This window comes from Methanothrix sp. (genome assembly GCA_029907715.1).
Taxonomy (GTDB): Archaea; Halobacteriota; Methanosarcinia; order Methanotrichales; family Methanotrichaceae; genus Methanothrix_B.
This window is the reverse complement of record JARYLI010000015.1, coordinates 1-40551: the sequence shown is the minus strand read 5'-3', so window position 1 is coordinate 40551 and position 40551 is coordinate 1. Positions and strand designations below refer to the sequence as shown.

At 53.2% G+C, this 40551-nt stretch carries 34 protein-coding genes, 1 tRNA gene and 1 pseudogene; 15 read left to right on the top strand and 21 right to left on the bottom strand.

The features are described from left to right. The first annotated feature begins 290 nt into the window (after positions 1-290). Both QHG98_08370 and QHG98_08365 read left to right on the top strand, forming a co-directional pair. Positions 291-851: an aldolase gene (locus tag QHG98_08370; protein ID MDH7597730.1), complete on the top strand. Its 561-nt coding sequence runs from the start codon at positions 291-293 to the stop codon at positions 849-851. A 356-nt stretch (positions 852-1207) separates the two neighbouring features. Next, positions 1208-1459, top strand: a complete 252-nt coding sequence (locus QHG98_08365; protein MDH7597729.1) for a class II aldolase/adducin family protein — start codon at positions 1208-1210, stop codon at positions 1457-1459. Between the two features lie 375 nt (positions 1460-1834). Here QHG98_08365 and QHG98_08360 read toward each other — a convergent pair whose 3' ends face one another. Both QHG98_08360 and QHG98_08355 read right to left on the bottom strand, forming a co-directional pair. Continuing rightward, the gene (locus tag QHG98_08360; protein ID MDH7597728.1) at positions 1835-2572 is read right to left on the bottom strand and encodes a tetratricopeptide repeat protein; all 738 of its coding nucleotides are present in this window, start codon (positions 2570-2572) and stop codon (positions 1835-1837) included. A gap of 286 nt (positions 2573-2858) precedes the next feature. Continuing rightward, complete coding sequence (locus QHG98_08355) at positions 2859-4103, bottom strand: ORC1-type DNA replication protein (protein ID MDH7597727.1); 1245 nt, start codon at positions 4101-4103, stop codon at positions 2859-2861. 865 nt (positions 4104-4968) lie between these two features. Between QHG98_08355 and QHG98_08350 the strand changes: the two genes are divergently transcribed. From QHG98_08350 to QHG98_08335, 4 genes are all read left to right on the top strand, one after another. After that, the gene (locus QHG98_08350) at positions 4969-5226 is read left to right on the top strand and encodes a UPF0147 family protein (protein ID MDH7597726.1); all 258 of its coding nucleotides are present in this window, start codon (positions 4969-4971) and stop codon (positions 5224-5226) included. A 1056-nt stretch (positions 5227-6282) separates the two neighbouring features. Continuing rightward, positions 6283-6753, top strand: coding sequence for an autoantigen p27 domain-containing protein (locus tag QHG98_08345; protein ID MDH7597725.1), 471 nt, complete (start codon positions 6283-6285; stop codon positions 6751-6753). Positions 6754-7216: 463 nt separating this feature from the next. Further along, on the top strand, positions 7217-7945 hold the full coding sequence (locus tag QHG98_08340) for an Ada metal-binding domain-containing protein (protein ID MDH7597724.1): 729 nt from the start codon (positions 7217-7219) through the stop codon (positions 7943-7945). Between the two features lie 1355 nt (positions 7946-9300). Further along, the gene (locus tag QHG98_08335) at positions 9301-10071 is read left to right on the top strand and encodes an ABC transporter ATP-binding protein (GenBank protein ID MDH7597723.1); all 771 of its coding nucleotides are present in this window, start codon (positions 9301-9303) and stop codon (positions 10069-10071) included. Positions 10072-10778: 707 nt separating this feature from the next. On the opposite strand, the gene QHG98_08330 is transcribed toward QHG98_08335, so the two are convergent. From QHG98_08330 to QHG98_08315, 4 genes are all read right to left on the bottom strand, one after another. Further along, on the bottom strand, positions 10779-12008 hold the full coding sequence (locus QHG98_08330; protein MDH7597722.1) for a nucleotide sugar dehydrogenase: 1230 nt from the start codon (positions 12006-12008) through the stop codon (positions 10779-10781). After that, on the bottom strand, positions 11960-12529 hold the full coding sequence (locus QHG98_08325; protein ID MDH7597721.1) for an acyltransferase: 570 nt from the start codon (positions 12527-12529) through the stop codon (positions 11960-11962). Before QHG98_08325 ends, QHG98_08330 begins: the two co-directional genes overlap by 49 nt. Positions 12530-12599: 70 nt before the next feature. After that, the gene (locus QHG98_08320; GenBank protein ID MDH7597720.1) at positions 12600-13511 is read right to left on the bottom strand and encodes a Gfo/Idh/MocA family oxidoreductase; all 912 of its coding nucleotides are present in this window, start codon (positions 13509-13511) and stop codon (positions 12600-12602) included. Positions 13512-13515: 4 nt separating this feature from the next. Beyond that, on the bottom strand, positions 13516-14607 hold the full coding sequence (locus tag QHG98_08315) for a DegT/DnrJ/EryC1/StrS family aminotransferase (GenBank protein MDH7597719.1): 1092 nt from the start codon (positions 14605-14607) through the stop codon (positions 13516-13518). Between the two features lie 104 nt (positions 14608-14711). Here QHG98_08315 and QHG98_08310 point away from each other — a divergent pair, with 104 nt between their 5' ends. From QHG98_08310 to QHG98_08290, 5 genes and pseudogenes are all read left to right on the top strand, one after another. Next, the gene (locus QHG98_08310; protein MDH7597718.1) at positions 14712-15902 is read left to right on the top strand and encodes an MFS transporter; all 1191 of its coding nucleotides are present in this window, start codon (positions 14712-14714) and stop codon (positions 15900-15902) included. Positions 15903-16194: 292 nt separating this feature from the next. Beyond that, positions 16195-16533: pseudogene (locus tag QHG98_08305) on the top strand (transposase). A gap of 942 nt (positions 16534-17475) precedes the next feature. Then, complete coding sequence (locus QHG98_08300; GenBank protein ID MDH7597717.1) at positions 17476-18432, top strand: methanogenesis marker 2 protein; 957 nt, start codon at positions 17476-17478, stop codon at positions 18430-18432. Between the two features lie 8 nt (positions 18433-18440). Further along, positions 18441-19238: a methanogenesis marker protein Mmp4/MtxX gene (mtxX, locus tag QHG98_08295; protein MDH7597716.1), complete on the top strand. Its 798-nt coding sequence runs from the start codon at positions 18441-18443 to the stop codon at positions 19236-19238. Between the two features lie 166 nt (positions 19239-19404). Next, positions 19405-19836, top strand: a complete 432-nt coding sequence (locus QHG98_08290; GenBank protein ID MDH7597715.1) for a hypothetical protein — start codon at positions 19405-19407, stop codon at positions 19834-19836. Between the two features lie 211 nt (positions 19837-20047). On the opposite strand, the gene infB is transcribed toward QHG98_08290, so the two are convergent. From infB to QHG98_08260, 6 genes are all read right to left on the bottom strand, one after another. Continuing rightward, positions 20048-21856 carry a translation initiation factor IF-2 gene (gene infB, locus QHG98_08285; protein ID MDH7597714.1) on the bottom strand — a complete coding sequence of 603 codons (1809 nt, stop codon included), beginning with the start codon at positions 21854-21856 and terminating at the stop codon, positions 20048-20050. A gap of 297 nt (positions 21857-22153) precedes the next feature. Further along, positions 22154-22762 carry a rhomboid family intramembrane serine protease gene (locus tag QHG98_08280; protein ID MDH7597713.1) on the bottom strand — a complete coding sequence of 203 codons (609 nt, stop codon included), beginning with the start codon at positions 22760-22762 and terminating at the stop codon, positions 22154-22156. 52 nt (positions 22763-22814) lie between these two features. Then, positions 22815-23303, bottom strand: a complete 489-nt coding sequence (locus QHG98_08275) for a TIGR00288 family NYN domain-containing protein (protein MDH7597712.1) — start codon at positions 23301-23303, stop codon at positions 22815-22817. A gap of 407 nt (positions 23304-23710) precedes the next feature. Further along, positions 23711-24466, bottom strand: a complete 756-nt coding sequence (locus QHG98_08270) for a TatD family hydrolase (GenBank protein MDH7597711.1) — start codon at positions 24464-24466, stop codon at positions 23711-23713. Positions 24467-24512: 46 nt separating this feature from the next. Next, entirely contained in the window at positions 24513-26036 is a 1524-nt protein-coding gene (locus QHG98_08265; GenBank protein MDH7597710.1) for a 2-isopropylmalate synthase, read from the bottom strand. Positions 26037-26202: 166 nt separating this feature from the next. Continuing rightward, a complete protein-coding gene (locus QHG98_08260) occupies positions 26203-26916 on the bottom strand; it encodes a UPF0280 family protein (GenBank protein ID MDH7597709.1) in 714 nt (237 codons plus the stop codon). A gap of 218 nt (positions 26917-27134) precedes the next feature. Between QHG98_08260 and QHG98_08255 the strand changes: the two genes are divergently transcribed. Next, a complete protein-coding gene (locus QHG98_08255; GenBank protein MDH7597708.1) occupies positions 27135-27362 on the top strand; it encodes a dodecin family protein in 228 nt (75 codons plus the stop codon). A gap of 27 nt (positions 27363-27389) precedes the next feature. Here the strand turns inward: QHG98_08255 and QHG98_08250 are convergent, their stop codons facing one another. From QHG98_08250 to QHG98_08235, 4 genes are all read right to left on the bottom strand, one after another. Continuing rightward, on the bottom strand, positions 27390-27623 hold the full coding sequence (locus QHG98_08250; GenBank protein ID MDH7597707.1) for a hypothetical protein: 234 nt from the start codon (positions 27621-27623) through the stop codon (positions 27390-27392). A gap of 741 nt (positions 27624-28364) precedes the next feature. Next, positions 28365-28450 (bottom strand) — tRNA-Arg (locus tag QHG98_08245). Between the two features lie 28 nt (positions 28451-28478). Beyond that, positions 28479-29234, bottom strand: coding sequence for a polyprenyl diphosphate synthase (gene uppS, locus QHG98_08240; protein MDH7597706.1), 756 nt, complete (start codon positions 29232-29234; stop codon positions 28479-28481). Positions 29235-29735: 501 nt separating this feature from the next. After that, a complete protein-coding gene (locus QHG98_08235; GenBank protein ID MDH7597705.1) occupies positions 29736-30179 on the bottom strand; it encodes a hypothetical protein in 444 nt (147 codons plus the stop codon). Positions 30180-30659: 480 nt separating this feature from the next. Between QHG98_08235 and QHG98_08230 the strand changes: the two genes are divergently transcribed. Next, positions 30660-31634 carry a hypothetical protein gene (locus QHG98_08230; protein ID MDH7597704.1) on the top strand — a complete coding sequence of 325 codons (975 nt, stop codon included), beginning with the start codon at positions 30660-30662 and terminating at the stop codon, positions 31632-31634. A 102-nt stretch (positions 31635-31736) separates the two neighbouring features. On the opposite strand, the gene QHG98_08225 is transcribed toward QHG98_08230, so the two are convergent. Genes QHG98_08225 through QHG98_08215 form a run of 3 tightly spaced genes read right to left on the bottom strand, consistent with a single transcriptional unit; the run spans position 31737 to position 33763 of the window. Further along, the gene (locus tag QHG98_08225; protein MDH7597703.1) at positions 31737-32552 is read right to left on the bottom strand and encodes a metal ABC transporter permease; all 816 of its coding nucleotides are present in this window, start codon (positions 32550-32552) and stop codon (positions 31737-31739) included. 3 nt (positions 32553-32555) lie between these two features. After that, complete coding sequence (locus QHG98_08220; protein ID MDH7597702.1) at positions 32556-33281, bottom strand: ABC transporter ATP-binding protein; 726 nt, start codon at positions 33279-33281, stop codon at positions 32556-32558. A 14-nt stretch (positions 33282-33295) separates the two neighbouring features. Beyond that, positions 33296-33763 (bottom strand): formylmethanofuran dehydrogenase subunit E family protein, encoded by a 468-nt coding sequence (locus tag QHG98_08215; protein MDH7597701.1) that lies wholly within the window; start codon positions 33761-33763, stop codon positions 33296-33298. Between the two features lie 498 nt (positions 33764-34261). Here QHG98_08215 and lysS point away from each other — a divergent pair, with 498 nt between their 5' ends. Both lysS and QHG98_08205 read left to right on the top strand, forming a co-directional pair. Then, the gene (lysS, locus tag QHG98_08210) at positions 34262-35755 is read left to right on the top strand and encodes a lysine--tRNA ligase (protein ID MDH7597700.1); all 1494 of its coding nucleotides are present in this window, start codon (positions 34262-34264) and stop codon (positions 35753-35755) included. 163 nt (positions 35756-35918) lie between these two features. Beyond that, positions 35919-36050, top strand: a complete 132-nt coding sequence (locus QHG98_08205) for a hypothetical protein (protein ID MDH7597699.1) — start codon at positions 35919-35921, stop codon at positions 36048-36050. A 130-nt stretch (positions 36051-36180) separates the two neighbouring features. Here QHG98_08205 and QHG98_08200 read toward each other — a convergent pair whose 3' ends face one another. Both QHG98_08200 and QHG98_08195 read right to left on the bottom strand, forming a co-directional pair. Then, on the bottom strand, positions 36181-38535 hold the full coding sequence (locus QHG98_08200; GenBank protein ID MDH7597698.1) for a VWA domain-containing protein: 2355 nt from the start codon (positions 38533-38535) through the stop codon (positions 36181-36183). Beyond that, positions 38532-40271: a BatA domain-containing protein gene (locus QHG98_08195; protein ID MDH7597697.1), complete on the bottom strand. Its 1740-nt coding sequence runs from the start codon at positions 40269-40271 to the stop codon at positions 38532-38534. Before QHG98_08195 ends, QHG98_08200 begins: the two co-directional genes overlap by 4 nt. Between the last annotated feature and the right edge of the window lie 280 nt (positions 40272-40551).

Here is a 40551-nt window from a genome sequence, read left to right as displayed (position 1 = left end):
TTTGAATCAAACTCTCCACTATGGGGAGATCTCAATTTGTCAAATTTCATGATCACTATATTTACATAAAATCCTTATCCGATGACCAATGAAATGTGGATGCTGGAAGACCCATTCATTCGCCAGGCCTTCGACGCAGTCGAAGATAAGTCGAAACGAGCGCATGTCAGTACCAGTTGCGGTCTAGTCATCAGATTGATGAGAGCGAAATGTTCTGGCCCACTTTGGCATGATGTGAGACCCATGCCGCACTGCATGCGGAAGATAACGGGTTCTGCATGGGAGGTACCATGATCTGGATGGAGATAGCCAGGTTCGGGAAGAAGCTTGTCGAGCAGGGTCTGACAGGCTCGCGCTTCGGCAACATATCGGTGCTGACGGAAGATGGCATGATGATAACATGCACAGGCTCAATGCTCGACGAGATAGACGAGGGTCAGGTGGTGCTCGTCGACAGGCACAGAGAATGCGCCGCTGACAGCATCGCGAGCTGTGAGACTCCGGTCCACAGAGCCATATACCGCAGGACAGATGCCAGAGCGGTTATACACACCCATTCACCGTACGCGGTGGCATTATCGCTCCTGGAGGATGCGGTGAGACCAATCGACAGCGAGGGGATCGCGTTTCTCGGTGAGATGCCTGTGGTCGATGGCCCGTTTGGAACTGTGGAACTCGCCTCTGCGGTATCAGATGCCCTGATCGATCACAGAGCATGCATCGCACGCGGCCATGGTGTCTTCGCCAGGGGAGACGACCTGAGAGATGCGTACATCACAGCCTCGATGGCTGAGCACAGCTCCAAAATAAGATACCTGGTCGTATGGAGAACGAGCTCGACCAGAGACTGAGCCTGTTATCGGGCCGTGTGCTCGTGTGAAGGGATGAGACGCATGCGACCCATGGATTCATGCCGCGTTACGCCAGTGCACGGTATTCCTGAACGCTCTTATCCATCTGATAACTTGGCCCGAAGAGGCACCAGTCACACTATGCGTTCGTGGTGAGCGAATGAGTGCATTCAGCGACCAGCCCGCATGTCCTTCAAGTTGCTGAATACATAAGAGCGCTCCTGAAAGCATGTTCGGTGGTCCAAGCGCACGCCTGTTATCGCAGGAAAGATGACAGCATATCTCAGCGAATTTATCTGAGATCCAGGTTTTCATGATCGTTGGACTTCCTTTTCCGTCATCCTTGCAAAGGCTCAATGCTCGACGAGATAGACGAGGGTCAGGTGGTACTCGTCGACAGGCACAGAGAATGCGCCGCTGACAGCATCGCGAGCTGTGAGACTCCAGTCCACAGAGCCATATACCGCAGGACAGATGCCAGAGCGGTTATACACACCCATTCACCGTACGCGGTGGCATTATCGCTCCTGGAGGATGCGGTGATGCCAATCGACAGCGAGGGGATCGCGTTTCTCGGTGAGTGCTGTTCTGCCAGATCAACCAGATGAAAAACAAGGCCGATGCTGTATTTTTTGGACCCCGGGCGCCTCCCATGCGTCATCGGTTAAGATCGACATGTGTAGAATCTGACTTAATAGTCTTATCTCGCCTCAGTACTGCTATCAGGACTCAAGCCCACAGGCGGTCGATTTGAATCAAACTCTCCACTATGGGGAGATCTCAATTTGTCAAATTTCATGTCCAATATATTTTCAGAAAATCCTTAACCGATGACAAATGGGGCGCCTCCTGATGCGCCGCATACTCTATTCGCGTATTCAGGTCGTTGCTCAGCATTCGAATCTGCTCAGAAACCCGGAACCAGCGGCTAATAGCGGTCACCGAGACCAACACGCTGCAGGCTTCAATGACATACAGCTGAATCAGGACGATTCTATCCTCCTCGCCATATCCAGTGACTCCTTGGCCTCCTCAAGCCTGCCCAGGGCCTTCAGGCACCCACCCCTGTTCATCCAGGCGGTCCAGTATCCAGGATAGATCTTTATGGCCTTCTCGAAGCAGAGAAGTGCCTCATCGTATCTCTTGAGAGCGACAAGAGAGACACCCTTGTTGTTCCATGCATATGCATCAAACGGCTCAAGCATGATCGCCTCGTCGTATGATCTCAGAGCTTCCTCATGCTGCCCAAGGTTATCGAGAGCAGCGCCCCGATTGTTCCAGGCCCTTCTCGCATCCTGTCCCATCGGATCCAGCTCGATCGCCCTGTCGTAGCTTTTGACCGCCTCCTCATACTCACCCAGGCTGTGGTGAGCGAAACCCTTGATGATCCAGCTTCTGGAGTTGAACGGGTCGAGCTCCAGGGCGTGCTTGCAGGCCTCAAGCGCCTCAGAATAGCGGTCGAGATTGTTCAAAGCGGCTGCCTTCCCCCTCCAGGCCCTTGCATGCGACGGATCCAGCTCGATCGCCTGTTCAAACGCATCCAGCGCATCTGAGTACCTTCCAAGAGCCCTCATGAGGTACCTGCCACGCGCAACCCACAGATCCGCATTCATCAAATCGTTCTCGAAAAAACTCTGATCGCATGGCATATCCGGCACTGAACCCGCAAATGTGCTCTCCGCATCTTCCCTTTCAGACTTCCTGACCGACTTCTCGCTCAAAACAACACCATCTTTAATCTCCAAAGTTGATATACAAATACGCACCGGCGATATGCAGCTGCGCATCTGCCTAGCTGCAAGCCGGAATCCATCCCTGCAGACTCAGAAATCTGCAAGACGCTGTGGAATCCAGAACATCCCGCTGTTCTGTGCACTCAGATCATTGAGATCAACAGCGTGTGACCTCAGGAACTCAGAGGATTTATCCCAGCGGGCGCCTGTCTGCAAGAGCCTCTGAAGCGATTCGATACCTGAAGTATACTTTTACCCTGCCCATTTCTGCATATCAGATGGGACCGAAGCGGGCCTGTGTGGGCACGCTGAAGCTTGCGAGATCCTTGAGCCTGTAGTCCTGGAGCAGTATGCTCTTAAGCTTTGGCGGATGAACGCTCAGAGAGATCTCCTTCGTCCTTCCGTAGCGCCCCTTGCTTATCACAACAGTGTGAAGAATGCCAAGCATATCTAGTTCAGCTATGAGATCAGTGATCCTTCTGTGTGTGAGAGAGTCTGCCTCGACAAGCGGGCAGAGCTGCTTGTACATGCCATAGACTGCGCTCGTTGTTATGTTCCTGGCGGCCTGTTCCTCCAGGAGAAGTATGCTGTAAAGCACAAGCTTTGACTGTGTGGGGAGCGTCTTTATGACCTCCTCCACCCTGTCCTGCTCGATCTTCTCCCTTGCCGCCTTCACATGCTCCTCAGTGATCATCTGGCTCCTCGCCCTCTCCGCGATCTCGCCCGCTATCCTGAGAAGGTCCAGCGCGCGACGCGCATCACCATGCTCCCGCGCCGCGAAGGCCGCACAGAGGGGTATGACATCATCCGCGAGCACACCCGGCCTGAACGCCAGCTCAGCCCGCTGCTCCAGTATGTCCTGTATCTGCTCCGCGTTGTAAGGCGGAAATATGATCTCATCCTCACCAAGCGAGGATTTGACCCTCGGGTCCAGGAACTCGGTGAACTTCAGATCGTTCGATATGCCGATAAGACTCACCCTCGCCTGGACCAGATCGGAGTTTATCCTGGAGAGGTTGTAAAGGACATCATCGCCCTTTCTGACAAGCTTGTCGATCTCATCGAGCATTATGACGACCACACGCTTCTTCTCATCCAGCGCGTTCCTGAACTCCGAGTAGACCTGATCGGTGGGCCAGCCGGTCATGGGTATGTCCTTGTCGAAGTGCCTGGCGAGGTGTGCAAGAACCCTGTACTGTGTATCGACCACTTCGCAGTTGAGGTATATGACAGAGCATGCGGATCCAGCATCCGCCTCCTCCAGCTCCTTGCCCACATACTTCGCGACAGCTGTCTTTCCTGTGCCGGTCTTCCCGTAGATCAGGATGTTTGATGGCGTCTCGCCATGCAGTGCCGGAGCCAGGACAGATGCCAGCTCCTGTATCTGCTCCTCTCTGTGGGGCAGCTCCTTTGGGGTGTAGGTGGGACGCAAGACGTCCCGCGACCTGAATATGCCTCCCTGTCCAACAAAGCTGGCAAATAACCCGCTAGAAGTGGTCACGAGAACTCCCTCGAACAATTCATTCTTCGCATGGATGGTATTAAGAGTTATGGTGATCTCCCCTTCGTTTCCACTGGAAGGGGACCAACCCCTTTATTTCCAGTGGAGATGGCATGAACCCCAGCAGGAGGAACATGGGCTATAATAGCTGAACGCTCCTGTGTGCTCAGCAGCTTGGATTATAGTTCTTTGCGCCACTTCATGTAAATCCATTTAAAAGCTACTGGATGTGTCATACTTCATAGATGATTTTATGTGACGTGCAATATTATATCAACTTATACGGAATACTATAGAGAATCCCTAAAAACCTGCTTTTTTGATATAAAATAGCATTTATACAATTACTTAGCGACATGGCAGATCGCAGAAAAGGGGGTTAATAGGAATACTCTATAATCTCAATCGTGCGAGGGCACGCCCTACTGTTGCCTATGGGTTCGCTCTTATCCATCCGATGACCTGCCCGAAGAGGCACCAGTCAGCCATTCACTAGTTCGGCTTCGTCGAAGAGTTTCGACGTACCTGGCGAGGGGATGAGTGCATTCAGCAACCGGCCTGCATATCCTTCAAGTTGCTGAATACATAAAGCGATCCTCTATAATGAGCCCAAAAGCCACATTCGCACAACCTCCAAAGTCAGCAAGCACAGAAGAGCGAGTCTCAATTATTAGAGCACACAAGCTGAACACGGATCTCCATTGATTCAACCACTCCGGTCGGGCATGTTCAGGCACACATCATCTGTCGCACGCACGATTTGGGGAAGTCGCAACCATACTTTTAAATACAACGATATACATGCAGAGTTCAAGAGCTGAGGCGGGAACTGATCCTCAACCCTTTTGCAGCCCCAGAAAGCGCAACGGTGGTGATTTTTATTATGTCTGAGAAAGTGATAAAGCAATGTGTCGAGATTTTGGAGCGAATAATGAGCGACGATACTGTGCCCAGAAACATAAGGCGCTCTGCAGAGAACGTCAAAGGTATACTTCTCCAGGAAGGGCTCGCCGAAGCGGTAAAGGCAGCTTCAGCGATATCCATACTCGACGAAATCAGCAACGATCCAAATATTCCTCTTCACACCAGAACACTGATATGGAATGTAGCAAGCCAGCTTGAAACCATACCTGTTGGATGAAGCAAAGAAGAGATTTGTGCCTCTCGAAAACGCTTTAGCATCGGGCATACTGCGAGAAAACTGCAGTGAGTTCAGCAGGTGCCAGGCACCCCAGAGACAGGAGCTCAACAGGAGTTCTTCTGCAGACAGAAGAAACTGGATGAATGTTCATCATGGAACCTGACAGAGTCCGGCTGGGGCTTCTTTGCATATGACCAGGGATTCCAGTGAGATTCCTGCTCAGGAACATGCTCGATACGTTGAGGTAAATCGCCCTCTTGGCAGGTTTATGGATGAATGATTATGCCATAGCGGCTTCACTTGATCAGTAACTCAGGACATGCTCAATATGCTGAGGTAAATCGCCCTCTTGGCAGGTTTATGGATGAATGATTATGCCATAGCGGCTTCACTTGATCAGTAACTCAGGACATGCTCAATATGCTGAGGTAAATCGCCCTCTTGGCAGGTTTATGGATGAATGATTATGCCATAGCGGCTTCACTTGATCAGTAACTCAGGACATGCTCAATATGCTGAGGTAAATTGCCCTCTTGGCGGATTTCTGGATAAACGACTATGACCGATGATAGGGCCTCACTTGATCAGTAACTCAAGTACGCTCACGATATTGAGCAAATACCCTTAGAAGATGCAAACCGTCAATCCTGTACGCGCACTCACACAATTGAGATCAACTGCATGCGACATTGAGACCGACAAACAGATAGCATAGGACGATGATCGCGCACTTGCATGATTGAGATCAACAGCATGCGACCCGCTGGTCATGAGGTACTGCACCGATGAATATCGGTTTCGTGGTACATTGTTCGGTGATGCGAATCCGTATTCAGCGACTTGGACTTCGCGCAGGCTGGATGCTGGGAGAACTCACCTTCCAGGAGTGTATGCCAGGGGCAGCGCCCCCTTCTGGAGGGCCATCAGATGGATGAGAGCGGATGAGGAAAGGTCTGAGATACGAGTCACTTCCACCCAAAAGAAAGTCGGCACTGGAAGATAACCCCATGTTATGCTTCCGTGGTGACTTCCTCCCCTCGAGAGGGGGTCTTCTGCATGTTTCCCTATAAATACATGGATGTCGATCCCAGTGTCAGAGGTGGCTTGAAAATGGACGAAGAAGAGATGATCAGGCGCATTACGAGGATGATGGAGATTGGCGGAACCATGCTGGCAGAGCATCACGACTGCGGAGCTCCGCTCTTCAGGTACAAAGGGGAGATTCTATGCCCTGTCTGCTCCACTTCCAGAGAGGCTGAGCAGGATGCTGTGAAGCTGCCGGAAGAGAAGAATCTGGATGTTTCAGAGGGGCTTGTATCAGAAAGCGTGGCTCAGCGCGGCTCAGTATCCACCTCAGTATCTCCAGCCACAGGTGATGAAAAAGATGCTCTCGCAGCCGTGAGAGACCTGCTTCATGCAAAGCTGAGGGAGCTGTGTGAGGGGATAGCTGGCGAGCAGGACCTGTCAAGGCTGAAATCAAAGCTTGAATGTATCGAGATAGCTATCAGGGCGCTTAAGCAGCTTTGATTGCGGGTCGCGTTCTTGGATAGGTGGATGAGCTGTCAGGATCCGGCATGCAGCGGCGTGACGACACATCAATGCGTGCCCTTATGTGAAGTTGAAAACCCACAGCTCGAACATGCTCAATATGTTGAGGTAAATTGCCCTCTTGGCAGGTTTATGGATGAATGATTATGCCATAGCGGCTTCACTTGATCAGTAACTCAGGACATGCTCGATACGTTGAGGTAAATTGCCTCTTGGCGGATTTCTGGATAAACGACTATGACCGATGATAGGGTCTCACTTGATCAGTGACTCAAGTACGCTCACGATATTGAGCAAATACATATGAGGGTCAGCTCTTCATCTCATGGCAAACGGCGTGGATCACAGCAGCGCATGAGACTTGCTGGCGTGTTCATGCTGTATTTCCATTGGAAATGAGGGGGTCTCTGTGTTCAGATTCGTCTCTATTATCTGCGCTTTGTTGGTTCTGGCATCTGTCCAGGGCTGCGTTGAGCAAAAAGCTGCTGAGCCGAGCGGCTCTGTGGAAGTTCACCCGGCCAGAAAGCTTGACCTGGAGTTCGAGGCCGGAGTCTCCAGCGAGTTCTTCCTTGTCAGAGGCACTCTGGATCTCGCCTCCAGCATTTCAGAGCCCTACCTGCTGCTTGAGGCTCATCTTGTGAGAGAAGGTCAGGAGGTTCTCCGGTCAAGATACCTCCTGATTGATGTGGCCCCGGGCCAGACCGCGTTCGAGTTCTCAAAGACCGCGAGGCTGCAACCTGGCAGGGGCTATACCTGTCGCCTCGTCGTTTCTGGCGCGGATGGCCCGATTCTGAGCGCCGAGCGCGCGGCTCAGACCCTGGAGGGCAGCACGGAGCGATCGCCGTATCCTCCATCACTTTCATTCAGCGAGCCTGCTGGAGCCTCAGGGGAAAATGAGGATGGCAATGCGGAGGCTCAGGATGAGCAATCCGAGGATGGAACAGAAAATGATGCAGAAGATAAAGGGCCGGGCCCCGGTGTTACAGCCGGATCTCCGCATGCTGAACAGTATGGAGCAAGGCAGTATGTGGGAAGCACCACCTCCAGGAAGTACCACCTCCCCGAATGCAGATACGCTAAGAAGATAAAGCCTGAGCACGTTGTGTTGTTCTCAAGCAAGGAGGAGGCAGAATCGAAAGGATATGAGCCATGCAGGGTGTGCAATCCCTGATACGAAGCCAGGTTCGCTCTTATGTGCTCGACACCATGGGGGTCGTGTAATGTGGCTGCTGAACGCACTTATTCATTCGCCAAGAATGCATATCAGGACCAGTGCTTATATTGGGCAAGTTATCGATAAGAGCGGCCAGGGTTTTGAACTCTGGCTTCTCTAAAGAAGTCCGCTGTACATGTCATGCAGGCAGGGAACAATCGTGCCGGCTGCGATGCTGGTTCAGCTGTTCCGGTCAAGGGGATTCCATGCAGCCCATCGCCTCGGGAGGCTTAAGAGGTCAGCCACAAAGGCGCCGATGATGAAACCAGGTCTCTGAGTTGTGATGAGCCCTATGAGTTCTGAGGCGCATAACCCCCTGCTCTGAGATATCACAATCCGGGAATAATGCAGGCAGGTTGCGTGAGACCATTCGGGGATGACATAAACCGCTCTTGTCAGATTACCTGCCCGGAAAGGCACCGGTCCTGATATGCGATCGTAGAGGGTGAACTGGTGCTTCAGCAACCAGATTTCATCGCCCAAGTTGCTACTTACATAAGAGCATGATGGATTTTGAGATGAGTTTGTTGATGTCGCTCTTATGTATTCAGCAGCTTGGAGGCCATGCAGGCCAATTGGTAATGCACTCATTCACTCAGAAACCCCTCGACTACGTCGAAGGGTTTCGACAGTTTCAACTTCGTCGAAACTCTTCGGCGCAGTCGAAGATAATTCGAAACTAGCGCATAGCAGGACCGATCTCTTCGGGCAGGTCATCAGATGGGTGAGAGTGATACCGCATCGAACCGGACAAATAGCATGGATGGAATCATATCGAGCCATACGGCCTGTGGGCCTCCCACGATAGAAAAGAGCGCTCTTGTGTGATTGGCAGCCTGGAGGCCATAGAGGATGGATGCTGGATGCACTCACGCACTCGCCAGAGCGGATTGTCAGACCAATGTATCAGCAAGTTATATGGACATAAGAGATGACCAAAAAGATATGAGGAAAACGCGAGGGGTTACAGATAAACCAGCGGGTCGGCAGAGAACGATGGGAAAGAGATTTCAACGATCCCAGGAAAACGCTCATGACGCAAGGTACCCATGTGTATGAAAATGGGCTGCATCAGATGCCATTTTCGTGCAAGCCCGGCTCAATCCTGGTGTCCGATAGTTCGCAGTCCTTCGCGCGCATACCTTTGCGCGCATGCATCCAGACCAACCCAACTCAATCCAAGTGTCGGATAGTTCGCGGAGATGAGCCAGCACGAAATGCCGAGCTGCTCGGAGCTGGCGCAGTCAGGGCCCTGATATTCCAGATATGCGCCCGCCAGTTCTCCTCCACCCAGCTAAGGAGTTATGGTTCCCATGGATCCGGTAATAGATAGAAGAGGAAACAGAAACATCATAGAAATAAAAGATCTGACCAAAATATACAGAGATGGTGTGGAGGTGGTGGCTCTCGATCGCATAAACCTCACGATAAAGGAAGGGGAGTTTCTGGCGATAGTTGGACCGAGCGGGTCCGGAAAGTCAACGCTGCTTAACATGATAGGCCTTCTCGACACACCCACAAGCGGAATGATACTGCTGAAGGATATCGATGTAACAAAGATCAGCGCGAATGAGCGGGCAAGGCTGAGAAATAAGGAGCTTGGATTTGTCTTCCAGTATCACCATCTTTTACCCGAGTTTACTGCAGTCGAGAACGTGATGATGCCCATGCTCATAGCAGGGGTTGAGAAAAAAGAGGCGCGCAATCGTGCGACTGCTCTGCTCAGGGAGGTCGGTCTCGGAGACCGGCTGGACCACAAGCCAAGCCAGCTCAGCGGTGGGCAGAATCAGCGGGTTGCGGTCGCGAGGGCCCTGGCAAACAGGCCATCCATCGTAATAGGAGATGAGCTCACAGGAAACCTGGACACCAAAACCTCGAGGATGATCTACGACATGCTTCGGGATCTGAACAAGAGAATCAACCAGACATTCATCCTCGTGACGCACGATATGGAGATGGCGGAGAGGACAGATCGCATACTCAGACTGGTGGACGGGAGGATCGTCTGTGAGCTCAGGCGGGTCGGCGATGAGTTCGTGAGCGGAGAGATGTGCACCGCAGGTACAGGCGCAGATCGGGAATGAACGCTCGCTCTTATGTGTTTGGCAACTTGGAGGCTGTGTGGTGTGGCAGATGTTAACACTCATTCATCTGCCATGAACGCATAGCAGGGCCATTGCCTCTTCGGGCAAGTCACCAGATGGATAAGAGTGTGAACGCTTTTATCCCCATGAGGACTCCCCAGAAGAGACACCGATTCTACTATGAGATTGTGGCGATTATAGTATTCCGTATAAGTTGATATAATATTGCACGTCACATAAAATCATCTATGAAGTATGACACATCCAGTAGATTTTAAATGGATTTACATGAAGTGACGCAAAGGACTATCGCTCTTATCCATCTGATAACTTGGCCCGAAGAGGCACCAGTCACACTATGCGTTCCTTCCGAGGGTATGAGTGCATTCAGCGACCAGCCCGCATCTCCTTCAAGTTGCTGAATACATAAGAGCGAGGACTATAATGAGTCCCCGCTCTTATCCATATGGTGACTCTCCACAATAGGTAGCAGTCATGCTATGCGCTCGTTTCGACTTATCTTCGACTGCGCCGAAGAGTTTCGACGGAGTTGAAACTGTCGAAACCCTTCGACGTAGCCGAAGGCCTCGTGAGGGAATGAGTGCGTTCAGCAACAGGCCTGGATGGCAATCCACGTTGCTGAATACACAGGAGCGGTGGATATTCACATAGTACGCGTGAAATTGGAATTGTTGAGCCACCGGCTTTCATGCCGGAGCCTTATGGGCCTTGAGGTTCACGCTGAGCTCGAAGGAATTGAACACCAGATCCGCATCCTCTGGATCCATCCACTCCAGGCCGGTTTTCAGGATATCCTCTCTCGAAAGCAGGTCATCATATGCGCCGACCTTCAGCCCTCTGCTCTGCAGGAGCTTCGCAAGCGCAAGGTTCCTGCTGTGGTGGAGTTCCCTCACACCCGGGCGGTATGTGATGCCGTGAATGCAGATCCTGATCTCAGCCAGTGGTTTATCGATACGCAGGCACCCGTCCATTATGCGATCCATCCAGTAGCGGATCATGCTGTCGTTCAGCTCTCTGGCAGTCCTGAGCATGACTGCATCTTCGGCACGTCCTCTCCTCACCATCTCATTGATGAGAAACCACGGATAGACCGGTATGCAGTGCCCACCGACGCCTGTGGATGGCATGTGTATGTGACAGTACTCGTGGTTTGCATGCTCCCTGGCCTCGTAGAAATCGATGCCAAGCCCCTCTGAGATTCTGAAGAGCTCGTTCGCGAGCGCGATGTTGACGTCCCTGTAGCAGCCCTCCATGACCTTTATCATCTCTGCGACCCTTGCAGATGATACCAGCCTGAGATTCGGTATGAACCTCCTGTAAACGTCGTATGCAACGGCGCCGCTCCTCTCATCAACTCCCCCAATTACCTTCGGGAACTCCCTGAGCCTGGATATGCTGCACCCTGTCATTATCCTCTCCGGCGAGTGTGCGAGATAGAACTGGCCGAGCCGGAGATTGCTGCTCTCCTCGATCCATCTGAGTGCAGGACCTTCTGTTGTCCCGGGCGGCACAGTTGTCTCAAGCACCACCAGATCTCCACGCTTCAACACGCCTCCCAGACTCCTGAATGCGCTCTCAAGCGTCCTGAAGTCAGGGTTGTGGTTCTCATCGATGAACAGGGGAACTATTACTATGAATACGGTGCATGATGATGCATCTCTGTAGTCTGTCGTTGCTACGAGCCCCCTACCTCCGTGTCTCGATATCAGCTCCTCCAGTCCGGACTCCTGAGGTATGGGGTTCTTCCCGCTGTTTATGAGATCGCATCTCTCTCTGTTTATATCAACGCCCACGACCGGAATTCCATGATCTGCAATTACTGCTGCAAGAGGAAGCCCTGCATTGCCAAGTCCCACGACAGCGATCTTCAGGATGATCCCTCCGGGGTTATGCGCACGGTCTCTCCGCAGTCGCACAGGTACTCCTTCACACCATCATCCCTCAACAGCCTCGACAGAGGTCTGCCGCATCTGCATACATATCCCCGCAGCATGGCTGGGTTTCCGTAAACCAGACCATGCGGGGGGACGTCATCTGCGACAACGCTGCCCGCTCCGACCATGGCGTACTCCCCTATGGTTATGCCGCAGATTATCGTCGCATTCGCGCCTATGCTTGCGCCCCTGCAGACCTTTGTGGGCACGACTCTATCCTCCGACCAGATGAACGCTCTTGGGTACAGATCGTTTGTGAAAACTGCGGAAGGACCTATGAAAACATCATCCTCAATATTGACTCCGTGATAAACAGAGACGAAGTTCTGGATCTTCACGTTATCTCCGATTCTGACATCTCTGTCTATGTAAACGCTCTTTCCGATATTGCAGTTCTTTCCGATCCTGGCGCCCTCCCTGATGTGGGCGAAGTGCCATATGCTCGTGCCGTCCCCGATATCAGTGCTTTCGACAACTGCAGTCGGGTGCTTCCTGTAGCTCATACCAGCCCCCTCGATATCTCAGACCATCGGTGATGTTTGCGATCATCTTGCTGGATAGACGCCGGGTATCTCATACCAGACCTCTCGATATCTCAGCACATACCTTCATGTTTCTGAACGCCTGCTCCGGCGTTACGGGAAACTCATGCCTGCCCATGACCGCGTCCAGAAACGCCCGCAGCTCGACCTTGAGCGGCTCAACCTTGCTCACGAGCACCTTCTCGATTATGTTCTCCTGGAGGTACCTCTCGCCCTCCTTGAGGTACTTATCAGGCTTCCTGTAGATGTATACCTCCTGGGTCATGAAGTCGCCTTCTGTTGTCACACCCTCCTCCTCGACGTAGAAAGTCCTGAACTTCTTAGAGGACATGCGGCTCGCTGATAGGGAGACTATAGACGAGTCGAATCGGATCAGTGCCTCGCAGACGTTCCTCGTGCCAGCGCTGCTTATCGTGTAATCCTCCCTTCCCGGAAAGAGCACGTTGAAGACTATATCGATGTCGTGGATCATCAGGTCCTCAACAACAGATGAATCCGTGATCCTGGACGATCCGGGGTTGTGCCTTTTTATCTCAACATATGCGGGCGACGTGATTATCCTCTTTATCTCCTCCACTATCGGATTGAAGCGCTCGATGTGCCCGACCCCCACCACCAGATCATTCTCACGAACTGCGCTCAGGAGTCTCTCAGCCTCATCCATAGTGAGTGTCATCGGCTTCTCTATGAGACAGTGAACGCCCGCACCGATCACACGCATGGCAACATCGTAATGATACCTTGTGGGGACGCAGATGGAGACAGCCTCTGATGCTCCGAGGAGCTCATCGATGCTGTGACATATCGTTGCATACTCCCCTGCAGCCTCCGCGTTCTTCTCAACAGAATCGTAGACGTAGAGGTTCCCCACACCCTTCAGCTCGGAGTAAACGCGCACGTGGTTGCGCCCCATCGAGCCGACACCTATAACTCCAACGTCCATCATATCACCCTGCGCTGTTCACCGCATCCGCGATTCTCTTCAGGTCATCATCATTGAGCCCTGGATGCACCGGAACGCTTATCACTCTTCTCGAGATGTCCTCGGCGACTGGGCAGTTCGATCTGATTCCGAGCTGCCTGTACAGAGGCTGCTCATAAACAGGCATCGGGTAATGTATGCCTGTGCCGATACCTTTCGACTGGAGATAGCCGGCAAGATCATCGCGGCTCATCGGGAACTCGTCCTCGACCCTGAGAACGTACTGGTTGTAAACATGCTTGCACCTCGGATCCCTCCAGGGCGTTGTTATGCCGTCTCTCGTTATATGCGAGCTGAGATACTCTGCATTCCTTATTCTGGCATTTATGAATCCATCCAGCTTCCTGAGCTGCACCAGGCCTATCGCGCCCTGGATGTTCGTCATTCTGTAGTTGTATCCAAGCATCACGTGGTTGTACTTCCCAAGGTCCCCATGGTTCCTCAGAAGTCTCAGTCGCTCAGCAAGCGCATCGTCATCTGTTGTTATCATCCCACCCTCTCCGGTGGTCATGTTCTTCGTCGGGTAGAATGAGAAGCATCCTGTGCCGAAGCTCCCCACCCTCTTTCCACTGTACTCAGCGCCGTGGGCCTGAGCGCAGTCCTCTATGAGGATGAGATCGTGATCCTCGCAGATCTCTCCGATGGCCTTTACATCGAACGGCTGGCCGTACAAATGCACCCCCACGATTGCCTTTGTGTTGCTGTTCACTTTTTCGAGAACATCTCCAGGATCTATGTTGAAAGTCCTTGGATCGACGTCTGCAAAGACGGGCCGGAGCCCCTGATAGAGGACTGCGTTTGATGTTGCGATGAAGGTGAACGCAGGGCATATAACCTCGTCTCCGGGTTTGAGACCGAGCGCCCTCAGCGCGAGATCCAGTGCCACAGTGCCATTGCTCACAGCGACCGAGTTTCTCACTCCAGTGTATGCGGAGAACTCCTCCTCAAATCGCCTGACCAGCTCCCCCTGAACAAGCATGCCGGACCTGATCACCTGGGATACTGCCTCTACCTCCTCATCGCCCAGGAGCGGCCTGGCAATCGGGATGAAATCCATTACTCTGATCTCCTCGTGATCTTTATTCGAATTTTCCACAGGAAGCTTGGAGTATGAATGTTTCGCTGAGATGATATATCCGGAGATCCAACGGTCAGACCTGTATGTCTGAAGATCAGCGGGCTGAGGATGGCAGCAGAAATGTCCTCTTCATAGGTCTGGTCAGCCTGTTAAACGACACCAGCAGTGAGCTCATTCAGCCGATAATGCCTCTCTTCATAACATCACTTGGAGGGGGAGCACTTGCTGTGGGGCTGGTGGGAGGCCTCAGTGAGGGCATTCCGAGCATCCTGAAGATCCTCTCAGGATATGCGGGCGACGTGACAGGAAAAAGGAAGCAGCTGGTCGTAGCGGGCTACGGTCTCTCCGCACTGGCCAAGACACTTCTTCCTCTATCAGGATCATGGCAGCATGTTGTCCTGCTTAAAAGCATCGAGCGCTGTGGCAAGGGGGTGAGGGCGGCACCAAAGGACGCGATCATCTCGGGATCAGTTGAGTCCTCGCATATCGGAAGGGGCTTCGGCACAGTGAGAGCGCTTGACACCTTCGGAGCGGTGCTGGGATCTGGCATGGCATACGTCCTGTGGAGCACAGGCCTGGGCTTCAGGGAGATCCTGGCGGTGGCTGCAGCGCTCTCAATTATGGCATTCGTCCCTCTCATTCATGTCAGGGATATACGTAGATCTCCAATGGCACTGCTCAGGCCTGGCATATCCTCTTTGTCGCCGCGACTCAGGTGGTTCATCCTCGTGGCATCCATATTCTCGCTTGCGAACTTCAGCTACATGTTCTTCATGCTTCGGGCGCAGGAGCTCTTCGTGGGGTCCCTGGCAGTCGGCGCGCCCCTGCTGCTTTACCTGCTGTACAACGTGGTCTACGCAGGAATGGCCATACCAAGCGGGATGGCATCAGATCTAATGGGGAGAAAATGGACGCTTGCAATCGGCTATGCATTATTCTCGCTGACCGCCCTTGGATTCGTCTTTGTGTCATCTTCAGAGTGGCTCATACCTCTCTTCATCATTTACGGTCTTGTCTTCGCGGTGGTCGATGGGGCGCAGAGCGCATATGTCTCGGATCTGAGCTGTGATGAGATGAGATGCACAGCACTTGGGGCATATCATGGAATGGTTGGAATCGCATCGATAGCATCCGGTCTGATCGCCGGCGCGATCTGGCAGTTATATGGACCAGAGGCGACGTTCCTCTTCGGCGCTCTGCTGGCAGCAGTGGCCTCTTGTGGCATGATCCTCGGAGAGGCGACAGTGCGGAGATATGAGAAACGTCAGGCATGAGTAGCTTGACATTGTTCTCTGCTACTATCTTCCGGCAGCGTTAAAATAAAATATTTTAAATTTATATTATCTCCCTACTTTAGAAAGGGGGTAGATGGCAATTGAGGTTTTATTTGAGGAGGCAATATATTTTTGTGTTTATAACTATATTGAAGAATATTTGTATGAAGTATAACGATATTCGCTCTTATGTATTCAGCAACTTGGAGGTCATTCGGGAGGTTGCTGAATGCATTCATTCGCTCGCCAGTAGCGCATAACAGGACCGCTGCCTATTCGGGCAAGTTATGAGATGGATAAGAGCGACGATATTTTCTGGGTTGGGGCATGCGATGTGAGCAACCGTGGACGTCAGTACGTGGAGGGTTTGCTGTTAAACCGCGGTCGAGGGAACTGCAGCAGGTTTGCGAAGACTGTGAGGAAGAGCACCTCGCAGTCGTTGCAGAACTTCATCACGGATTCGCCGTGGGACGAGAGGAAGGTCATAGAGAGGCTCCAGAGGGACATTGCAGAACTGATCGGAGATCCGGTTGAAGGTTCGATACACATAGATGAGACAGGATTCCCGAAGCAGGGCACACATTCGGTGGGTGTTCAAAGGCAGTACTGCGGCCGGCTTGGTAAAGTCGATCGCTCATATCCATTTGATGACTTGCCCGAAGGAGCAGGGGTCATGCTATGCGTTCGTTTCGACGAATGAATGCTTTCAGCGACCACATTGCATGCTCTGCAAGTTGCTACGCACATAAGAGCGAAGTTGATGACTGCCAGGTGGGCGTCTTTCTCGGATACGTAAACGGCTCACGTCGAACACTTATCGATGGTCAGCTGTACCCTCCCAGAGGAGTGGGCGAACAACAACAGGCTGCGCAACAAATGCAAGGTTCCGAAGGATGTGAGGTTCAGACGAAAGCGGAGATTGGGCTCGATATGGTGCTCAACGCCCGTAAAAACAGAGTCGCTCTTATCCATCTGATAACTTGGCCCGGAGAGTCACCAGTCACACTATGCGTTCCTTCTGAGGATATGAGTGCATTCAGTGACCAGCCCGCATCTCCTTCAAGTTGCTGAATACATAAGAGCGAAGCCAGAATCTCTGCCAGAGCATCGTATCATAGAAGATCTGCAGCATCGTCCTCTAAATAGTAGTAGGGACAGTGTCAAGGTAATGCTGTTCTTTGGATCCTGCCCGCGAACTCACCCTCTGACGTTCGCCTTGTCTTCGCCAGGAGCACATGAGCATCCTCATTATGCGCCTCTGCTTCAAGGCGATCTCAAGCTATTTTCAACACATCTCTGCAGCTTCCAGTCATATTTTGATACACTTACCCCTTTGCTTCCAGTGTGCCGGTAGACTTACGTCATCTTGTTAATTGTAAAAAACAAAATTAGATAACGCACTTATATTTACAAAGTATTAAGTTTTCGATATCCAAAGACCGCATGCAGATTTCACATACCATCACTTCCAGTGGAGCTGGTCATTCGACAATGAGGGAGAGAGCTGGAACATCCGCCTTCGGGGAGCAGACCACCGGCATCTATTTTTGATAGGAAATATTCTGTGGTGACAATGACACTAGAGTCTCTGGTATCGGAGCTCAGGAGCTTCGTGGGCATAACCAGGAAGCGAAGCATTGGCGATATGCTCAGGTACTTTCCTGCCATCTCTGATAAGGTGATAGCGGATTTCGGCGAGGATGCTGCCGTCATAGATAACGGTGATGAGGTTCTTCTCCTCGCAGCAGACGGGATATGGTCGGTGCTGATGGATGCTGATCCCGAATGGGCCGGATACTGCGCCGTTCTTGTGAACGTTCATGACATAGCTGCCATGGGAGGCACCCCGATCGCCATGGTGGATGTTCTTTCCGTGAACTCTCCAAAACTCGCGGATGCTGTCCTGCGGGGAGTCGAGAGGGGGATCGAGAAGTTTGGAGTCCCGATAGTGGGCGGCCATCTCCATCCGGACACGCCCTACAGTGCACTGGATGTTGCAATTCTGGGCAAGGCCAGGAAGGACGGGGTGATACTGAGCAGCACTGCAGAGCCTGGCGACTCGGTGGTGATCGCGGTCGATCTCGAAGGAAAAGTTCACCCCAGCTTCAGGATCAACTTCGACTCCACCAGCCACAAGGACAGGGAAACACTGGCGCTCCAGATCTCTTCGATGCGTGTGCTCGGGGAGAGAAGACTCGTCACAGCTGGCAAGGACATCAGCAATCCGGGGATGCTTGGGACCCTCGGAATGCTGCTCGAGACCAGCGGAGCTGGCGCGGAGGTTGATATTGATGCGATACCCGTGCCTCAGTCACTGCCTCTCCTGGACTGGCTGAAGATGTATCCGGGCATGGGCTTTGTGGTCACGACCAGAGATCCGTCTGAGGTCGTGGATGTATTCAGGAGACACGGGCTGAGCGCTGCGAGGATCGGCAGGGTGATCGAGGAGAGGAGGCTTGAGGTTGTGAGCGGGGAGAGCAGAGCAGTTCTCTTCGACTTCGAGAGAGATCGCGTGACGGGCATAAACTGAGGGGTAACATGGATCGCAGATTCATCGATCTGCTGAAGGAGAGAGCACGCAGTTCCAGGGCGAGGATCGGAATAGGGCTGATGAACCCCGGCAGGGATGTTCTCGAGAGCCTCATCTCTGCAGGGGAATACGCTGAGATCGTCGCTGTGGGCAATGCTGCTCCTGAGGGCATCGAGCTGATCCGCTCAGACTCACCTGAAGGGGAGCTGATAAGGCTTCTGATGAGCTCGGAGATCGACGGGGCTGTGAGGGGCAATATATCTGCCACAAGGACGATGAGGGCTCTCTCAAGTGCTGGGGTAGATGTCATGAGGATGGCCCTGCTGGAGCTTGGTGGATGGGCGTTCTTCCTGGCTCCTGTCGGCATCGATGAGGGCGATACCCTGCAGGAGAAGCTGGAGCTTGCCATCCGAGGGGCATATTTTCTTAGGAGGATGGGCATAGATCCGAAGGTATCGGTTCTCTCAGGTGGCAGGCTGGAGGATGTCGGCAGGAGCAGCAACGTTGACATGAGCCTGGCGCACGGTGAGTTCGTGGCTGCGCGGCTGAGGGAGAATGGCTTCGACGCGACCCACAGGGGCATCCTGATTGAGTCCGCACGCGGAGATGATCTCGTGCTTGCGCCGGATGGGATATCGGGCAACCTGCTCTTCAGAACGATGCTGATGGTATGCGGCGCAACCGCCCTGGGCGCGCCCGTTCTCACAGATGAGATCGTGTTCGTCGACTCCACCAGGGCCAGATCCGAGTTCACAGGGCCTGTGATCCTGGCAAGCGCCCTGGTATCGATGAGAGACAGGCGATGAGAGCCCCATGCGATCCAGATTTCGGCGCACTCTCCATGAGAGGACCTGTCTATAGTTTATCTATAGAGTATTTTCATCTATTTAGTTAATTTGTGACAACTATAAAGCTGCCGGTGTGTTGCAGTGCATGTAGGAGGCTCGGGATTCGAAGCGGTGGTCTTAAATGATGCGATCAAAAATCTGCAACAAACTTCTGGGCATAGCTGATTACTATGAGGCGGTCTTCACAGGGCCGGCGGCCATGGAGCATGGCAGGTTCAGAAGCAGCGTTCTTGGGATGATCATCGAGATGCTGGACGTTCTGAGGATCAATGAGGATCTCAGGATGGAGCTTATAGAGTCCATAACAGCAGGCTGGAGAATGGAGATGGTCGGCGATGAGGCTGCGGAATCAGAGATGATCCTGGAGAAGCTCAAGAGCGTGAGAAGCGCCGCGATGCAGGATGTGGGCTGCAGCCTGGAGATCGGTGTGCTCATGTCGCTTCCGATCCGGGAGATGGATCTCAAAGAGGATCATGTCTCTCACGTCTATGATGTGATGAACAGGATCATGGACCATCTGAGCAGCAGAACTACAGGAGAGCATCTGGTCGCATGATGTGAAACGCTGCGTGGGGCTGTATCTCGCAGCGCAGAGTCTCTCATTTGGTCCCGCTGAGATGCCCATCCGCGAAGCATCCAGCCATTGATCCTGGGGTATCCTGGTCGTTTCTCGCATCACTGGCCTCAACGATTCATGACCTGTTATGCCAGAGAATGCTGATTCCTGAGAGGTTGTTCGGCGATCCAATCCCACGATCTGAGAGGGTTCACCTTCCCCAGAATATGTCCTTCTTCCTCTTGATCTCCAGAAACTTCTCGAAGACCTCTATCTCGTCCTGAGACATCTTCTGCTTGAGCTCCTGCTCTATGATCCTGGCATGCTTCTCAGGTATGTTGACGTAGAGAAGATCCCCCTCGTGAATCTGGCGCCCAACTGTCGGACCATCGATCGATATCGCGACCTCCTGGCCGACCGTTGCCATGGGTATGTTCTCGTTCCTCTGCTGGATTCCGCGTATGGTGCCAACCACAGCGCCGTCCTCGCGGATCAGTGGCACGTTGTGTGTTATCGTCCCGCCAACCACCTGTACGCCAACTATCGCAGGCTTGGACTGCCTGAAGACGCAGTCTGGAAGTATTCGAACACAACCCGGCTTGACTATCGCCTCAAGCCGCTCCTGCTCCATCTGCATCTTCTTCTCCTCCATCCATGCCTCGTAGCTCTCGAGGAGTGTGTAGATTACATCGCTCTGGAACACTGGAACGTCTAGCTTCTGTATCTCAGAGAGGGCATCCGGAAGTATCTCGACATTGAACCCCAGGATGACTGAGAGGAGCGGGTCCTTGAGGGCAGCGGCCCTTATGACATCCCTGCGCGTTATAGGGCCAACATCAGCCACATGGATGGGTATGTTCTTGGCGCGAAGCTCGCCGACGAGCCCCTCAAGAGATCCAATGGTGTCTGCCTTCAGTATGACACCAACTGTGTCTGTGTCGATCCTCACAGCCTCGATCTCAGACCGTATCTCCCTGGCTATAGCCTCTGGATCCTCTCCCTCGCCCACGACACGGATGGTGGATCCTGCAAGCGCGGTCTCGAGCTTTGGGGCTGATACCTTTATGCCGGACGCAGCAACGACGTGCTTCACAGGGGTGAACCGCTCCTCGCTCCGTATCTCCTTGAGCGGTCTGGGCTTTAGAAGCGCCCTCACCTTTGTTATTATCGGCTCGCGTGGCGTGCCGACCACGATGGTATCCCCGACGCTGATCATGCCGTCGTACAGTATGACATCCAGTGTCGTCCCGAGTCCTCTCTCCTCCTTCACCTCAAGTATCGTTCCCACACCCGGACGGCTCGACTCGATCTCCAGGTTCTGCTTCAGGAACCTCTGTGCAAGGCCGACCAGGACGAGAAGAAGATCAGGAATTCCCTCTCCGGTTATGGCGCTGACTGGAATTATGCCCACGGTCTTCGTGAAGTCCGTTATCCTGTCATAGCGGTTGGAGTCGAAGCCGTATTTGTAGAGCTCTCCAACAAGCTCGTATATCTTCGTCTCCAGCGCCTCCACCACTCGCTCAGTCTGGCCCGCAAGGCTCTTCGCCATTGGGGCGTTCTCGACAGGTCGCCAGCCGGGGATCCTGTCTATCTTGTTTGCAGCGACCACGAATGGTGTCCTGAACCTCTTCAGGATGTTTATCGACTCGATTGTCTGCGGCTGGAACCCTTCATTTATATCCACGATGAGTATCGCCAGATCTGCGAGCGACCCTCCACGGCTTCTCAGCGATGTGAACGCATGATGGCCTGGGGTGTCTATGAACAGCAGCCCTGGCACCATGAGGTTCGCCTTGAATCCGGAACCGCAGAACTGCTGTATCACGCTCAGAGGGATCTCGGTAGCGCCTATGTGCTGCGTTATGGCTCCGGCCTCGTACTGTGCGACTGTGGTGCCCCTTATCCTGTCCAGCAGTGTTGTCTTCCCGTGATCGACATGCCCCATAACGCAGACTATGGGGGTTCTCAGCTGTGAGACCTCCTCCTTCGAACGCATACCCTTTTTAGATCTCTGACGCATGGTGGATCCTCCCTAAAAATACCGCAGGCAATGAGACTGCGATTCCAGGCAACACCTCACGGTGCTCAGAAACTCTCCGATGCAGCTCATTATCTCTCGATCTCAACAAATATAAATCCTCTGCATCCAGCGGGCACGCCCTGGAGACCTCCCCGCAGGATTCTCCGCCAGAGAGCATCTGGTCGTGTTCCTGAAGCCTGATTGAGGCGAAAGGAATCGATAGCCTCACACTAGATTCCGATGAAACCCGGAGATCACATCAGATCTCAGTGATGCGCTGCACGCCGCATCTCACGATCAGCGGTACCTTCTCCTCCTTCCAAAGCTCTGTCCTAAGAAGAGACCGGCGAGAAGGCCTGCGAGGTGTGCCATGTGCCCTATGCCATCTGCGCCCCTCAGGCTTATCTGGTAATAAAGATCCAGGAACGCGAGCAGGGCTATTGCCAGTGGTATCCCCAGAGGTATCGGTACTGGGAATATTATCACCCTTATCTCGGGCGCGATTATCGCCAGGGCGCCCATGACCCCCATGATCGCTCCGCTGGCGCCCATCATGTATCCTGTGGTCACAAGCATCTCTATTATGCCACCGAATATCCCGGACGCGAAGAACACCAGAAGGAAATTCCTCTCCCCAACCCTCCTCTCGAGCTCCGTCCCGAAGAAGAAGAGAGCCAGCATGTTCCAGAAGAGATGCCCCATGTCAGCGTGAACGAATATGTGCGTTATCAGTGTCCAGGGCCTGGACTCGACGAGTGCCGGATTGAGGGATAGGTATCCCCTCACGGCCCATGGGTCCGCTGCCATTGCAATTGATACGATGATGCACAGAGCGATTAAAGCAAGGGATGCTGGAATGCTGGATCCCCTGGGTCTGATATCATCCCAGATCTGATCGGAGACCATGCCAGCTGAGAGCAATCCTCTGATGATATCTATTATGGTACCACTTCCAGTTTCAGGACTCTGTGACGTACTCGCCGTTTCTGAGCACTATGACGTAATCTGCGGAGTTCCTCAGCGCAACAGAAAAGCCGGGTTCTGCCCCGAATATGATCGTCTCCTTGCCGTGCTCCATCGCCTTCATGAGCACCGGCTTCAGATCCGCATCTCTGGTGACGAGCGCTATCGTGTCTATGACGGGGTTGTATATCATGTCGACGCCCTCCACGGCCATCCGCACATCGACATCGCTCGTGCATATCACCGGCTCAAACCCCTGGTTCTCGACAGCCTCCACAAGCTTCTCGGAGGCGTACTGGTTCAGGAATACCTTTCCAACCTTTATGTCGCCGTAATCCCTGAGTATGTTCCGGATCTCCTCCAGGTCCATCTGGAACTCCTTGCGCAGCATGTTGGGACCATCTACCAGGAGACCGATCTTCTTCCTTCCCTTCTCCTTCTTGGATCCGAGGTACTTAAGGATGTGCTCGAAGTGTATAGCCATGATCGCTAATCCTCTATTTCAGAACCCTAATCTTTATTATGTCCTCAGGTCGATTCATATAATTTTCTATCGCAGGCAGTGGCATTTATCTCCAGGCCAATTGAGTTCTGCAGACGATAAAACTCATGATATACCTGAAGGCTATCGAATCGCACCGGGATGGCCTGAAAGATGGTAGGAGCAATCGGAGAGCATCGAGAAGCTTGATGCAGATTGGCAGACACAGCTACCACCGGCCTGGAGAGATGATGTAACATGGAAGTACTCCCGGAACTTTATCAGCAATGAAATGTGTGACCATGCAGTGCCTCTGGTTTCCAGGATCAAAATGCAAACCTGTCGAGGACGGATGGGTGCTAGGCAAGTTCATGGATAAACTCACACCCCAGGGCATCCGGGCATGGATATCACATGCCGTAAATTCTTCTGGTGTTTCTCACCGTCGTCCTCGCGAGCTCCTCAGACTCCATCCCCCTCATCCGCGCTATGAGGTTGAGCGAGTCCAGTATGAAGGACGGCTCGTTCCTGCCTCTCCTCGGAGAGAGAAACGGGCTGTCTGTCTCCAGGAGGAGCTGGTCCACCGGCACGCTCCTCGCCAGAGCCTGGTGCTTCACAGATCTGCACACGACTGTTGCAATCGATATGTAAAATCCCCTGTCAACGATCTTCCTCATGGTCTCCAGGCTTCCACTGTAACAGTGGAATACCACCTTCCCCAGATCCTTAACGATATCGAATGCCATATCCTCGGTATCTCTGGCGTGTATCACAAGCGGTTTGTCGAGCTCCTCTGCGAGCTGTATCACTTTGCGGAAGACCTCGACCTGCTGCTTTCTCAGAGCTGGATCGCTGCATCTGTAGTAATCCAGCCCTGCCTCGCCGACCCCGATTATCTCCCGGGAGTTCTGCCGGATCTCATCTAGGACGAGATCCACATCCCCAGGCCTCATCCTGTCGAGGGAGTTGGGGCTGAGGCCCAGGGTCGCATGTATGAATTCGTGCGACCTGGCCAGCTTCAGCGTCTCTCTGTTTGTCTGAAGGTCAACTCCAGAGTTGATCATCTCCACGACGCCTGCAGATCTCGCCCTCTCTATAACATCCATCCTGTCCTTGTTGAAGTGTTTGAAATCGAGATGACAGTGTGCATCTATGACTGCTACCAAGAGAACATCCCCTGCTCATTTCTTTGATCCGCTATCCTTTGATCTGCTATCTGGATGCACGTTCCTCAAGAAGCAGAAGACGGTTTATGGCGCTGACAAGCGCCTCCACCGATGCCATGACTATGTCCTCCCGCGCGGATCGGGCGGAGACCTTTCTTCCCTCCGTATCCTCGACCCCTATCACGACCTCTGCAAGGGCATCGGATCCCCCTGTGATCGCCTCTATCCTGAAATCCCTCACCCTTATCAGGCTGTCCTGGCCGAGTATCTCCCTCACAGCCTTCACTGCTGCATCCACCGGACCAACACCGATGTTTGCGAGCACCTTCTCCTCTCCCCTGAAGAGGGCCCTTACAGTGGCTGTGGGCGTGATAGTGTTCCCGGTCATCACAGCCACCTCCTTGAGGACGAGCGCCTGCTCCCCCTTCGCGATCTCGCCCAGGACGACCTCTGCGATGGTATGGAGATCCGCATCAGTAACCTGCTTGCCCTTGTCGCCGAGCTCCTTTATCCTCCGGAGGATCTCCTGGAGCTGATCTTCTGTGGGATGGTAGCCGGACTCCTCGAGCACCTTCTTCACCGCATGCCTTCCAGTGTGCTTTCCGAGGACTATCCTGCGCCTGTGGCCAACCATCTCCGGCGTCATTATCCCGGGCTCGAAGGTATCGCTCCTCTCTATAACCCCATGGCTGTGTATGCCGCTCTCGTGGGAGAACGCGTTGTCTCCGACGATCGGCGCGTTTATCGGTATCCGGGTCTCTGTGAGCCTTTCGACAAGCCTTGCAGTCTCAACGAGGTACTGGGTCTTTATCGATGTCTTCGCCCCGTATATCGAGTGAAGGCTCATCACGGTCTCTGCGAGGTTCGCATTGCCAGCCCTCTCACCCAGACCATTTACTGTGACCTGGACCTCTCGAGCGCCCGCCTCCACAGCCGCCAGGCTGTTCGCCACCGCGAGTCCGAAGTCGTTGTGGCAGTGCACATCCACGAGTATGTTCATGTAGCTGCAGACCTCTTTCACGAGCCGGTGGAACGCGGACGGCGCCATGACACCTACGGTGTCGGGTATGTTTATTATGTCCGCCCCTGCGCCCTCAACAGCCTTGAAGATCTCCCTGAGGAAGGCCGGAGGCGTCCTGGTGGCGTCCATGGCAGAGAAGAGGCACAGCACACCATGATCCTTCACGTACTCGACCGCCTTTATCGAGTCCGCGACTATCTCCTCCCTGCTCTTCTTTATCGTGTGGGCTATCTGGATGTCAGAGGTCGAGACGAATACGTGAACCATGCCGACACCAGCGTCAAGACATCTGTCGATATCGCTCCTGATGATCCTGGAGAGGCCGCAGACTGTTGCGGTGAGCCCCTCATTTGCTATGGCCCTGACTGATTCAAACTCACCCCTGGACGATACCGGAAAGCCAGCCTCGATGACGTTGACACCGAGCTTGTCCAGCTGTCTGGCGATTATGAGCTTCTCCTCAGGGGTGAGCGAGACCCCAGGGGTCTGCTCTCCATCCCTCAGGGTGGTGTCGAATATCCTCACCTCTTGGCCGCGAAGATGCTCAATATGGTAGAAAGCGATCCCACGCAGAAGTTTCTACTGACATGTCCGCAGGGTTGAATCGCGTGGAAGATAAAACTTTGCTTCAGCTTGAGGGCGCAGATGGAACCTGAACCAGGATCGAGAGAGGTCTGTGTGGTTCATGAGGAGAACAGATTCCCCAATCAGGCATCTATCCCTTTGTTATGAGGTCGTATCCGACCCGAGCTCTCCGTATAGGAGGCACATCTCCCCACAACGCCATCTCATCCCCTCTTATAACCAGAGCTGCGATCACCTCATTTCGATCAATCGCACTGAAGCACCCCTCCAGGCTGGCGTCCGGTGTGACAGCGTTGCCGAGAGCTGTTGCTCCGGCGTCTGCTATCGCCGGGTCTCTGGATATCACGGTCGCGACATCTGCGCAACCGAAGCTTATCGACGGCCCGACGGTCCCACTGCTGCTGCAAACCCCCATAATGCCTCCTTCAGGATGAACCTCAAGAGCCAGGTCCTTTATCGGGGATGTGCCGGCGTATATCCCGACCAGTACAGGCTCATCTGAGCAGATTGCTATATCCCCGCCATTGTCAACGACAGCGTAATCTGCTCCGGCCTCCACCATCGCCTCGACCGCAGAGGCAGCTATCGCTCCGGCGACCGCAGCCATCGGTCCGACGTGGAAGAGAGCTGATGCATAACACATCCTTTTCACAACAGGCGGCGCATCATCTGAAGGGCGATCGTACGGCTCGAGGGTCAGCTGAAATATCGGGTCAAACGCTATGAACTCCTCGAGCTGGATCCTGCTGTCTATTATCGCGCTCTTTGCTATCTCCACATGCTCCTGCGATCTGGCCACGATCGTGGCAATCGTCTGATGAAGCCTGAAGTGCTCCCGTATCATCAAAATTCAGTTGCACTTCATTGCTATAGCTTTTGAGGATCCTGTGTCAGATGAATCCCGGCCATGTAATCAAACCTACTGGTGCGGAGAGGTCAATGAGATGAAACGCGCCCCGTCCAGCAATGACCAGCAGATCATGAGATCCGATCACTGATACGCAGACACAATCTCGAAAGTTATATTAAGACATAGTATCAACATATCAATTAATTCATGAGGTGATTTGCTTGAACGGGGATGTATATAAATTCATAGAGCTCGTCGGCACATCGACGGTTGGGTGGGAGGATGCTGTGAAGACTGTCGTGGAGACAGCCTCAAAGACTTTGAGGGATCTGAGGGTGGCTGAGGTCACCGAGCTTGATGTGAGGCTGGACAAAGGCAAGATCGTGGAGTACCGGGCGAAGGTGAAGCTGTCGTTCAAGTACGAGAGGGAGGAGGACTGAGAGGGGATCTGTCAGCGCATTACCATCTCAGCTCAGTGAGAAGAGATCAGAGACGGGTTGCATGCTCATACCACCAAGATCAACATCCCATGGATCTGATGGTTCGCATGGTGGTTTGAGTGCAAGTCCAAGAGCACACCCCGCAGCTTGCTGCGGGGTATTTGATTTCGCTCTTATTGATCTAGCGAGTTTATAAGCTCTTATGTATTCAGCAACTTGAAGGACATGCAGGCCGGTTGCTGAATGCACTCCATTGGTCATCGGTTAAGGATTTTATGTAAATATATTGATCATGATCTTAACCGATGACGCATGGAACAGTATCACAGGATCGATCTTACGATATCGCTTTCGCTCTTATGTACGTAGCAACTTGCAGAGCATGCAATGTGGTCTCTGAAAGCATTCATTCGTCGAAACGAACGCATAGCATGACCCCTGCTCCTTTGGGCAAGTAATCAAATGGATATGAGCGATCGCTTTATCAGGCCCGTCTCTCTCGCTCTGGCTTTCAGCCACCCCACAAGAAACATGTCACAGAGCTCCTTCTCAAGAAGGTGCTCATCAAACAACACACCATCACTCGCCAAACTTGTATCGACTCCTGCCTGATCTAAAGAAATATTAAATAAACAAATTATTATTACTGAAATCCAAACACGACCGTACCATATGACCAACCAAAAACCCAGACACACTATTTAAACCAATCCTTAACCGATGACGTATGCAGTGGTATCGCTGATTTGGTGTATCACGCCATCTACCGGTCCTCACAACATGCTCAGAACCACAATACACGCATCTGACGCCATCAGGCCATCTCATCTCACGCAACAGTAACACTCTTCCTCATCCGGCAGGAACGATTCTATGTTCATACAAAACTTATATTGTCAATCAAGAATAAATAAGCTGTTATGAGCTGATGAGCGAACCGCTGCATAGCCGGTGCCCATCCTGATGATACACATTGCGCATGCAGCAGCGCCAAAATTCGAACGTCCCGACCGGGATTCGAACCCGGGTTGAAGGCTGTCTGCGAGGATCTCCGCAGGCCTCCGGGATATCCGCTACCCCATCGGGACAACGAGTGAGTCATGAATCCCTTCCTGGTTATAAGCCTGTTGATCTGGAGGCGTATGACTGGGCTGTCCTGATGGCTCTGAGGAAGTCTATCTTTCTGAACTCGGGCCAGTACGGTGCGCAGAAGTAGGCGGCACACTCGCTTCCGTTAGCCTGCCAGGGAAGGAAGTTGGAGGTCCTGAGCTCGCCGCCCGTTCTTATTATGAGATCGACCTTGGGCACGGGCGTTTCTGTGGTGGGATAGAGATACCTGCTCACCAGATCCTCATCAACATCGTCGATCCGGATCATTCCGGCGCGCAGATCTCTTGCCATGGCCCTGGCAGCGTCGATCAGCTCGTACTGCCCTCCGTATGCGAGCGCCACATTGAAGTACATCTGGCTGTATCCCTCTGTCGCGGCCTCCACTTCCCGTATTGCATTCTGCAGGTGCTGAGGGAGCATATCGATCCTGCCGATGGCTCTGACGCGAACCCTGTTTTTGTGTATCTTCTCAGAGCTGCACAGCTCAAGGAGCTTCTCTGCGATCAGGTTGAAGATGTACCTTTTCTCAGGCTCGCTCCTGCTGAAGTTCTCTGTCGAGAATGCATAGACGGTCAGGTGTTTTATTCCAAGCTCCAGGCACCAGTCTGATATCTTCTCGGTCGTCTTCGCGCCGAGCCTGTGGCCGCTTGATACGGGCATGTTATGCCTGTTTGCATATCTTCTGTTTCCATCCTGGATAACTGCGATGTGCTCCACCCTCGGGCCCCTGGCTAGCTGGCGCTTCAGCATTCTCTCGTACACCGCATATGCTGATGAGAGCAGCAGATCTCCGCATTTCAAAAAAATCCCTTCTGCAGGCTATCTTGAGCAGGTATTTAACTGTTTCACATGGGGTATCACAAAACTGCATAGTTCACGCGTGGTCCAGTTGGTCCAATCTTTGCGGGTCTGAATATGGCAGTGTATCGAATTCGCGTAAATTCGAAACTGATCGGTATGCTTCGCGCCGCATAAGGTCAATTTACAGCAATTTCGGCACACCGCCTCTGAATAGCTGAACAGGCTTTCGGGAATCAGCCTGTACTGGCATAATCTCACATGAATCCCACAGAAACCCGTGCGCCCCAATGATAAGAGTGCACGCACATCTGTAGTTGATTTCATCGATACAACCAGGCGATCTCGGATTTCACTTCACAAAACCTCAAACCTGCTCCACACACTGCTGTCCCAGAGTAACTGCACACAGATGGAATCAGATCAATCAAGAGCCAAAATAAAAAAAGAAGATCCTGATCTGCGTTACTCAGTCATGGGGTACTCAAGTGTCGAGACCTCATTGCCCTCTGGATCCATGAGGGAGACTGTGCCGCTCTCCGCGAACTCAATCGTTGTGTTCAGGTATATCTCGGTCTCGGTGTTCTCGCCAGCGCCCAGGAAGAGCTTTACAGAGCTGGCTGGCTGGACCTCGATCGCGCCCAGTGTTACCGGCTCGTTCTCATCCACCTTGAGCGTGTAATTCTCCAGACTCTGGGCCGTCTCGCCGTCATTGGCGATCTCCACATAGCCCTCCTCGATGTTGACATCAGCGATGTACAGTGCCGCAACCTCTGCGGTGACATTCTCAGCAGTTACATTCTCGGCTGTGACGTTCTCTGCGGTGACATTCTCAGCAGTATCTTCCGCATATGCCGCCCCCAGGGACAGGAGCAGAGCAAGCATAAGCGTGTATGCTACGGTCTTCATATAATACCTCCTTGCTTTTTAATCAGAATGCATTCATCTTAATTAAGATTTAAATCTTTTCTAAGATTGTCACGGATTTAATATTATTATCTTATCATTAGATTATTTATAAAAATATCTGGAAATATCCAAAATTAAATTCATTATCAGCAGAGCTGATCTGCGCTGAAGCAGGTTTCTGCGCTCTGAGCTGATTCGCGATCGCACATCTGCATTTGTGCAGAGCAGGGGAAACGAATTGTTGAATGATATAGAATCAACGGCCTTGAACCGAATGAAGCTTTTACTCTTCATGGTACTGGATGCTACACCTGTGATAACCGCAGGATAATCTCATGGAATCTTCCGGCATGAGCCAGATAATCGGTTCTTGCGCCGCGTGAGCCCAGATCTCAACCGAGAGCTCTCCTGCAGACTCTGTTGTGTGCACTCTGGAGAAACATCGTAAACTATAACATGAGTGATGATGATGCTGATGCCATGTTCAAGCTTGGAGAGTATGACGATGTGACGGCAAAAGATCTTGCAGATCGTCTCAGGGAGATGAAGATCCGGGTCGATATCAGACCCTCGATCGTGGCAGATCTGAAGATCTCCCCCGTACTTCAGGGGCGCTTCAGCGAGCTGAAAAACGAGATCGAGGATGAGGAGCTGTTAAAAAAGTATGAGCATTACCTGGAGTCTGTCCGGAAGACCTTTGCTGAGAAGCCCGCCCCAGAAGAGTTTTACAAAAGATATCTGACGCATGCAGTTCCAGAATGGGTCAAGATCACTGAGAAGATAGAGTCCGTGGTGAGGGGGATGATCGGTCCAGAGGAGGCCTCAGGGGAGACATCCTCCACAGTACCGTCTCAGGAAGCGCCTTCAGAACCGTCTGAGGAGCCCTTGCCAGAAGAGGCATCACATGAAGAGAGCCCATCTGAATCTGCCAGCATGTCTGATGATGTGGACTTTGGCAGCCTTATCGATAAAAAGGCTGCCGCAGAATTCCTGTCGCAGGTTTTCTTGCTGAACGAGCTGGATGTAGATGAGGATCCTGGAGATAAGCTGGACGACCCCATAGTCGCAATACCGGTTGTGGCAAAAGATTATTTGCAGCATCCGATGCTGCGGACAAATATATATGTAAATCTGGAGAAAGTCCATGATATCTACATAGATGAATGGTCTGTTCTCACATGTGAGGATCTGGGCGAGGATTTCTTCGACGAGTATCAGCATGAAGCGATCGAGATCATGGCGGTCCACGGCGTACTGAACAATCTGACAGATATGCCGCCATCAGGCAAAATGGACATGGAGAGCTTCGTGCAGAAATGTGGCGTCTACATGGATATGGAGAGTGGCATCTTTGATGTCAATGCATATGATGTGGCGGAGGATCTTGCAAGGATCCTTGAGAAAAATGGGGTGGTGAAGATCAAGGGCGATACGATCCGCTGGAAGAAGGCGTGACCCTCTATTTAAAGGGGTGTGCAATCTGGTCGCTGGAAGCAGCCGTTTATCTGCAAGAGGAACGCGCCAGGGCAGGTTATCAGTGGACAGGGGCAGACATCATCACCTCTGCCCGCGCTTTCTCTTTGGGGACAGTGCCACAGATACCAGGAATATAGCCACGCTCATTATCGCGATCGAGCTGCCCACAGGGATGTCGAGGTAGAGGGATGCAGCTATTCCGGAGATGCTTGATGCCAGCCCTATGATGGGAGATATCAGCATGATCCATCTCATGTCGTGAGAGAACTGATACGCAGCTGATACAGGGTTGACCATCAGAGCGAATATGAGCAGGCCGCCGATGAGCTTGAGCGAGACTGATACAGTGACGCCGCAAAGGAGGAGGATCGCATAGTAGAATGGCTTTGTGTTGATGCCCGCCTCCTCAGCAAGCTTTCTGTCAAGCATTATCGCGAAGAACTCCTTGTAAAAGAGGAATATCACCACCAAGAGCGTCAGCATGAGAACAAGAAGCCTGATGAGATCGGTGGTTGTTATTCCCAGAACGCTCCCCCAGAGCACTGAAAGAGCCGTGCTGCTAACCACCGATCCGGGGACGATGCTGAGAAACAGCAGGGCCAGCGCCATTGTGAGGGAGAACATGGTGCCGAGCACGACATCAGCCTGCAGCCTGGCCTTATCCGCAACCGGTCCGAGGATGAGGGCAACAGCTGTTGCCATACCCAGCGCCAGAGCAAATGGATCTCTGGAGATGGCAAGCCCGAGCGCGGCGCCTGCAAAGGCAGCATGCGACATGCAGAACCCCATCGATGATAGGTTCATTCTCACAATGAAGACACCTATCATGGAGCACACGACAGCAGCCAGGGATGCCCCGATGATCGTGTTCATCACTATGCTCGGCGGCAGCATCATGTCCTAGGCCCCAGCAAATGCATCTCTGAACGTCCTGGAGGAGAGCATCTCATCTGGTTGTGCATCGCCGATGAGGCGCCCATCCTTCAGCAGGAGTATCCTGTCGCAGATATCGGGCACATGAGCTGTATCGTGTATGACCATGATCGTTGTCAGCTCATTCCTCTCATGCAGGATGCATATCTTCTTCGATACCTCTTCCACAGCTCTGCAGTCCAGGTTCGAGTAGGGCTCATCCAGGAGAAGTATCCTGGGCCTCTTCGCGAGCAGCCTGGCCAGAAGCACCCTCTGCGTCTGCCCCCCTGATAGCTTTCCTATCGGCCGGTCCCAGAGATGATCGACTTCCATGAACCTCGCCGCGTCCCTTGCTGCATCCCAGTCCTCCCTTCCAGGTCTCCGCAGCATGCCGATCTTTCCGAACCTCCCCATCAGCACGACATCTCTCACCAGATACGGTGTGTCCTCGGGGAACGTCTTGGCCTGGAGCATGTAGCCTATCTCCTTTCTGATCTCAGGGCCGTGCCTCCGGGCATCCCTTCCGAAGACCTCGACCCTGCCGGTCGCTGGAAGCATTCCATTTATCGTCTCGAGCAGCGTGGTCTTGCCAGCGCCGTTCGGGCCCATGACGCATAACATCTCTCCCGCGCCGATCGAGAGCGTGATATCCTTCAGGGTGGAGTTCCTCTCGCCATCGTAAAATGTGTGCACGTTCTCGAGCCGGATCAGCATAAACCTAAACCACCTCAGAGCCTCTCTATAATCGACTCAAGCGGCATTCTGGACAGACTCCAGGAGAAATCCTCAAGCTCATCATGCGACAGCTCTGAGATCCTCTCAACTATGGACCCCCTGACCCTGAAGCTTACAGTTCTCCCGTTCGAGTAGAATGTCGCCTCTGGCACGCCATCCTGAAGCACGGAGATGTTCCCCTTTCCAAGCGTGCAGCCGGTGGATATCTGGATTCCGTCTGCAAGGCACGATACCGGCGGTCTGCTCCCTGACCGCACAACAGCGCTGATATCCTTGTGACCATGAGAGCTGAGCTCGCTGAGAGCAGCGAGTCCCATCCTTATGCCGAGAACGAGAAATGGACCCAGATGGCCATGAAACTCGCTGCCGCGCTTGATCATATCATCAAGAGATACGTTATCTGGATCTATCATTCGCATCTTCAACACAATCACCTTACTGATCTGACCTAGTATTATCAAATTTACAGAAATAACTTTATTTGCGATATATATCTTTTCAAGTAACAATGTTAAGATGTCACTATCAGCATTGTGTTACCAAATGTTGAGTTACATTGTCGCTTAGTCAGAGGAGAGTGTTGTGTACTCACATCATTGAGATCAAAAGCATTTGATCCTTCAGGGTTTGTGATCTGTTATTCCATTGAATGAGTTGTGTACAAGTGCCATTGAGATCAACTTTATAGCTGGACTGCCAATGGCGGAGAGGATCACATGAGGGAATGGGTTGTGTACTAATATCATTGAGATCAACAGCATGTGACCTCACAGAACACACGGGGATCTCTATGTCGGTGCTGATCCCAAACAGTCTCTTCAGTAATTCAAGCGCACCACCATTGAACGTCGATTTCTGAAATTCCATCAGATAATCCGGGCCCACGACCGAGGTGCATTCTGAGCGGTGTTCTGTCATGGCCGGAAGCTTAATATTCCGATCTGCATCGATCTCGGCTTATGATCATCCACTGGGCAGATGTGATCGCAGAGAGGCTCAAGGACGGTGGACCGCACACATTGGCCACAGGCATAACTCCATCTGGGCCTGTGCATATAGGAAACCTGCGCGAGGTCATGACGGCTGATGCTGTATACAGAGCTCTTGTAGACAGAGGCGTGGAGGCTAGGCTGATTTACATAGCTGATACGTATGATCGCCTGCGGAGGCTCTATCCATTTCTGGACGAGAGCTTCAGGGAGCACGTGGGCAAGCCTTTATCTGAGATTCCGTGCCCGGAGGGATGCTGCAGCAGCTACTCAGAGCACTTCCTGCAGCCCTTCCTCAGATCCATGGATATTCTGGATATAAAGCCGGAGGTGTACAGGGCGGATCAGCTCTACAAAGAGGGCGTTTATCTGGATGCCATAAAGACCGCGCTGGAGAGGAGGGATGATATCGCCAGGATACTGAAGGAGATCTCAGGCAGGGATGTGGAGCCGACCTGGAGTCCCTTCGATCCGATCTGCAGGGACTGCGGCCGCATGAACACCACCAGAGTGACAGGATTCGATCTTGATTCAGAGAAGGTAGATTACGTCTGCGAGTGCGGGTCCTCAGGGAGTGTGAGCATGCGTGGAGGTGGCAAGCTCGTCTGGAGGGTCGACTGGCCTGCACGCTGGCACATCTTCAGGGTGACTGTTGAGCCCTTCGGAAAGGATCATGCGACAGCAGGCGGATCCTACGATACGGGAAAGCGGATCAGCGAGGATGTTTACAGCTATCCTGCCCCGTATCCGATCGTCTACGAGTGGATCCATCTAAAGGGAAGGGGCGCGATGCACAGCTCCACAGGGCTTGTTGTGACTGTTCAGGAGATGCTCGATGTCGTGCCGCCAGAGGTCCTGCGTTACCTCATAATCAGAACAAAGCCTGAGAAGCACATAGAGTTTGATCCGGGACTTCCGCTCCTAACCCTCGTGGACGAGTACGACCAGAGGAGAGGGGATGCAAGAGCGCTTGAACTCTCATCCATAAGACACAGCGAGCCGTTCACCATACCTTTCAGACACATGGTGACTGCTGTCCAGATCGCACGCGATGATGAAGATCTGCTGCTGAAAGTTCTGGAGAGGAGCGGCTACGAGACATCGCGCAGGGATGAGATACTCGCGCGCGCCCGGAATGTGAGGATATGGCTGGAACGGTACGCACCGCCGTTTGTGAAGTTCGAGGTGAAGGATACCCTCCCCCAGGCGGTCAGAAACATCACTCAGGATGAGCGCAGGGGTCTTGGCATGCTGGCTGAGAGGATAGACGGAAAGAGCGCGCAGGAGATCCATGACGAGATATATGCAGTGGCAAACGAGCTCGGCCTCGATCCAAAGAAGTTCTTCCAGGCGGTGTACCTTGCGTTTCTCGGGGAGCGCCAGGGGCCGAAGGCCGGCTGGTTCCTCGCAAGCCTCGACAGGGATTTCGTAAAGCGCAGGCTCATCGAGGCATCCCTCGCGTGAGTGTGAGTGCATGTCTCCTATTGGAGCAGCCTCTGTGAACCACACCGATCCGCGGATCAGGAGATCGCATGACCTGAAGGACCATGGAACGGTTTCCAATCATCTGCGGCACAACAGACACCTATTGAGAAAGGCATACTATCAGACCGCTGGGGGTGATCGAATGTCGGGGATCGAGGAGGCGATACGTAGGCTTGAGGAGATCGCAGATCGCCACATCTGCGCAGCAAGAAGGGATGAGCTGCTGGAGATCATAGAGATTCTGAGGCGCGAGCTTGAGAGGGCTAAGAGCTGAGGCGTCTCTCCGCCTGACGACCTGCAGGATTCGATGCGGCTCTGAGCAAGTGCCCGCTCAGCTCACTCACATGCCGGCAGGTCTGCTGAAGGTGCAAAGCTGTCAATGGGCAGCAGGCATCAGGAGCGGCTCAGCCCCTTATCTCCCTCAGGCGCCTGATCGTGACCTCCAGCAGGAACAGGACCAGCGCAGCCAGAAGCAGCTGCCAGCTGATGCTGGCTCTCTCCTGAACGAGACGCTCACTTGCCCTTCTCGCCTCCTCCACAATGCTCCTTCCCGCCTCGTCCTCTGTGAAGATCTTCCCACCCGCTGCCTCTATCATCCCTTTCATTTCCGGATTGAATCCGAACTCCCTGTACTCCAGCGGGTAGTTCACGGCGATCCCGTAGTCGTTAACGTAATAGACTCCCTCTGACTCCGGGACGATCGTCGCGGTGTACCTGCCGGGGGCTGTGCTCTCAATCCTCGCGCCCTCCCCGATCTTGGGCGGGCTTTCGCTTGAGACGTATATCTCCAGAGGGCTTCCAGCCCATCCATCTCCAGCCTCAACCCGCTCCTTCTCCGGCCTAGGATCGCCGACAGCCCAGTTCACCATGGACGATATGAGCATGGAGTTATCCTCAGCGTAAAGCGCCTGCGCCCAGGCATTGCCATCGTCTGTGGCCAGTGAGACGCTCCGGCCAAGGCCGTAGCGCATCGCTGTGACTATCGGCTTTCCGTCTGTCAGCGCCACGAGCCTCTGGGCGCCCGGCTTTGGGGTTACGTCGTTGAAACCGCTTATCGTCGCATTTATCTCGATCTCACCTGTTATGTAGTGATTCTCATCTGTTATCACGAGCGTGTATCCGGAGACGTTCTCTGCGACCTCGCGCTCCCCCTCCATCTCGGGAGTTCTGACCGTCAGGGAGCTCGGATACACTGCAGGACGGAACGTGGCGCCTGTGAGCGAGGCCATCTCCTGAAACCTGCCAGCAGACCCTGCGTAGCTCTGGACCTGTATCAGGGTGACCGTTGCGTTCATTTTCCTGAGGATATCAACAGAGTTCAGGAAAACCTGATCCCCCTTCACCTTATCTGGCTCTATTCTGCCATCCGATATGACCACAATATCCGCCTCGGCCCTGCTCTCGTTGATTATCTTCCATGCGAGACTTAGCCCCTCGTCCAGGTTGGTCTCGTCCTTTCCGAGAGGCGTCTGCAGGCTCTTTATGCTCTCCTCTATGACGCCCCTGTTCCTGACGGGCACCGGCTGTGATACGACATAGGGCCTGGTGCCGAAGACCACAACGCCGACCCTTGCGTCCCTGAGCTCCGGAGATCTCAGGAGCTCTATCGCGAGGGACTTCTCGTAATCGAGATACGTCGTGCTCTCACCGATCCGCATTGGCGCCATGGTGCTCCCAGAGATGTCTATGACCATGATCAGAACCTTCCCGCCCTCGAAGAGGCTTGGGGATGATACGACAGGAAGAGCCTTTTCAAACTCCGTCCTGTAATACCCGCCCAGCTCATATGCATCAGCCCCACCAACAACGATCAGGCCGCCGCCTCCTGCCACGTAGTCCTTCAGCCGGTCGAGATCAGGATCGTACTTGATGTCATCCAGGACGACTGCCTTGTAATCGCTAAGAGATTGTGGGAGATCCTCTGCAGTGTTCAGATCGACGAGATCCCTGAGCACATCCATCAAGGGAGATGGTCTGCCAAGGAGCAGAACCCGCGGCTTAGGCACAACATACACGGCTTTTGTGTATCTGTTGTTCCTCTCGAAGTGGTCCTCATCTGGATGTATCTCAGCTCTCAGGATGTGCGTTCCTGTGCTGCGGAACCTGTGCGATATCCTGAGCGACTCGTTTATGCTCTCGAGGGAACTCCTGAAGATCTCCAGGTCATCCGCATATACCACAACATCCCCGCTGATGCTTCCGGATTTTCTGATCACTATCTTGAACGGATAGTCGCCATCCAGAACTGCAATGTTGCTCCCAGATATCTCGACGCCTGCCTCTTTTGCTTCAGGTCTCATCTCGACGGCGAAGACCGAAACGTTCGAGCTTCTGGCAAGGAGCAGGGCGTCCCTGAGCGGGCGCCCGATGTTGCTGTATCCATCACTCACAAGCAGGATTGAATCAGCCTGTGGCATGTACTGTATGATCCTGTCTCCGAGCGGCGTGCTCTCGCCCGAGAAGTACCTGAGCTGCGAGTCCGGGATCCTGCCGCTCAGGCGCTCCGCGACCTTCAAGTCGAAGATCTCCATGGATGCTGTCTGATCCGAGAGTATCGTTATCCTCGGCCTGCTCACATCCTTTGTGTGTGTTGTTACTGTATACGGATTTGCAAGCGCTATTATGATCAGGCATACCACCAGGGATCTCGTGAGGACCAGAAGCTTCCGAGGTGTGCGCTTCGTGTACAGAAGCCCAGCTGCAAGGACAGCTGGAAGAAGCCAGAGCATCTCTGGTCTCTGGAGGTATATCTCGGTCACAGCTCCCTCCTCCACCTTATTATACCGAGCTCGGCCATGAGCAGCATCAGAGCCGCCAGGGTGATCCAGCCTGAGAGATCCCTCTCCACAAGCTTCTCAGTGCTGGCGGTGGAGCTGAAGCTTCCGGGGGCGAAGGATCTGCCGCGCCTCAGATCAGACTCAGCGGGATCGTAGAGGTTGGCAGCGAGTCTCCTTCCATCAAACGTGTAGAGGCCCACCCTGTCGAGCAGCAGTAGCTGTGCTGTGACCGTGCCCCCTGGCGTGGTGATGGTCGCAGGTCTGTCCAGCGGCACCACGTCTCCGGTCTTCCTGTTGGCATCATCCAGCGACGGGGCGCCTGTCAGCCATCTGACCATTTCATACCAGAAGACCGGGTACTCAGGCCTGAGATGAAAATCGCTGCCGAACTCGAGCGCGTTGTATACTACGGTACCTCTGCCTAGCTGCCAGTATGCGAGTAAAGGAACGCTGTTGACCTCAACCATGGTCGTCGATCCACGCCTTGGCACTGCCTCAATGTACGACCTTATCCCTACCTCCTCAAAGTGGATTCCCTCTCCGAAGACTGGATTTCTCGCCCACAGGATGCCTGTTCTGTTCACCAAGCCTGTGATCCTCACCGGCAGATACTCAGGGCTGGGGGAGTTCTCCTGTGGGATGTAAACTATCTTCCCCCCTGAGTCCACGTATCTGTTAATTCCTCCATCCGTAGAGCTGTTTCTGATGACCACCAGATCGTAGCCCTCTGGATCACCCCTGGTATCAACGCTGCCAATCGCCCTGAGCGCCACCAGTGCGGGGCTGCTCTCTCCAAGATAGAGGATCCTAGTATCATCCCGCAGCGGGGCGTAGATGTACGCCGTGTTGTCAGCAGATATCGCGTCCCTGACATCGAGAGATACCGTGCTGATGCCGGATGGGAGGCTGAGTGAAATGTAGTAGTCCGCATCCGCATCTATGAAAGCTCTGTGCTCTGAGCTGCCGCCCTGGGATTGAACTCTTATCGTCAGATCCCTTGCAGATCCGTAGTTGTGAATCCTGCATGTGTAGTTGATCCCCTCATAGGTCTCTGTCAGCCAGCCTCCGACGATCCCGATGTTATCTCCCCCTCCGCCGGTGTCCGCGAAGACTATGCTGGCGCCTGTCGCCGTGAGGGAATCCCTTGTGGCACCCGGATCGTCTCCGATCCAGCTTATGAAGTCTGAGATGACGAGGATATCACCGCCCTCTGGCCCGGTCAGGGTATGCGCCAGGTTCATCGCGCTCGATAAGTCAGCAGGAAGATCAAGCACATCGATTTTATCCAGAATGGACCGCGCCTCGTCAGCGCTCCCCTCTCTGAGCGCGATGACAGGTATGCTCTCCGCCAGAACGACGCTCACCCTGTCGTATCCGGAGAGTTCTGATGATGCGATGCTAAGCGCGTTCTGGAACGTGCTCTCCATGCTCGCAGAGACATCCAGAACAATAACAAGATGCGAGCCCGGGCTACCTCTCTCTAGGGTGTACGGCCCGGCAGCGGCGATCGAAAGAAGAACAAGAATGAGGAGCTGCAGCCAGAAGAGCGGATCTTTTATCATTCTGCTCAGGGCTGCAGACCTCTTGGCCTTTCCAGACTCGAGGAACCTTATGCTCGGGAAGAGAACGTCGCGGGGCTTCGGTTTTATGAGGTAGAGCACGATCAGCGGCAGTATGCTGAGAAGTCCGAGGAGTGCATATGGATTTCTGAACGGCATCTCTTGCTCTGATGCGTAGATCTGAGAAAAATGTTTGCCTGTGCGCCCGGATCACGTTAACCGCCTGTAACCCGCATGCTTCAGGGAGCTATCGGGGGATTCTGATTCGCTCCTGTCTCCTCATTCTAACTCCATATCAGATCTTTTGGCGGATCCAGGCGCACTGGATCGAATCGCATGGCGTGTGAAAGATGCTGGATCATCTCCATGCGTCATCGGTTAAGATCGACATGTGTAGAATTGGACTTAATAGTCTTATCTCGCCTCAGTACTGCTATCA

Excerpts from the sequence above, each read along its gene's own strand:
- QHG98_08370 (MDH7597730.1), top strand. The coding sequence starts at position 291 with ATGATCTGGATGGAGATAGCCAGGTTCGGGAAGAAGCTTGTCGAGCAG.
- QHG98_08365 (MDH7597729.1), top strand. The coding sequence starts at position 1,208 with ATGCTCGACGAGATAGACGAGGGTCAGGTGGTACTCGTCGACAGGCAC.
- QHG98_08350 (MDH7597726.1), top strand. The coding sequence starts at position 4,969 with ATGTCTGAGAAAGTGATAAAGCAATGTGTCGAGATTTTGGAGCGAATA.
- QHG98_08345 (MDH7597725.1), top strand. The coding sequence starts at position 6,283 with ATGTTTCCCTATAAATACATGGATGTCGATCCCAGTGTCAGAGGTGGC.
- QHG98_08335 (MDH7597723.1), top strand. The coding sequence starts at position 9,301 with ATGGATCCGGTAATAGATAGAAGAGGAAACAGAAACATCATAGAAATA.
- QHG98_08325 (MDH7597721.1), bottom strand. The coding sequence starts at position 12,529 with ATGAGCTACAGGAAGCACCCGACTGCAGTTGTCGAAAGCACTGATATC.
- QHG98_08320 (MDH7597720.1), bottom strand. The coding sequence starts at position 13,511 with ATGGACGTTGGAGTTATAGGTGTCGGCTCGATGGGGCGCAACCACGTG.
- QHG98_08315 (MDH7597719.1), bottom strand. The coding sequence starts at position 14,607 with ATGGATTTCATCCCGATTGCCAGGCCGCTCCTGGGCGATGAGGAGGTA.
- QHG98_08310 (MDH7597718.1), top strand. The coding sequence starts at position 14,712 with ATGTCTGAAGATCAGCGGGCTGAGGATGGCAGCAGAAATGTCCTCTTC.
- QHG98_08300 (MDH7597717.1), top strand. The coding sequence starts at position 17,476 with ATGACACTAGAGTCTCTGGTATCGGAGCTCAGGAGCTTCGTGGGCATA.
- mtxX (MDH7597716.1), top strand. The coding sequence starts at position 18,441 with ATGGATCGCAGATTCATCGATCTGCTGAAGGAGAGAGCACGCAGTTCC.
- QHG98_08290 (MDH7597715.1), top strand. The coding sequence starts at position 19,405 with ATGCGATCAAAAATCTGCAACAAACTTCTGGGCATAGCTGATTACTAT.
- infB (MDH7597714.1), bottom strand. The coding sequence starts at position 21,856 with ATGCGTCAGAGATCTAAAAAGGGTATGCGTTCGAAGGAGGAGGTCTCA.
- QHG98_08280 (MDH7597713.1), bottom strand. The coding sequence starts at position 22,762 with ATGGTCTCCGATCAGATCTGGGATGATATCAGACCCAGGGGATCCAGC.
- QHG98_08275 (MDH7597712.1), bottom strand. The coding sequence starts at position 23,303 with ATGGCTATACACTTCGAGCACATCCTTAAGTACCTCGGATCCAAGAAG.
- QHG98_08260 (MDH7597709.1), bottom strand. The coding sequence starts at position 26,916 with ATGATACGGGAGCACTTCAGGCTTCATCAGACGATTGCCACGATCGTG.
- QHG98_08250 (MDH7597707.1), bottom strand. The coding sequence starts at position 27,623 with ATGACCAATGGAGTGCATTCAGCAACCGGCCTGCATGTCCTTCAAGTT.
- QHG98_08235 (MDH7597705.1), bottom strand. The coding sequence starts at position 30,179 with ATGAAGACCGTAGCATACACGCTTATGCTTGCTCTGCTCCTGTCCCTG.
- QHG98_08230 (MDH7597704.1), top strand. The coding sequence starts at position 30,660 with ATGTTCAAGCTTGGAGAGTATGACGATGTGACGGCAAAAGATCTTGCA.
- QHG98_08225 (MDH7597703.1), bottom strand. The coding sequence starts at position 32,552 with ATGATGCTGCCGCCGAGCATAGTGATGAACACGATCATCGGGGCATCC.
- QHG98_08220 (MDH7597702.1), bottom strand. The coding sequence starts at position 33,281 with ATGCTGATCCGGCTCGAGAACGTGCACACATTTTACGATGGCGAGAGG.
- lysS (MDH7597700.1), top strand. The coding sequence starts at position 34,262 with ATGATCATCCACTGGGCAGATGTGATCGCAGAGAGGCTCAAGGACGGT.
- QHG98_08205 (MDH7597699.1), top strand. The coding sequence starts at position 35,919 with ATGTCGGGGATCGAGGAGGCGATACGTAGGCTTGAGGAGATCGCAGAT.
- QHG98_08195 (MDH7597697.1), bottom strand. The coding sequence starts at position 40,271 with ATGCCGTTCAGAAATCCATATGCACTCCTCGGACTTCTCAGCATACTG.